This is a genomic window from Prevotella amnii DSM 23384 = JCM 14753 (assembly GCF_000378745.1).
Lineage (GTDB): Bacteria > Bacteroidota > Bacteroidia > Bacteroidales > Bacteroidaceae > Prevotella > Prevotella amnii.
Genome location: NZ_KB905281.1, coordinates 1 through 45,851 on the forward strand (window position 1 = coordinate 1; position 45,851 = coordinate 45,851).

General features: G+C 35.2%; 31 protein-coding genes, 1 tRNA gene and 2 pseudogenes. 26 read left to right on the forward strand and 8 right to left on the reverse strand.

Features of this window, described 5'->3' with window-relative positions; genetic code table 11:
* The 6 genes and pseudogenes from F596_RS10925 to F596_RS0106670 form a co-directional block, all read left to right on the forward strand.
* Positions 1–273 (forward strand): annotated as a pseudogene (locus F596_RS10925) (IS982 family transposase); the annotation flags it as partial.
* 410 nt (positions 274–683) lie between these two features.
* Complete coding sequence (locus F596_RS0106650) at positions 684–1,064, forward strand: GntR family transcriptional regulator (protein WP_024992744.1); 381 nt, start codon at positions 684–686, stop codon at positions 1,062–1,064.
* A 109-nt stretch (positions 1,065–1,173) separates the two neighbouring features.
* Positions 1,174–1,788, forward strand: a complete 615-nt coding sequence (locus F596_RS0106655; protein WP_019036334.1) for a DUF6621 family protein — start codon at positions 1,174–1,176, stop codon at positions 1,786–1,788.
* A 53-nt stretch (positions 1,789–1,841) separates the two neighbouring features.
* Positions 1,842–3,065, forward strand: a complete 1,224-nt coding sequence (locus F596_RS0106660) for a saccharopine dehydrogenase family protein (protein ID WP_019036335.1) — start codon at positions 1,842–1,844, stop codon at positions 3,063–3,065.
* Positions 3,066–3,350: 285 nt separating this feature from the next.
* On the forward strand, positions 3,351–4,376 hold the full coding sequence (recA, locus tag F596_RS0106665; RefSeq protein WP_019036336.1) for a recombinase RecA: 1,026 nt from the start codon (positions 3,351–3,353) through the stop codon (positions 4,374–4,376).
* A 226-nt stretch (positions 4,377–4,602) separates the two neighbouring features.
* The gene (locus tag F596_RS0106670; RefSeq protein WP_019036337.1) at positions 4,603–5,142 is read left to right on the forward strand and encodes a membrane protein; all 540 of its coding nucleotides are present in this window, start codon (positions 4,603–4,605) and stop codon (positions 5,140–5,142) included.
* 281 nt (positions 5,143–5,423) lie between these two features.
* Here the strand turns inward: F596_RS0106670 and F596_RS0106675 are convergent, their stop codons facing one another.
* From F596_RS0106675 to F596_RS0106695, 5 genes are all read right to left on the reverse strand, one after another.
* On the reverse strand, positions 5,424–7,289 hold the full coding sequence (locus F596_RS0106675; protein WP_024992745.1) for a glycoside hydrolase family 13 protein: 1,866 nt from the start codon (positions 7,287–7,289) through the stop codon (positions 5,424–5,426).
* A 147-nt stretch (positions 7,290–7,436) separates the two neighbouring features.
* Positions 7,437–9,350 (reverse strand): type I pullulanase, encoded by a 1,914-nt coding sequence (gene pulA, locus F596_RS0106680; RefSeq protein ID WP_019036339.1) that lies wholly within the window; start codon positions 9,348–9,350, stop codon positions 7,437–7,439.
* 57 nt (positions 9,351–9,407) lie between these two features.
* Positions 9,408–12,101, reverse strand: coding sequence for a 4-alpha-glucanotransferase (locus F596_RS0106685; RefSeq protein WP_019036340.1), 2,694 nt, complete (start codon positions 12,099–12,101; stop codon positions 9,408–9,410).
* A gap of 295 nt (positions 12,102–12,396) precedes the next feature.
* The gene (locus tag F596_RS0106690; RefSeq protein WP_019036341.1) at positions 12,397–13,725 is read right to left on the reverse strand and encodes an SLC45 family MFS transporter; all 1,329 of its coding nucleotides are present in this window, start codon (positions 13,723–13,725) and stop codon (positions 12,397–12,399) included.
* 39 nt (positions 13,726–13,764) lie between these two features.
* Complete coding sequence (locus F596_RS0106695; RefSeq protein WP_019036342.1) at positions 13,765–14,817, reverse strand: LacI family DNA-binding transcriptional regulator; 1,053 nt, start codon at positions 14,815–14,817, stop codon at positions 13,765–13,767.
* A gap of 273 nt (positions 14,818–15,090) precedes the next feature.
* Between F596_RS0106695 and F596_RS0106700 the strand changes: the two genes are divergently transcribed.
* From F596_RS0106700 to F596_RS0106710, 3 genes are read left to right on the forward strand one after another with little or no spacing between them, the layout of a single operon-like run.
* Positions 15,091–17,949, forward strand: coding sequence for a SusC/RagA family TonB-linked outer membrane protein (locus F596_RS0106700; protein ID WP_019036343.1), 2,859 nt, complete (start codon positions 15,091–15,093; stop codon positions 17,947–17,949).
* 41 nt (positions 17,950–17,990) lie between these two features.
* Positions 17,991–19,625 carry a RagB/SusD family nutrient uptake outer membrane protein gene (locus F596_RS0106705; protein ID WP_024992697.1) on the forward strand — a complete coding sequence of 545 codons (1,635 nt, stop codon included), beginning with the start codon at positions 17,991–17,993 and terminating at the stop codon, positions 19,623–19,625.
* 44 nt (positions 19,626–19,669) lie between these two features.
* Positions 19,670–20,836 carry a SusE domain-containing protein gene (locus tag F596_RS0106710; RefSeq protein ID WP_026302374.1) on the forward strand — a complete coding sequence of 389 codons (1,167 nt, stop codon included), beginning with the start codon at positions 19,670–19,672 and terminating at the stop codon, positions 20,834–20,836.
* Between the two features lie 406 nt (positions 20,837–21,242).
* On the opposite strand, the gene F596_RS0106715 is transcribed toward F596_RS0106710, so the two are convergent.
* On the reverse strand, positions 21,243–22,916 hold the full coding sequence (locus F596_RS0106715; RefSeq protein WP_019036346.1) for a S41 family peptidase: 1,674 nt from the start codon (positions 22,914–22,916) through the stop codon (positions 21,243–21,245).
* A 217-nt stretch (positions 22,917–23,133) separates the two neighbouring features.
* Between F596_RS0106715 and F596_RS0106725 the strand changes: the two genes are divergently transcribed.
* From F596_RS0106725 to F596_RS0106735, 3 genes are all read left to right on the forward strand, one after another.
* Positions 23,134–23,207: transfer RNA gene (locus F596_RS0106725), tRNA-Asn, on the forward strand.
* 464 nt (positions 23,208–23,671) lie between these two features.
* Positions 23,672–25,513, forward strand: coding sequence for a DEAD/DEAH box helicase (locus tag F596_RS0106730; RefSeq protein WP_019036348.1), 1,842 nt, complete (start codon positions 23,672–23,674; stop codon positions 25,511–25,513).
* Between the two features lie 95 nt (positions 25,514–25,608).
* A complete protein-coding gene (locus tag F596_RS0106735; RefSeq protein ID WP_008446905.1) occupies positions 25,609–26,898 on the forward strand; it encodes an NAD(P)/FAD-dependent oxidoreductase in 1,290 nt (429 codons plus the stop codon).
* A gap of 363 nt (positions 26,899–27,261) precedes the next feature.
* On the opposite strand, the gene glsB is transcribed toward F596_RS0106735, so the two are convergent.
* On the reverse strand, positions 27,262–28,263 hold the full coding sequence (gene glsB / locus F596_RS0106740; protein WP_008447097.1) for a glycine N(alpha)-acyltransferase GlsB: 1,002 nt from the start codon (positions 28,261–28,263) through the stop codon (positions 27,262–27,264).
* 55 nt (positions 28,264–28,318) lie between these two features.
* Complete coding sequence (gene glsA, locus F596_RS0106745) at positions 28,319–29,146, reverse strand: lyso-glycine lipid O-acyltransferase GlsA (protein ID WP_024992698.1); 828 nt, start codon at positions 29,144–29,146, stop codon at positions 28,319–28,321.
* 263 nt (positions 29,147–29,409) lie between these two features.
* Here glsA and F596_RS0106750 point away from each other — a divergent pair, with 263 nt between their 5' ends.
* From F596_RS0106750 to F596_RS11880, 14 genes and pseudogenes are all read left to right on the forward strand, one after another.
* Positions 29,410–29,853 (forward strand): division/cell wall cluster transcriptional repressor MraZ, encoded by a 444-nt coding sequence (locus F596_RS0106750; RefSeq protein ID WP_008447059.1) that lies wholly within the window; start codon positions 29,410–29,412, stop codon positions 29,851–29,853.
* Positions 29,854–29,917: 64 nt separating this feature from the next.
* Positions 29,918–30,874, forward strand: a complete 957-nt coding sequence (rsmH, locus tag F596_RS0106755; RefSeq protein ID WP_019036350.1) for a 16S rRNA (cytosine(1402)-N(4))-methyltransferase RsmH — start codon at positions 29,918–29,920, stop codon at positions 30,872–30,874.
* On the forward strand, positions 30,858–31,394 hold the full coding sequence (locus F596_RS0106760; RefSeq protein ID WP_019036351.1) for an FtsL-like putative cell division protein: 537 nt from the start codon (positions 30,858–30,860) through the stop codon (positions 31,392–31,394). The genes rsmH and F596_RS0106760 overlap by 17 nt, the downstream gene beginning before the upstream one ends.
* A gap of 9 nt (positions 31,395–31,403) precedes the next feature.
* A complete protein-coding gene (locus tag F596_RS0106765; RefSeq protein WP_019036352.1) occupies positions 31,404–33,557 on the forward strand; it encodes a penicillin-binding protein in 2,154 nt (717 codons plus the stop codon).
* Positions 33,558–33,607: 50 nt separating this feature from the next.
* Positions 33,608–35,065 (forward strand): UDP-N-acetylmuramoyl-L-alanyl-D-glutamate--2,6-diaminopimelate ligase, encoded by a 1,458-nt coding sequence (locus F596_RS0106770; protein ID WP_019036353.1) that lies wholly within the window; start codon positions 33,608–33,610, stop codon positions 35,063–35,065.
* 35 nt (positions 35,066–35,100) lie between these two features.
* Entirely contained in the window at positions 35,101–36,372 is a 1,272-nt protein-coding gene (locus F596_RS0106775) for a phospho-N-acetylmuramoyl-pentapeptide-transferase (protein WP_019036354.1), read from the forward strand.
* Between the two features lie 17 nt (positions 36,373–36,389).
* Complete coding sequence (gene murD, locus F596_RS0106780; protein ID WP_019036355.1) at positions 36,390–37,721, forward strand: UDP-N-acetylmuramoyl-L-alanine--D-glutamate ligase; 1,332 nt, start codon at positions 36,390–36,392, stop codon at positions 37,719–37,721.
* A gap of 159 nt (positions 37,722–37,880) precedes the next feature.
* Complete coding sequence (locus F596_RS0106785; RefSeq protein WP_019036356.1) at positions 37,881–39,179, forward strand: FtsW/RodA/SpoVE family cell cycle protein; 1,299 nt, start codon at positions 37,881–37,883, stop codon at positions 39,177–39,179.
* Between the two features lie 67 nt (positions 39,180–39,246).
* Positions 39,247–40,350, forward strand: coding sequence for an undecaprenyldiphospho-muramoylpentapeptide beta-N-acetylglucosaminyltransferase (gene murG, locus F596_RS0106790; RefSeq protein WP_019036357.1), 1,104 nt, complete (start codon positions 39,247–39,249; stop codon positions 40,348–40,350).
* Positions 40,351–40,382: 32 nt separating this feature from the next.
* Positions 40,383–41,762 (forward strand): UDP-N-acetylmuramate--L-alanine ligase, encoded by a 1,380-nt coding sequence (gene murC, locus F596_RS0106795; RefSeq protein WP_019036358.1) that lies wholly within the window; start codon positions 40,383–40,385, stop codon positions 41,760–41,762.
* A 5-nt stretch (positions 41,763–41,767) separates the two neighbouring features.
* A complete protein-coding gene (locus tag F596_RS0106800; protein WP_019036359.1) occupies positions 41,768–42,706 on the forward strand; it encodes a cell division protein FtsQ/DivIB in 939 nt (312 codons plus the stop codon).
* Positions 42,707–42,747: 41 nt separating this feature from the next.
* Positions 42,748–44,205 carry a cell division protein FtsA gene (gene ftsA / locus F596_RS0106805; protein ID WP_008447114.1) on the forward strand — a complete coding sequence of 486 codons (1,458 nt, stop codon included), beginning with the start codon at positions 42,748–42,750 and terminating at the stop codon, positions 44,203–44,205.
* Between the two features lie 60 nt (positions 44,206–44,265).
* Positions 44,266–45,591, forward strand: a complete 1,326-nt coding sequence (gene ftsZ / locus F596_RS0106810) for a cell division protein FtsZ (protein WP_019036360.1) — start codon at positions 44,266–44,268, stop codon at positions 45,589–45,591.
* Positions 45,592–45,706: 115 nt separating this feature from the next.
* Positions 45,707–45,851: pseudogene (locus F596_RS11880) on the forward strand (IS5/IS1182 family transposase); the annotation flags it as partial.

Consider the following 45,851-nt stretch of genomic DNA (forward strand, 5'->3'; position numbering starts at 1 on the left):
TTTGAAACCGCAAATATCAGATTGGAAGTTCCTTATCGGCACAATCAAAAGAATTGGAAACCTACTTTTATTCCTTTTGCGAAGGCGAGAAAAAGGATTGAAACAGACTTCTCGCAGATGTGCGACCAATTTATGATTTGCCGCAACTATGCAAAGGAAACAGTAGGATTGTTTACAAGAATTATCGGTAAAATCAGTGCCTTTACCGCAATGCAATATTTAAATCACATTAATAATAGACCCATTGGAAGAGTCAAGTATGCACTGGCTTAATTCCGCCAACGGGTAGAAATAATGATATTTGGACACTTCTTTTTATATATCCTTTTATTAATTCTGTTGCGATATTAGGAGGAGTAATTTTTCGTAAAGCAGCTTGGCTAAAAACGTGGATAGCTGTAGGAATAATTATGACGATTGCTTTGTTTGTTATATTTTTATTTATTACTTATATATATACAAAGACCAATTATGAAATTTATTCTCCTTTTTCTAAAGAGCAATTGAAGGCTATTGTTGATGTTATATTAGTTGTTGTAAGTTTTGTTTTATATTGGTTAGCATATAAGATTTATAACAAGATGCAAGTAATAAACAATCGATGGGTAAACTTATAAATAATAAAGATATAAAAAATCTTATATCTTATTGGCTTTTTATTAATGCCAGAAAGGAATGAAACTATGATATTTGACGAAACAAAAGCAATTTACGAGCAAATAGCAGATAGGCTTTGTGACGAAATAATAGCAGGAAAATATAAAGAAAACTATCGCATACCTTCAGTTAGAGAATATGCTATTACACTACAAGTGAATACAAATACAGCCGTAAAGGCCTATGAATTGCTATCAAGAGAAGAAGTTATATACAACAAAAGAGGATTAGGATATTTTGTTTCCACAGGTGCTCGTAAACAAATAATGAAAGTGCGTAAACGCGAATTTATGTCAAAAATGCTTCCTAATCTTTTTCATGAAATGCAACTATTGGGCATAACTGAGGAAGAAGTAAAAGTGCAATGGCAACAATTCTTAGTAAATCATGAAAAGAATAAAAATTAGCTATAATGTAAAAGTTTTAAAAGGATAAGGAATTATTAGATATATAATGAGTTAGCAAAAAATAATAATTTATTTTGTCTATTGTCTATTTTCGAGTATCTTTGTACCTATGAAAGCACTACAAGCAGATAAAATAAAATGGAGTGAAAATATTATTATTGCCGATGGTGATTATATAGATAGTGTAGCATTCGATCTTATTGTGAATTTTGAAAGAATGCTAAACCGTAAGATACCACCTGCTGACTTTAGTCAGTGGGCTGTAAACGTAGCATTAGATGGGAAAGTAAAGCCAAGCAAGAATGAAGTCTTAGTAATATTGTTACACGATAAAAATAAAGCTATTCTTGAAAACTTTAAGCCTTCGTCGTATGAAAAGGATCTTAATAATAAGGCTTTTAAAGATAATCTGTTAGGAGAATTTGTTATAAACTCCATTCCTACTGGTGATGAAAACAATTCGAAAGAGGTAGTTCTTTATGATTTATTGCAAACGTTTATTGTACATGAAGAAGTGAAACGTATTATGATAATATCAAATACAGAAGACGAAACGACATATAGTGAAATTAAAAATATCCTCAAAAAGGTAGATGAAGACGAAAAACATATTACTGTTTTTACGATGCAACCAATGACAGGAGGACATTTTAGACAAGAGATCCTTGGTTATTCATTAATGAATGCTATGGGGATTAGGGCAGAAGAATTTAAAAAAGAATAAATAAAAGGGAAATAAAAATGAATAATATTCCAATAGCTAATCCACGAATTTTAATGATTGGTGCTGGTGGTGTTGCTACAGTAGCAGCATTTAAGATAGTTAAGAATATAGATATATTCGGAAAACTTATGATAGCCAGTAGACGTAAGGAAAAATGCGATAAGCTCGTTGATGCTATACATGCAAAAGGTTATAATATAGATATAAAAACGGCGCAGGTAGACGCTGACGATATAGAACAATTAAAAGTACTTTTTTCTGATTTTAAGCCTCATCTTGTAATAAATCTTGCTTTACCATATCAAGATCTTACTATTATGGAGGCTTGTTTAGCTTGTAAATGCAATTATCTTGATACTGCTAATTATGAGCCAAAAGATGAAGCACATTTCGAGTATAGTTGGCAATGGGCATATAAAGATAAATTTGAGAAGGCAGGTTTAACAGCTATCTTAGGTTGTGGATTTGATCCGGGAGTATCACAAGTGTTTACAGCGTATGCTGCTAAACATTATTTTGACGAAATTCATTATTTAGATATAGTAGATTGTAATGCAGGAAATCATCACAAAGCATTTGCTACTAATTTTAATCCAGAAATAAATATTCGAGAAATTACACAAAAAGGTCTATATTATGAAAATGGAAAGTGGATAGAAACCGCTCCTTTATCAATACATCAGGATATTACATATCCTAATATAGGGCCACGCGATTCATATTTAATGCATCATGAAGAATTAGAGTCGTTAGTAAAGAATTTCCCTTCTATTAAACGCGCTCGTTTTTGGATGACTTTTGGAAAACAATACCTTAATTACTTAGACGTTATTCAGAATATAGGAATGAGTCGTATTGATGAGGTAGTGTTTGAGGCTCCTTTAGCTGATGGGACAGGAAAAACAGAAAGAGTTAAGATAGTTCCTTTACAATTTTTAAAAGCTGTACTTCCTAATCCACAAGACCTTGGAGAGAATTATGATGGAGAAACATCTATAGGGTGTCGTATTAGAGGTGTTAAAAATGGCAAAGAGCAAACATATTATATTTATAATAATTGTAAGCATCAAGATGCTTATAACGAAACAGGTATGCAAGGGGTTAGTTATACCACAGGTGTTCCTGCCATGATAGGAGCTATGATGTTTGTGAAAGGAATATGGAGTAAGCCCGGTGTATGGAATCTTGAAGATTTCGATCCAGATCCTTTTATGGAACAGTTAAATAAGCAAGGGCTGCCTTGGTGTGAGGAGTTTGGAAAAGATTTAGAGGTATAATGCTCTATAATTATGTAAAATAATACTTATAAGCATATTCTTAGAAAAACTAATTTTAGGTATATATCTGTTTTGTTTTATAATTATGATATGCAAAATAAAATGAGAACTAAAATTAACCTCTAAGCTCTTTGTTGTAAATGTCTTATGAAAACTATATAAAAGAATATAATAGAAAATCATAACATATAGCTTTTAGATAAGAAGTAATAGATTTTATAATAGATGAAATAAATCGAACGATACAAGTCTTCTATATCTTTCAGCTTCTAAAAAAAAAAAGAAATGGCAAAAGAAAATAACGAAAAAGAGAACTCTGCAGCTGAAGGCAAACTAAAAGCTTTACAAGCTGCTATGGCGAAAATAGAGAAAGATTTTGGTAAAGGTGCTATCATGAAAATGGGGGATAGAATTACAGAAAAGATAGATGTAATCCCTACAGGTAGTTTAGGCTTAGATGTTGCTCTTGGAGTAGGAGGTTTTCCGCGAGGGCGCATAGTAGAAATCTTTGGTCCTGAGAGTTCTGGTAAAACAACACTTGCACTTCATGCTATTGCAGAAGCACAAAAGCAAGGAGGTGTAGCAGCTTTTATAGATGCAGAACACGCATTCGATCCAACATATGCAGCAGCCTTAGGGGTAGATATTGATAATCTTTGGATCTCCCAACCCGATAATGGTGAGCAGGCATTACAGATAGCAGATCAACTTATAAGTTCGTCTGCAGTCGACTTATTAGTAGTCGATTCTGTAGCAGCGCTTACCCCTAAAAAAGAAATTGAAGGCGAAATGGGCGATTCTGTTGTAGGGCTTCATGCACGATTAATGAGTCAAGCTTTACGAAAGCTTACATCTACTATTTCAAAGACAAACACCTGTTGTATTTTCATTAATCAGTTACGCGAAAAGATAGGTATGACATTTGGTAATCCTGAAACTACTACAGGAGGTAACGCCTTAAAGTTTTATGCATCTGTACGTGTAGATGTGCGTAAGAGTACACAAATAAAAGATGGAGATAATATTTTAGGAAACCTTACAAAGGTGAAGATAGTAAAGAACAAGGTAGCTCCTCCTTTCCGTAAATGTGAATTTGATATTATTTTTGGTGAAGGTATTTCTAAATTAGGTGAGATTATCGATTTAGGTGTAGAATATGATATTATTAAAAAGAGTGGTTCTTGGTTTAGCTATGGTGATACAAAATTAGCTCAAGGAAGAGATGGTGTAAAGAATATGTTAAAAGATAATCCGGAGTTATCAGAGGAGTTAGAAAGATTAATAAAAGAGGCAATAAAGACAAGGAAATAACGAAATAAGGAAAAGAAAGAGGAGCTGGAAGTTATATCGGCAGATAAAAACGATATACTTTCAGTTCTTTTTTTTTATAAAAGTACTATTTATCAATACTTAAAAATACCTATTTTTCAGTATTGCAGCACTTATTATATAAAGATAACTTTGCACAGAATTTTACAATATAAGAATAAAATAAGAATAAAATCAAAACGAAAAGAATAGTTTTTTTGCAATACTATTGTGTCTTACAATTAGTTCTTATGCGCAAGAGTATTTTCCTAATACATTAGAAAAGCATGAAAAAGAGGATCCTGCTAAAATGTTTTTAGGTGGTGCTATAACTTTTTGGGCTAATGATAAGACGGTTAAGCTTGATTTATGTCCTGAAATGGGTTATCAATTTAATGAGATATGGGGTATAGGATTACTCTTGGGTTATCAACATGAAAAAGAATATAATACTAATATCACATCTACATCTTTTAAGCTATCTCCCTTTGCACGTTGGTATTATGTTCATAAAGGTCCGTTTAACCTGTTTTTAGATGGTGGTGTAGCATTAGATTGGGATAAAACTAAACGCAAAGGCTTTGAAATAGGGTTGCGTCCGGGTGCTTGTATAGATCTAACAGAAGGTTTATGCCTTTGCTTAAGAATGGGATTTGCAGGCTTTCGTGATAACTATCATAGTGGGGAAGAGCCTAATATAGGTGAAAGCGGTTTTGGGTTACGTTTTGCACCTGAAGAGCTTATGATAGGATTGGAATTAGAATTATAAAACAAAAACTACATAAATAATTATATAGCAAAAGGCTGAGCATTGATAATTAACGTATGCTTAGCCTTTTTTTATGCTGCAAGAATAGTAGTAAAAGATTGTATTTTATTTATCTTTATGCTTGGAAATAAAGCTCGAAGTCCTATTCTTTTGTAAGGGCTTCGAGCAATGTTTGTGTGATATTTTAGTTTTAACTAATAGAAATATAAAAGGAAAATCTTATTTTATTAGTTTTATATATTTCTTCTTTATTTTAAAGAGATAAAGTTTTTTTTCTTTGTTTAGAAAGCTAACACCATAACACCTCTTTGTGGAAGTGTGATATTTTTTGTAAGATCCACTTTTTGTCCTGTAAGAATATCTGTAGCAGTAGTAGCTTTCTTTATTATTTCAGCATAGTGTTTAACTTGAAGTTGAGCTTCTTTTCTGTTACCATTTTCTATGGTCATAGCAGTTTTTCCACCATATTGACGTACCAAAACATATATTCCGTTCAGAGGAACAAACTGGGTTTGTGTACCTTTGCTTATGATCTCGTTGCCTTTTCTCCAGTGAAGTAATCTTGAAGTCCAGTCGAACATAGCGTTTTCTGCATCAGTTCGTCCTTCTTTGGTAAATTTGTTTTTAGCATCTCCTGCAAAACCACCGGGGAAATCGCAACGAACATATCCATCAGTTATGTTCTTTGTACCGTTCATAAGTATTTCGGTGCCATAATAAAGTTGTGGAATGCGTTTCATGGTTAGTAGCAAGGCATATGCTTGTTTTAAGGCTGTAGAGTCTTTTCCATTACCTAAGAAACGGTCAGTATCATGATTTTCTATGAACGCAAGTACGTTACTTGGGTTAGCGTATAGAAAGTCGAGTCCTAAGGTATTGTATATTCCCGCGAATCCACTTTCCCATTGGTTGGTTTCTTCGTGCTTTATTTTGTTTATGCGATCGAAGAAAGCGAAGTCCATAACAGTTTTAAGATAGCTGTTTTTATTATTTAATTTGCTGTCTTTTTGCCATGAAGCAGTGTATGCAGGTTCTATACACCAAGTTTCTCCAACGGTGTTGAAATTAGGATATTCGGTGTTAATAGATTTCATCCACTGAGCCATTGCATCACGATCTGCATATGGATATGTATCCATTCTTATGCCATCAATACCAGCATACTCTATCCACCATTGCGAGTTTTGTGTAAGATATTTCATGACATGTGGATTTTTTTGATTAAGATCTGGCATATTTTGTACAAACCAGCCATTAGTAGTTTCTTCAAAATCCACTTTACTTGCGTAAGGATCTAATATAGAATTGAGTTTGTAAGATGTTTGAAGTCCGTAATGAGGGTTGTTAAACCAATCTTTTGAAGGTGCATCTTCGTTCCAAGGGTGATAGCTTCCACAATGGTTAAATATCATGTCCATAACTACCTTTAAGCCTTTTTTATGAGCTTCTTCTATGAGGCTACGGTATTCTTCGTTTGTTCCAAAGCGAGGATCTACTCTATAGTAGTTTGTTGTAGCATATCCGTGATACGAACTGTTAGTGCCGTTATCTGCAGGCATATCATTTTCCAGCACAGGGGTAAACCATAGTGCCGTTACGCCTAATTGCTTGAAGTAATCGAGGTGTTGGCGAATACCTGCGAGATCACCTCCATGCCTTAGGCTTGGAGCTTTTCTGTCGCAGAACTGGTCTCGCATACCTTTTACAATATCGTTTTTAGGATTTCCGTTAGCGAACCTATCTGGCATAAGCATATAAAGCACATCGCTATTATCAAACCCCTTGTGGTCTGCACCTGCCATTTGACGTGTTTTCAGCTCGTAAGGAATGGTTATTTTCTTTCCTTTGTTGTTAAAGTGTAGTTTTATCATTCCTGCCTTAGCCTGTGAAAGGTTTAGGTATAGGAAGAGATAGTTTGGTGAGTCTAAACGAACTATAGAGTCGAGCTGTGCGTTGCAACCATCTATTTTAACATTTGCTGTTTTTATTCCCTTGCCATAAACCATAAGTTGTAATGAAGGATCGTTCATTCCAGCATACCAGTTAGTAGGCTCTATCTTGTCTATGTAGGCTTTTTTCTGCGCCATAGAGTTGTTAGTTAGCAATATCATACTTGTTATTGCGATTATGAATAGTCTTTTTTTCATAATTATAATAATAAAGTGTTGTTTTAAATGTTATTTCTTTTTTTCGTTAGCCGTTAAAGTTGTTATTTCGCATATATAAGTAATGATAATGTTATTTTTACTTTAACTATTAGTATACTTTATACAAATTGTTACTTTTTTATTTATTTAGTTGTGTAAGATCAGTGCTGATTGTCTGTCAATCATTACTTCTCCTCCTTGCATCTCTCCTAATCCTTTTTCGTTTATTTGTCCATTTGCACACACAATGGTATAAGTACCATCAGGAATCTGTACCGATTTCAGATCGTTACTACCATTTAGTATAACGTAAATGTCTTTCCATTTATCGCCACCTGCATGATTTTTTAAGTGGAAAGCCACTAAACAGTCTTGTGAAGGTAGGAATTCTAAGTGCTTACGTACTAAGTTAGCATCACCTAAACGGAAAGCTTTATGAGCCTTTCTAAGTGCTATTAGTCCTTTATAATAATTGAAAACATCAGGATAAGTTTTCAGGTTATTCCAATTAAGGTGATTTATAGAGTCGGGTGAATTATACGAATTGTGTACACCTTTCTTATCTCTTAACATTTCTTCTCCGGATAACATGAAAGGTATTCCTTGCGAAGTGAAGACTGCTGTTTGAGCCAATTTGTCTAATCTTATTAGTTCTTCTTGGTCATATTGTGCTTCAGGTATTGATGATTTGATACGATCTACAAGGCACATATCATCGTGGCAACTTACATAAGATATCATTTGTGTAGGCTGAATAGCCCATGGACGTTTAGTGTAATTTACCTTAGAGTAGTCTATTTGAGGGTGACTTATAAAGCCTGCTATACCTGCTTTGATGCTTTCTTCCAAGCCTTTTATTCCTCCAAGAAATCCTGTTTGATGGTCATCGGAGAATGGTCCACGTAAGGCATCTCTTAATTCGTCAGAGAAGGCAGCAATGTTAGGAAGTTTGGTCATGTTAGCCTTTACAGCCAATTGTTCTGTAGGAAGTCCACATTTACCAGCACTCCAGCCTTCGCCATAAATAAATATTTGAGGATCTATAGCTGATAATTGTTTGCGTACTTCGTTCATAGTGTTGATATCATGTACTCCCATGAGGTCGAATCTGAATCCATCGATGTGATATTCTTTAGCCCAGTATTTTACGCTTTCTAAGATAAATTGGTGCATGAGTGGCTTTTCGCTCGCTGTTTCGTTACCGCAGCCAGAGCCATTGCATGGAGTTCTGTCTTCATTATAGCGATAATAAGCTTTAGGATATGTACGTTCAAAATTGCTATTATCAATGTCCATGGTGTGGTTATATACAACATCTAAGATTACGCGTATGCCAGCTTTATGTAGAGCTTGTACCATTTGTTTAAATTCTATGATACGCCTTGCAGGCTGTGTGGCATCGTATGAGTAGCTTCCTTCTGGCACATTGTAGTTTAGAGGGTCGTATCCCCAGTTATATTGTGGAATGTTAGGCTTTGTTTCGTCTACAGAAGCATAGTCGAACGATGGTAATATGTGTACGGCGTTAATACCTAATTCCTTTAGATAGTTAATAGCTTTCTTTTCTGTTAAGGCAAGATATTTTCCTTTATGAACTAATCCTGATGAGGCATCTATAGAAAAATCTCTATGATGCATTTCGTAGATTATTAAGTCGGCAAAGTTGTTTGTGGTTACTCTTTTATCTTGTTCCCAGCCTATGGGATTAGTGTTCTTAAGGTCAATTATAGCTCCACGTACCCCATTAACACCCACAGCTTTAGCGAAAACTCCAGGTGTTTCTCCTTTGCCTATATTGAAAGTGTAGAAAACACCATTCAGATCGCCTTTTACGGTGGCTGTCCAGCGGTCTTTTCCTGCCTTTGTCATCTTTATCTTTTTATATGCTTTACCTGATAGTCCGTCTTTGTAAAGACGTATTACAGGTTTAGAAGGTGCGTTAAGGCAGAAGGTTGTAGCTTCTTTGGTATAATTTACCTCATTGAAAACTGTTTGCGCTTTTACTTCTGTAGATAGTAAAAATGCAATTAATGCAGCAGTAAAGTAATGTTTTATTTTCATGTTTTTTATTTGCTAAAGATTTCGATACCTTAAAAGGTACCGAAATCTTCTTTGTTATTATCTATATGACGAGCATACTAAGTCTACTATGTTACTGGTGAAATCGTGTCTATTCATTAGCTCTTCTATACTTATATGCATTCTGTATCGCCAATAATGTTTAGGATTAGCAGGGACATTGATGCGTTCGGCATTGGCATCTTTAAGTCTAAGCTGTTCGTCTATACTCATCCAGTCTTGTATTCCTAAGATGCAAAGCATAGAAGGTGAGTTGAGGTGTCGGCTTACTATATCTCGTGCTAACCAGCCTGGTAGTGGGTGTGGAGCAGGTCCTCCTTGTTGTAACATACCATTAAAATAAGCCTGTGCACGATCCCAATCTTCGTCCCACCATTGTCTTAAGGTAGACATATCGTGTGTAGAAATAGTGCTTACGCTACGGTATGGGTTTTGTGCTAAATATCCAAATCTTACCTTAGGGTCTTTTGGCATGCTCTGAATTTCTAAACTTAGTATTTTTAATTCGTTCATTACCCATGCCACACAGTCTGGTACCATTCCTAAATCTTCTGCACATACTAACATACGTGTAGCGTTTATTAGTTTTGGTAGCTTCTTCATAGCTTCTTGATACCAGAACTGATTGTTACGGCGATAGTAGTAATCGTTGTATAAACGGTTAAAGGTATCTTTATCGCAGTCGTATAAGCTCTCATATATTAGTGATAGCTGTGCTGTAATGCGTGGGTGGAACAAATGCCAGTTTTTGTGGTCACGTACAAAAAGGACGTTGCTTATAAGGGCATAGAGCCCATCTCTAATCCATATATCTGTAGGGGTTTCTTTGCCTTTAAATGCTTCCTCCACTTTACGTTGTGTGTTAAATGCTTCGCGCATTTTATATCTGTCGCCCCATAATGGCTCTATATATTTATTACGCACTTCGTTAGCGTGTTCGCCAAAGATACGATCTAAAATCCAGTCGGTTATAAAAGGCTCGGTGAAGAATTCTTCTTGCCATTTTAGTCCATATCCTTCCACTTCCTCACGGCTCATACCTAATGCAGGTGAGAATTGTCCTAATAATCCGTGTACGGAGTGTATAGGTATTTCCCAAATACGGAAAAAGCCAAGTACATGATCTATGCGATAAGCATCAAAGTATTTTGACATGTTTTGAAAACGTCTTACCCACCATCTGCAATTATCTTTTATCATTTCGTCCCAGTTATAGGTTGGGAAGCCCCAGTTTTGTCCGTTTATAGAAAAATCGTCAGGTGGAGCACCTGCTTGTCCGTTTAAATTAAAGTAGCGTGGTTCTGTCCATACATCGCAACCATAGCGGTTTACGCCAATAGGAATATCTCCTTTGAGTATTACGTTATGTGCTTGTGCATACTCATGTACTTCTTTTAGCTGTGTGCTTAATACAAACTGTACGTAATAATAGAAACATACCTCTTTGAAAGCTTCTTCTTTTGGAGAGGTAAGTGCGTTGCGATCTGCTTCGTTCCATTGTTTGTTAGTTTCCCATTTAGAAAAATCGGCAGTGCCAAACTTTTCTCTTAACGAGCAGTATTGTGCATAAGGTACTAACCACTCTTGTTCTTCTTTAAAGAAATCTTTAAACTTTTTGCTTTCTAAAGTCTTTTTGCCTTCTTGCTCAAAGATATCGTGTAGATAAGCAGTTTTGGTGTTGTTTACACGCTCATAGTCTATTTGTGAAAGTGCGTTAAGCTCTTTGCGCACGGTTTCGTATTGTTTCTTTTTCTTTGCGTCTTTGAGTGCTGGAAGTTGTGTAAGGTCAGCATATTGTGGATGAAGTGCAAAGATAGATATACATGAGTATGGGTAAGAGTCTGTCCATGTATGAGTAATAGTAGTGTCGTTGATAGGTAGTATTTGTAAGGCACGTTGTTTTGTAAGGCTTACCCAATCTATCATTTTCTTTAGGTCGCCAAAGTCGCCTATACCAAAGCTATTGTTAGAACGTAGTGAGAATACGGGTACTAACGTGCCTGCAACACGAACAGGAGGCATGGAAAAATCAGCCTCTTCCAGTTCTATAACCACAGTCTGACCATCTTCCATAGGCATCACGTCTATGGTTCGGTTGTTGCGATTTTCCCAAAGAGTATAGTTTTTCTTATCTTTGTTACTTACAAAGAACTTAAAGTCTAAGCTGCAAGGTAGCAGAGTAGTGGCATTAATGTCTATAACCCATTCGTTGATATTATGTTGTGTCATAGGCAAAGCCTTCTTAACATTCCATGCTCCAAGTAAAGGATTAGAGCCAGATATGTTTAGCACATCTCCTGTCCCAAGCTGTGGGGCACGCACTTTTAATGTAATAGTTTTGTTATACTTTTGCTTCTTAACCTTTTCTTGCTCTTTGTTAAACACGCAATTGGTAACGGCGGAGCTATAAAGGAAAGCATTCTCTGGTATAACATTCCAATGATCGTAAACGTGATAGGTGTTAGCTTGTTCTGCAGAAAATTCCACACGATGCAGTAATACTGCCCATTCACGACGTGTTTCTCTATCACCTTCCTCTAAGCTATAAAAGTATTCTAAGGTGGTATCAGGAGTTAAGTCTTTATTTATCTCTACGCTCCAATGATATCCATCTGTGGTGTGCATTCTGTATTGGGCTGTTTCTAATTCTCCTTTATGCTTGTTAGTAACAAGGTTGAGAATAATATCCTGCCCGTAAAAAGTGCTATACTCTATATTAAATTGTATCTTCATATTCTTTTTACTTGTGCTGTTAAGTTATGTTGTTAGTAGAATGTTGTTTCTAAAGAGATTATATACCTGTTGGTAAGATGTTACCTTTAAGGTAAAGCTTAATACCCTTTAAATATATAAAAGATATTTATGCTACAAGAAAAATAATTTATTTTCTTTTCATTTTTAATCTATTTTTCCTTTATTTTTAATCTATTTTTATTTTAAAGAGCTTATCTTTTTATGTTGTAAACTATATTTCTTTATGTAAAAAATATAATCTTTTGCCATATAAGAAATGAGCTGTTGTTTTAGTTTATTTCTTTGTTTTATGTTCTTTTATTATGCTAACGCTTAATGCTCCCAGTGCTAAGGCTATTCCTGCAACTATCATCATATAGTCTTGTCTTGATCCTACAGCCGACAAGAGAACACCTCCCATTAGTGCAGCAATGATTTGTGGTATGCATATTGTTCCATTAAACAAACCAAGGTAAGCACCCATGTGTCCGTAACCTTCCAAGGCGTTTGTAACGAAAGTAAAAGGCATTGCAAGAATTGCAGCCCAAGCGCAACCTATAAGGATAAAAGGAACGAACATAAAATATTGATTATTTACAAATGCAGTCATAACAAAGCCCACAGCCCCAATAAGCAAAGATAGCCCATAAGCTGTTTTGCGGTTTTTAAACTGTGGTAGTACCATAGCCCAAGCTACCGAACCTATAGACTGAATGGCAAAGAGAATGCCTACCCAGTTGCCTGCTTCCTGATATCCAATAGTACTGGTTGCGTTTTTTGCTAACATGTTTACACCCCAGCAGTTGGCAGCTACAGTACCGTTAGTATAAGTCCACATATACATAAAAGCAAACCAGCTAAAGAATTGTACTAATCCCACTTTCCAAAAAGTGGCAGGAGCATTTTTTAGTAAAGTAATCCAGTTAGCTTTATTTTCATTCTCTTCTGTATTTATATTATGGTATTTAGCATATTCCTTAGGGGGCATTTCTTTAACCTTCGCAGTGGTATATAATACACAAAGTATAAGAATAGCTGCACCTATATAAAAGGAATAGACTACCGAGTCGGGAACTATACCGCTTGGGGCAGTGTTAGCAATGCCTATAAAAGTAAAGAAGAAAGGGAACACAAAGCCCACTATAGAGCCTGCATTGCAAAGGAAGCTCTGAATGGAATATGCTAAACCTTTTTGCTCTTCATTTACCATATCGCCCACTAACATCTTAAATGGTTGCATGGCCATATTAATACTTGTGTCAAGAAACATAAGCGCAACAAGCCCAAACACCATCGCAGTGCTTATAGCCATACCAAAAGAGCCTGCATTAGGGAGCAGACACATCACAAGAACTGCGGCTGCTGCTCCAATAAATAAATAAGGTATGCGACGCCCAAAGCGTGTCCACGTCTTGTCGGATAGAGTACCTACTATGGGCTGCACTAAGATACCCATAAGAGGGGGAAGTACCCAAAAATAACTAAGATTGTGAGGATCGGCACCAAGAGTGGCAAAAATACGTGAGATGTTAGCACTCTGCAAAGAGTATGCTATCTGCACTCCAAAGAAGCCAAAGCTAAGGTTCCATAATTGCCAAAAACTAAGATTAGGTTTCTGATTCATGATAGTTTTATTTGTTTTCTTTATATTATATTTGTTTTCTTATTTGTTTGTTATAGAGTCGTTAAGACGCTTTGTCGTTCCGCGAAGTATTAAGCGAGTACGAATAATGCGCTTTTCTACTCTGTCTTTTGGTATGATACCTTCTACTTTATCTATTAAGATGTTAGCAGCCTCTTCACCTACTTTTACTCCACGTTGCTCCACTGTCGTGAGCATAGGGTCGCAAGCTATAGCGCGCTGACCATTGGTGAAACCGCAAATGGAAATATCTTCAGGAATCTTATACCCCAAATGCTTACAAACGTAAAGAATGCCTATGGCTGTATCGTCATTGACTGCAAAGAAAGCATCAGGGGGAGAAGGAAGATTTAGCAAGGAAGGGGTTATAGCTTCGGCATCTTCACGATTGTCGCATCGCTTAATATAAGCCTTATCTATAGACAAGCCATGCTTACGCAAAGCATCGTGATAACCATTATAACGATTCTTACCTATTTCTAAATCTACAGTTGTACCATAAAAAGCTATGCGTTTACAGCCCGTATTAATAAGGTGTGTAACAGCAGTAAACGTACCCATATAGTCGTCTACTACTACCATACTTGCCTTTATACTGGTACTAATTCTATCGAAAAACACAAGAGGAATATCGTTTGCTAATAATTGTTTGAAATGATTAGCATTAGTGGTATGCTTTGATTGAGATACGATAACACCACATACCTGTGTCTTTATAAACGATTGGCAGATGCTAACCTCCCTGTCAAAGTCTTCATTACTTTGGGCTACTATTAGCAAATAGCCACGTTGAAAGGAAACTTCTTCTATGCCAGAAAGGATAGAAGAAAAATAATAATGCGTACATTGAGGCAGAATGACACCTATAACACGCATTGTCTTAAGCTTGTTTTTGCGTAAGTTTTCTGCTAAGATATTGGGGGTGAAATTATGCTCGTAAGCATATTGCTTTATCATTTCGCGCTTTTCTGTTGAAATGCGTGGATTGTTTTTTAGAGCACGCGATACCGTAGCCACGGATACTCCGAGGTTCTTTGCAATATCTTTCATTGTGACTTTAGCCTGTTTGGTCATACGGTTCTGCGTTATTTAGAGCTTTATCATAAAGCCATGACAAAAATACATAAATTAGTTATAGTCATTGACGCATGTCAAATGCTTTATTATATTTTAACTATGCAAACGATTGCACACATAAAAATTGAAATAGTTAGATGAAAATGAATATTAATATAGCCCCCTTGTATATCTTTGCAGTAGATATAGATCTTTTATGATCCTTATTACTACTACAGTCTAAGTAAGATTACTACAATAATAAAATAACAATAACTTAAAGACAACAAGATGAAAAAGGGTAAGTTTAACTTTCCTAGTAGATTAGCCTCCATAATAATGGGGTTGGTTATTTCTGCTAGCGCTTTTGCGCAATCAACAATCAAGGGACATGTAAAAGATGCTTCTGGTGAGCCTATCATAGGCGCATCAATTATTGTTGATGGTACTTCTAAGGGTACAACCACCGATATCGATGGTAACTTTGTTTTGAATGTGGCTCCAGGTACGCCACTTACTATTTCTTACATTGGCTTTAAAAAGCAGCATGTAAATGCTTCTGATGGGCTTAATTTAGTAATGAAAGAAGATGTTGCTAAGCAGATGAACGAAGTTGTGGTTATCGGTTACGGTGCTGTTAAGAAGAGTGATTTGACAGGTTCGGTAGCTGCATTGAAACCAGATGCTAAAAATAAAGGTCTTGTGGTTAATCCACAGGATATTGAGTCGTTCAATGTGTTAAAAGATGCATCTGCTACAGCTATTTATGGTTCGCGTGGTTCTAATGGTGTTATCATTATTACAACAAAGAAAGGACGTAAAGGCTTAAAGGTATCTTATAATGGTAGCATGACGGTTAGTATGGTACATAATAACCTTAAAGTAATGGATGGCAACGAATATCGTAAGTTCATTGAAGGGCTTTTTGGTAAAGATAGCAAGGCTTATGGCGTTTTAGGTAAAGCTAATACCGACTGGCAGAGAGAAATACAGCGCACAGCATTAGGACATGATCATAATGTAGCTGTTTCAGGCACTATAGCTTCGCGTTTACCTTTCCGCGTTAGTACAGGTTTTACTAATCAAGATGGTGTTATTAAGACAAGTAACTTTGAGCGTTTTACAGGGGCTCTTAATTTGAACCCTTCTTTCTTTCAAGACCATTTACGTGTTAACTTGAATGCAAAGGTTATGTGGACAAGAAATCGTTATGCTGATGGTGATGCTATAGGCGCTGCACGTATGTTTGATCCTACACAGGCTATAATGTCAAAAGCTGATGATTATAAAAACTTTAAAGGATATTTCCAATGGTTAGATAATGGTGATGCTTTAAATGATCCTACTTGGGCTAAAACTTGTTATTTTTTGGGTACAAAAAACCCAATGTCTATTCTTGATCTTAAAAACGACCGTGCTATTAGTCGAGACTTCTTAGGTAGTGCAGATATCGACTATAAAGTACATGGCTTTGAAGACTTGCGCTTACACCTTACTGCAGGTATAGATAAAGCGTATGGTAAGCAATGGACAGATGTTGACCCTGCTTCTCCACAGGCTGTTTATTATGGTTCACATGGATGGGAAAAACAAGAGAAAGTTAACTCTCAATTGTCTATGTATGCTCAGTATTTCCACGATTTCAATGATAAACTAAAGCAACATGTTGATGTTATGGGTGGTTATGAATGGGCACATTTCTGGCATAATCAGAAAAGCTCTTTTTATGGTATATACCCAAGAACAAACAGAATTTATGGTGGAAAAGATATTAAAGACTCAGAATTGAAGAAGATAAATGAAAATAATAAATTATATGAAACAGAAAACTTCTTAGTATCTTTCTTTGGACGTGCTAACTACTCTTTAATGGATGGTCGTTATATGTTTACTGCTACTGTTCGTGAAGATGGATCTTCTCGCTTTAGACAGCATTGGGCATTATTCCCTTCTTTCGCTTTTGCTTGGAAGATGAAAGACGAGGCTTTCTTAAAGGATACTAAATGGTTATCCGACTTAAAACTACGTCTATCTTGGGGTAAGACAGGTCAGCAAGAAGGTATCGGAGATTATAGCTATTTTGCTGTATATGGTTTAAATAAAGGTGCTGATTCTTTCTATAAAATAACAGGTGATGGATCTTTAGCTCGTCCTGAAGCTTATAATCCAGACTTGAAATGGGAAACTACTACTTCTTATAATGTTGGTTTAGATTGGGGTGTCTTAGGACAGCACCTAACAGGAACTATTGATTGGTACTATCGTAAAACTACCGATCTGCTAAACGTAACTACTGTAGCTGCTTTACAAAACTTTAAAAATACTGTGTTGAGCAATATCGGGTCTATGCGTAATACTGGTATTGAGGCTACTATACATTGGTTAGCTGTAAGCCAGAAGGATTTTAACTGGACTATGGATTACAACATAACATATAATGATAATAAAATACTAAATCTTAATGGTAGCAATGATCCTAAATATTTTGTTCCTACTGGTGGTATTAAGGCTGGTAATGGTAACAATATACAAGGACAACACGTAGGTAATACTATCAATGCTTTCCATGTTTTCCAACAAGCTTATGATAAAAATGGTAAGCCAATAGAAGGTGTGGTTGTCGATCGTAACAAAGACGGGCAGATAACTGATGATGATAAGTATTATTATAAATCACCTGCAGCTCCTGTTACTATGGGTTTTGCTTCTCGTGCAGAATATAAAAACTGGGACTTAGGGTTTGCCCTTAGAGCAAGTATTGGTAATTATGTTTATACTGATATGTTCTCTTCTGCAGAAAGTATGGCTAAGAGTAACATCTTCTTCCAAGATAAAGTTCTTTATAATCGTCCTTCTTATAATGTTCCTTTCAACTGGCAGTCTTATGATACAAAAGCTATTTTGTCAGATCGTTGGGTACAAAACGCATCTTTCTTAAAGTTGGATAATATTACTTTAGGCTATTCTTTTAGCAACTTATTCCCAAGCAGAAAGTGTAATAAGCTATCAGGTCGTGTATATCTAACAGCTAATAATGTGTTTACTGTAACTGAATATGATGGTATAGATCCTGAAGTTTATAATGGTATTGATAATAATCTATATCCACGTCCATTCTCTATTATAATGGGTCTTAACTTGAATTTTTAATTAGCTTATAGAAAAAATAGAGAATAAAAATAAATATAACTATGAAGATTAATTTTAAACATATATTTTCTGCATCATTTTTGTTGATGACAGTAGGATTGGTTAGTTGTGTAGGTGATTTAAATGTTACACCAAAAGATCCAAACCTAAAAACAAAAGAAAAGATTAGTGCTGATGCAGCTTTCAATAAGTGTTATGCTAACTTAGCCTTAGCTGGTAATGGTGGTGCTACTGGCGATTGCGATGTAGATGGTATTGATGGTGGTACCAGTGGATTTGTACGTCAGCTATTCAATTCTGAAGAGCTTACCACTGATGAGGCTATATGTGCATGGGGAGATGAAGGTATTGCTAACTTCAATTTTAACAGCTATGATGCATCTCACCCTATGCTCCGTGGTTTCTATTATCGATTGACAACAGGTATTACTTTCTGTAATCAATATTTGAAAGATTTTGGAACTCATGATGCTACAATGACAGCAGAAGTACGTTTTATTCGTGCTTTGGAATATTTTTATTTACTAAATGGCTGGGGAAATGTGCCATTTTCTACAGAAATATCTAGTGAAAAGCCAAAGCGTGTAGAGCGTGCCGAGCTTTATAAATGGCTGTTAGAAGAGCTCAAAAATGAGGTAGAACCAAAGCTAAGCGAGCCTAAAGTAAAAACATCTACTGATCCTGAATACGGTAGAGTAGATAAGACAGCAGCATGGTTATTGTTGGCACGTTTATATCTAAATGCTGAAGTTTATACAGGTAAACCAGATTGGACTAATGCAGCTGAATATGCTAAGAAAGTAATTGATTCTCCTCACAAGCTTTATACTGGAGAAGCTAAGAATGGTTGGACGGCATATCAGCAACTGTTTATGGGTGATAATGGCGAGAATGGTTCATCTGTAGAAGCCATATTACCAGTGTTACAAGATGGTTTAAAGACAACTTCATGGGCTACTACTATTTTCTTAATAGCAGGTTGTAACGATGCAAATGTTCATGTAAAGAGCGAATCAGTACCAGGTAATGGTACAACACAAGGTTGGGGTGGTAACCGTATGCGTAAGGATCTTGTAGAAAAGTTTTTCCCAAAAGATAATGCACCTGAAGTTTCTGCTTGTGAGATGCCTAAAAAAGCAAAAGACGACCGTGCTATCTTCGACGCAAAAGGTAGAAAATTAGATAATGGAGACGATAAAGAGGGTGTAGCAACCTTTACTAATGGTTATGCTGTTTGTAAATTTAACAACTTTAAAACTGATGGTACTCCTGGATCTAGTTCTACTTTCTCAGATGCAGATTTCTTCTTAATGCGTTCTGCTGAGGCTTATTTAATATATGCTGAAGCTACAGCACGTGCTAATAATGATACACCTACAGCTGATGGTATTAAGTATTTAAACGACTTGCGTGAGCGTGCTCATGCTGAGAAAAAGGATAGTTATACGATGAGAGAAATATGTGATGAATGGAGTAGAGAATTCTATTTTGAAGGGTTACGCCGTACAACACTTATTCGTTTTGGATACTATGGTGGTAATAACAATTATAACTGGGCATGGAAAGGCGGCGTAAAGGAAGGTCGTAATATAGATGCACACTTAAATTTGTTTGCAATACCTACTACAGATCTAAATGCTAATGCTGAAAATCTTAAGCAGAATCCTGGTTATTAATAATGGCTTATAAAATAACTTTAAACATTAAAAGACAATTAATTATGAAGACAATATTAAAAACATCCTTAGCTCTTTTGGCAGGTGTTGCGTTATTTTCTGCTTGTGATAAGGATATGGAAGATAATCCTACATTGCAAACACCTAAAGAGTTTATTTTGAATACTCCAGGATATGCTAACTATGTTGTGGATTTAGCTACTCAAGACAGCTTAAAGTTTACTTGGGAGCAGCCAAAATATGGTTTTAGTGCAGAAGTAGAGTATGGAATGCAGTTTTCTGCTTCTAATAAATGGAAGTTGGCTACAGATAAGGTAGATAATCAAGGTAGTGTTATTGCCGATTATGCTAATGTAGGTGGAAACACTCACTCATTACATCATGCAGTAGCAGTGAAAGAGCTTGCTAAGGCTATTCAGGAACTGAAGCGTTATTCAGAAAAGGAGCCTATTGGGAGCTTAAATCTTTATGCTCGTACCTTTGCTGTATTTGAAGGTGATACTTTATTTTCAAAGCCTATAATGATAAAGGTTAAGCCTTATTATGTAGCTCTTGCTAAAGCTCCTATTGAAACTTGGTATATGATAGGTGATGGTATAGGCGAAAAATCTTGGAATAGTGTTATACCATTGTTGCCTTTAGGCGATCAAAAGTATGATGCTAAGACAGGTAAAGGCGTTATATCTTGGACAGGATATTTAGATACAAAAGAGTTTAAGATAAGGAAGGAAGAAAACAAATGGACTGAAGAAAACTTTGGTCAAGATGGATCTTTTGGTACATTTAAGAAGAATGCTGGTAATATTAAAGTACCTGAGCCAGGCTATTATACAGTAACTTTAGATACTAAAACAGAGGTTTTAAAGATAGAAGAGTATAAGGGTACAGCTCCAACAAAAACTTATGATAAAATGTGTATTCCTGGTAGTTATGGCGCAGAGCAATGGAAGCCAGAAAGCCAAACTCCTATGACGGCTTTAGGTCTTGCAGCTAACAACCATGATTGGAAGGCTACCATAGAGCTTGAAGAAGATGCTCCTGATAAAGGTGGATTAAAGTTTGCTGCAGGAAGCTGGGCTCATAACTGGGGTGGTAAAACATTCCCTTATGGTTCAGGTAGTAATGGTGATAATATAATGTACAAGAAGGGTACTTATACTGTTTACTTCAATGATATTACAGGGCAGTATTCTTTTGTAAAGCAGAAGTAAAACTTCATATTAAAATAATATTATGGAGGCTTGCATTTTTAGATGCAAGCCTCTATTTTTATGGTATTATTTCATGGGTGTATAGCTGTTAACTACGTTGTTGTGGTGTAGATGTTTACGATATTTGTAAGAGAAAGCCATAATAGTGTTTAAGGGAAAAGGTGTTCCCTTGGTAATGATAGTAAAAAATCTGCCTTACTAAGGCTTGTAATTTTACCAAATAGCCTATATGATGTAAGTGGTATAGGGATTATGTTTTATTGTAAAGCCAGTGAAGAGTAAGCGTTTGTGTTGTATATATATTTTTTTGTTTATTGTTATGACAAATAAAGCACCTTAAATGTGGTTATATTTACACATTTGAGGTGCTTTATAGTGAGCTATGAAAGTAAGTCTTTTATGATAGTTAATTGGCTATTTTAAGAATGTTGTTGTACTCTTTGATGTTGTTTAAGATGTCTTTAGCTTTTTTCCATTGCTTATCCCACTGAAGAGAATTTTCTATTCCTCCTCGCTGATAATAGTACACACGCACGAGGTTAGCACTTAAAATTTGTCTTAAAATGTTGCTATTAAAGTCGAGGTCTTTTGCTATGTTGTGCTTTAGCTTTTTCTTTAATGCTTCAAATTCAGGCTTTGCATCTTCGTAATAGCCTTCAAATTTGGTTAGTTTTTCTAACTGTTCTAAATATTTTTTGCTTTCGCGATCATATTTAAACCCACTTTTTATAACACTTTCTTTAAAGTCGTTGTAGTCAGCATCTGTAATATTGAAAGTTTTTGCATTACTTATATAGGGGTGATTTTTAATGTATTTCATTTCCCAGTTATGCATAGTCTCTGTAGAATCTTGCCCTGTAGATGCAAGATAAAAAGCGATGTTAGGTAGTGAGTCAGGTTTTATTTCTATATCAGGCTTAATTCCTCCGCCATCTCTTACTATACGTCCTTTTTTGGTATGAAACTCTCTTGTAAGTGAGTCGGGTACGTGTTCCATGTATCCTCCTTTATTATGTTTGTAGTTAATGGCTTGTATGCATCTGCCACTTGGTATGTAATATTTAGCAGTAGTTAGTTTTAAGTTTCCATTATAAGGCAGGTCTATAGTAGTTTGCACCAAACCTTTTCCGTATGTTCGTGTGCCTAATATTACAGCTCGGTCTAAATCTTGTAGACAGCCGCTTGTAATTTCACTTGAACTGGCAGTTTCTTCATTTACTAAAACAACAATAGGCATAACAGTATCTATTGGTTCTACAGTAGTTTTATATTCTCTGTTTGCACTTTTTAGTTTGCCTAAGTTTTTAACCAGTGTAATTCCTTTAGGTACAAACATGTTTACGATGTTTATAGCTTCTTGTAAAGATCCACCACCATTGTTACGCAAATCGAGTACAAACTTTTTCATTCCTTTGTTTTTCATATCGATGAAAGCTCTTCTAACCTCTTTAGAGCATTCGGTAGTAAATTGTTTTAGGCTTAGATATCCTATACCATTTTCCTGTAATCCATAGTATGGTACAGCTGGCATTTGTATCATTTTACGTGTAATTTTTAGTTTTATTATTTTGTTATTTGTAGGTCTTAGAATCTTTAGAATAAAACTTGTGCCAGCGTCTCCGCGCAGATGTTCACTAACAAACTTGGTATCTTTGTTTCTTATATCAATATTATCAATAGATAGCAAAACATCTCCTTTCTTTAATCCTACTTCTGCTGCAGGCATGTTTTCGTATGGTTCTTCTATAGTTACGCGTTTAAGTGCTAAGTCATATCGTATTATAGCCCCTATTCCAGCATATTTTCCTGTTATCATAAGGTTAAGATCTTTAACATTTTCAGCGGGGTAATATACAGTGTATGGGTCGAGTGAGCGTAACATATAGTTAATACTATTTCCTACCACCTCATCTGCATTTAGCGTATCTACATACATCATATCTAAGTATTTGTAGATAGATGAAAATGTTTCAATGTTTTTTGCCACTTTAAAGTTGTGCTCTTTGTCTGTTTTTGTTTGTGCAGTTGCTAATCCAAGTGTAAGCAAGCATAATGTTAATGATATAATATATTTTCTCATAATTTAATATTTTTCTTTACCAAAACCATATTTTTGTGTTATTGTGTATTGTGATAGGTATATGTACTGCAAAAGTACATATATATATTGTGATACCTACCTTTTGATTATCCATTTTAGAAAAAAACATATTAAAAGGATATTTTTTTGCTAAAAAGTTTGGTAGAAAGTAGAAAACTATGTACCTTTGCAATCGCTTAAAGGATATAAGTATTCTGCTTCAGTAGCTCAGTTGGTTAGAGCACCTGACTGTTAATCAGGGGGTCGTTGGTTCAAGCCCATCCTGGAGCGCATCAAAGAGACAATTTGATATTGTCTCTTTTTTTTTATATTGTTCTTTCTTTTGTTTGCCTTTTATGGTGTTGTAAAGTATATATAATGTAGGTAAATAAAGGTGCAAGTATTTTCTTTAAAGTTATGCTTTCTTTTTGTTTAAATAAATAGTTTTAGTGATAGTTGTGTAAATATGTTTAATGTTATAGTATGTATAAATATTTGATTTATAAATAGTTTTATTCTTATTTGTCAAAATTTAAGCGTACCTTTGTATTTAGGAAAGAAACGTACCACTTGATAAGGCTAAGTAGGCACTAAAAAGTATTTAAATTATTCTATGAGGAGTAATATAATAGGTGTAATGCATTCAGGCTTTCTATGTTAGTTATTAAGAGCTAATAAGTTTTTTATTGTTATGCGGGTTCGTATTGTGGTTAGTTTTCTTTTCTATATTAGGATAATAATAAAAACAAACGAATTTGAAGACTTTTGAAGAGTTAGGTGTTAGCGAGGATATTCGCAAAGCCATTGAGGAGCAGGGATTTGAGTATCCTATGCCAGTACAGGAAGAGGTAATTCCTTATTTATTAGGTAATCGTAATGATGTTATAGCGTTAGCTCAGACGGGAACGGGTAAAACAGCAGCATTTGGATTGCCATTATTACAGCGTATAGATACCAGTAGAAAGGAAACTCAAGCCATAGTGCTTAGTCCTACACGTGAGTTGTGTTTACAGATAGCCGATGATTTAAAGGATTTTAGTAAGTATATTCCCCATTTACATATAGCAGCCGTTTATGGTGGTACGTCTATAGAGGCGCAGATTAAGGAGTTAAAGCGTGGTGTTCAGATTATAGTAGCTACGCCTGGTCGTCTTATAGACTTGATGCATCGTGGTAAGGCTAAGTTAGAAAATGTATGTAACATTGTGCTTGATGAAGCTGATGAGATGTTAAACATGGGTTTTCAGGATAGTATTACCGAGATTTTAAGTGGTGTTCCTGAGGATAGAAATACTCTTCTTTTCTCTGCAACAATGAGTAAAGATGTGGAGCGTGTAGCTAAAGGATATTTACACGACTATAAGGAGATAGTAGTAGGTAGCCGTAATGAAGGTGCTGAGAGTGTGAACCATATTTATTATATGGTAAATGCTAAGGATAAATATTTGGCTCTTAAGCGTTTAGTAGATTTTTATCCAAAGATATATGCAATAGTTTTTTGTAGAACTAAGTTAGAAACACAAGAGGTTGCTGACAAACTTATCAAAGATGGATATAATGCAGAGGCTTTACATGGTGATTTATCTCAACAGCAACGCGACTTAACAATGCAGAAATTTCGTTCACACCTTACACAGATTCTTGTAGCTACCGATGTGGCTGCTCGTGGATTGGACGTTACAGAGCTTACCCATGTTATAAATTATGGTTTACCAGATGATATAGAGAATTATACACATCGTTCAGGTCGTACAGGTCGTGCAGGAAAGAAAGGCACTTCTATTGCTATTATTCACTGTCGCGAGAAGTATAAAGTGCGTAATATAGAGCGAGTTATAGGTAAAGAGTTTGTAGATGGTACGCTTCCTTCTGCTGAAGAAATATGTAAGAAACAGCTTTTTAAAACCATGTCCGATATACTAAAGACAGATGTCGACGAAGAGCAGATAGCTCCTTATGTAAAGGATATTAAGCATCAGTTTGAATATATTGATAAAGAAGATCTTATTAAAAAGATTGTTTCTGTAACATTTGGTCGCTTTTTAAATTATTACAAAGACGCAGAGGATATAGAGAAGCCTACAGCTCAAAGCCGTAAGGCTGAGCGTAGTAATGATAGAGGTAATGGTAGGAGCAATAGGGGAGGCGATCGTAATCGTGGCTATAGTAAGGCAGAACGTGGCTTTAAACGTTTGTTTATAAATCTTGGAAAAGATGATGGTTTTTATCCCGGCGAGGTGATGCAGTTTATAAACAAACATGTACATGGAAGACAAACTGTTGGGCATATAGACTTGCTTAAGAAGCAAAGCTATATTGAAGTGCCAGAGCGCGATGCACGAAAAGTGAAAGATGCGCTTTCTGGAACAAGCTATAAGGGTAAGGAGGTGCGTTGTAAAGATGCAGAAGATGTGAGCAGAAGTCGTAAAGGGCGAACGGGTAAGCATAGCAGTTATCGTAAAGAAGACGATTTTAGCCGCAAGATATACGGTAAAGAAGATTGGAAAAACCTTATAGGTAATAATGATATAAACCTTAAAGGGGAGGAACCAAACTTTGCCGAGGAAGGCTGGGCACGTCGTCGTCCAAAGAAATGATAATAAGAGGAAATATACTGTTTTACCATTATGGTATTATAAGTAAACTAATATAAAGATATAATATATTTTTAGACTTTAAAATAAAAAAGAATATGGAAGCTGATATTTCTGGTAATATTAAGAAAAGTATAGTTATTATAGGTGGTGGACTTGGTGGATTAGAGTTAGCTACGCGCTTAGTAAAAACCGACTTTCAGGTTACTTTGATAGATAAGAATAATTATAACCACTTCCCTCCTTTGATATATCAAGTAGCATCAGCAGGACTTGAACCAAGCAGTATATCTTTTCCTTTTCGCAGGCTATTTCAGGAAAAAGATAATTTCTTTTTTCGTATGGCTACAGTAGAGAAGATAGAAACAGAGCAAAAGAGGGTAGTAACTTCTATAGGAGATATAGAATATGATTATTTGGTAATTGCTGCAGGTGCAACAACTAATTATTTTGGTAACAAGCAGATACAAGAAAACTGTTTGCCTATGAAGACCGTTTCTGAAGCTATGCATCTTCGTAATACTATTTTACGCAATTTGGAAAAGGCTGAAATAGAGAAAGATCCTGATAAGAAACAGGCTCTAATGAATGTTGTTATAGTAGGAGGAGGTCCTGCAGGAGTAGAGATAGCCGGGGCAGTAGCTGAAATGAAGAAGAACGTTATAGCACGCGATTATCCTCATTTAGCAGCTAATAATCGTATGCATATCTATTTAGTGAATGCTGCCGACAGGTTGTTATCTACTATGGACGAATACTCTTCTCAAAAAGCATTGGAAGGATTAAAGGCACTTTATGTGCATGTGCGACAGCCATACATGGCTTTAAGCTATGAAAATGGTGTGCTGAAAACAGATAAAGGATTAGATATTCCTGCCGAAACTGTAATTTGGGTAAGTGGTGTTTGTGCAACGCATATAGAAGGATTGCCGAAAGATAGTTATGGAAGAGCTGGTCGTATAAAAACAGATCGTTTCTGTAAGGTAAAAGGAGTGGAAGATGTATATGCTATAGGTGATATAAGTTTTGTTGAAGGCGATGAGGAATATCCTAATGGTCATCCACAGCTTGCGCAAGTAGCAATACAACAAGCTAAGTGTGTTGCAAAGAATTTTGAAGCAGAAGTAAAAGGTAAAAGCCCAGAGATGTTTAAATATAAGAATCTCGGCACTATGGCTACTATAGGACGCAACCGTGCTGTTGCAGAGATAGGGAAAAGCAAGTTTAGCGGATTTTTTGCATGGTTCCTTTGGTTAGTAGTACATCTTAGATCTATACTTGGGGTAAAAAATAAGACAATCATTCTTCTGAACTGGCTATGGGGATATATTAATTATAAGCAAAGTCTTAGATTAATACTAAAGGCAGATGATAAAAATAAAGAGTAGGAGTGATGGTAATATAATTATTAAGCGAATATGTAATAATCTACATATTCGCTTTTTTTTTAGAAAGAGCAGGTATAAGTAAATAATATAGCAAGCTTTTTGTTGTAAAGAGGTGGCGTTTATAAGCCTAAGATATAATCTTTTTCTAAAAAAGAAAGTACCTTTTTGTAGGAAAAATAACTTATTTTTAATATAAAAATAGATTAAAAATGCTATAAAAATAACTTATTTTTCTTTTTCGTACTTGTTTTTTTGTTGTTTATAGCATTGTTATTTTAACCTTATATAGAGGTGTTTTTATTTATTAAGATATAGCCTTATATTTATATTATTTATAAAGTGATTAGCAACTTTCTTATGTTATTATATTTGTTTTTTATCTATTTTGTATATTAACTTATTAGCCCCACTTGTAAAAGCTATTGACTCTGGGTGCTCATTAGCGTAGCTTTCTATGTGACGAATGCGTTTTTCTTCAAATATTTCGTCAATAGCTATAAGTATTCCTGTTTCTTCCACTTCTCCAAAACCATAGTTAATGGCAGTGCCAAATGTTTTCATAGTAGGTGATAGGTTCATATACGCATTTACTAATGGAGGAATATTATAACCTAAGTTGCGTATTTCGGTATTTAAGAGCTTGTAATCTTCTTTAAAGTTGTCGCCGGAGAAGAATTTTTTAAGTTCGTCTTCAGGGGTATCAATTTTTAGAGGTTTGATAGGAATAATAAGGTTTTCTTTATCATCGAAATATTTTTTTAGGAAATAAAGAATGAGATCTCTCCCTCGTCTTATGTAAGAAGGGTACATAGTAACCTTACCAAAAAAGTATTTACAGTTAGGCTTTAATACGGTAAGAGCTCCTAAGCCGTCCCAAAGGTTATCAAGAGCGAAAATACTTTTAGAGTTGCGTCTTATGTTTTGATATCCTAAAGATACGAAAGATCTGCCAAGCTCTACGGTGTAAGGAGCATACTCTTTCATAAATTTTTCAGAGAAGTGGAACATGTGGCTTGTAGCAAGTAAAGGCTGTCCGTTAGCATCTTTTTTCCAATCTTCTCCAAAGATATATCTATATCCTCCTATTATTTCTTCTGCTTCAGGATTCCATACTATAAGCTGTTTACAACAATTCTCCATCGAATCGAAATCATCTATATCAACAGCTTTACCTGTTCCTCCACCTGCAGTTCTGAAAGCTTCCTCGCGTAAGCGTCCTATCTCTAACATAGTGTTTGGCGAGTTTTGTGCAGTTACAACATATACTTCGTTGTGGCTTTTATTTGTCTTGCGCAGTAATTTATCTAATGTAAGCTCGCTCTTTATTAGAGCCTTATCCACAGGCTTAATTATTTCTTCTTCCATAAATATGGTTACTTAAAAGTGTCTTGTGTTTGTTTGTGTTAAGATAATAGTTTTATTATAATTCATAAACCTTATCTTCTACATATTTTGCCCACTCTTTAGGAGTTTTACTCTTATCAAAGGTTTGCCAAGGTATAGGCTTGCCTATGTTTATGTAAAAAGTTTTTCCTATATTTTTATACATTTCATCAACAAGAAATAGCATTGCTAAGTTTATCTTTTTTAAGTATTTATCGCTAAAATGAGCAATGCGATAGAAGCGTTCAGAGTTTTGCCCACCAAAGAAAATAGGTACTATGTCGCGTTTATATTCTACGCTTTTGGTGATAAAGGTCTTTTTCCAAGGAAGGTCATGTATATGCCCATTTATCTTTCTGCTATTAAGCCCGGCTGGGAACATTATGATGTGATTATTGCTTTGAAAGGCAGCTTCAATCATTTTAGGGAAGTCTCTGTGTTGTTTTCCTGTTTTGTTTATACCTATGCTTATAGGCTTTAGACTGGGCAGATTTAATAATAGGTCGTTAACTAAATATTTAAACTTACCGTCATAATGCCGCCCTATTATAGCACCAAGCGCAACACCATCTTGACCACCTAAAGGATGATTTGAAACAAAGGTATAAAACTTACCGTCATCTTTCTTAGGCAAATTTTCTAAACCATTTATTTTGAGCGTCATACCGAGATATTTCATACATTCCTCAAGCCATTCTGTACCTGAAAAGGACCTTGAATCCCATAGAAATTTGTTTACTTGTTCTTCGTGGATTATGCCCTTTAACCAGTTAATAGCAAAGCGAGGTACAAACCTTGCTTTGTTTCCCATTTTACTCTTGAGAATGTTCTCAATATCAATAGTTTTCTGAATACTTTCTCCCATATTCTTCATTTCTCAAAACAATATGCAAAAATAAATAAATATTTTTGGAAATTACCATGTTATTAGTATAAATATTGAAATATATGCGTAATTTGTTATATTAATTAAATTTTATTTCTCACTTTTTTTGATATCACCCGTATAGTAAAAAAAGGAAAAACTCTTAGTTGGATAAAATATTGTGGGGGAATGTGGAGGAATGTGGTGAAATTTATGTAACTTTGGGGTCTACTTAGGTATTGTGTAAAAATAAAATTGTTATTATGAGGTTTCTTGGCAATGTAGATGCAAGGGTAGATGTAAAGGGTAGGGCTTTTTTCCCATCTACGTTTCGTAAGATACTAAGTGTGTCTGGCGAAGAATCTCTTATTATGCGAAAAGATCTTTTTGAGCCGTGCCTTGTGCTTTATCCACAGTCGGTGTGGAATGATAGGTTAGATACTTTAAGAGCCAAGCTAAGTAGGTGGAATAAGCGTGACCAGATGGTTTACCGTCAGTATGTTTCTGATGTAGAGGTGATTACTTTAGATACTAACGGTAGGATACTTATACCTAAGCGTTATCTCTGTCTTGCAAATATAGAGCAAGAGATAAGTTTTATAGGTATGGATGATAGCATAGAAATATGGTCAAAGGGTAACACTTTAGAGGAGTTTATGCCCTATGAAGAGTTAGGAAAAGCTTTAGAAGACTTAATGGAAAAGTAATGAAGGCATTTTAAATGCCATAAAAAGATATTTTTAAGAAACAACAATAATAATAGCAACTATAATGATAAAAACTGCTGAAAGTTACCATGTTCCCGTTCTTCTCAAAGAGAGTGTTGATGGGTTAAACATTCGTAAGGGTGGCATCTATGTAGATGTTACTTTTGGTGGTGGTGGCCATAGTAGAGAGATATTATCCCATTTATCAGGCAATGCCCATCTTTATAGTTTTGATCAAGATTTAGATGCAGAGCAGAACATAAAGTATCTTACTGAAAGTGATAAAGAAATTAGTAAGAAATTTACTTTTGTGCGCTCTAACTTTAGGTATCTAAAGAATTGGATGCGTTATTATGGTGTAGATAAAATAGATGGATTGATAGCCGATTTGGGTGTTAGTAGTCATCATTTTGATGATGAAAATCGTGGTTTTTCTTTTCGTTTTGATGATGCTCCTTTAGATATGCGTATGAATAAGGAGTCTGGTAAGCAGGCTTTTGATGTTTTAAATGATTATAAGGAGGAAGATTTGGCGAGACTATTTTATGTCTATGGTGAGCTGAAACAGTCTAAGCGTATTGCTGCTGCGATAGTAAAGGGTAGGGCAAATAAAGCTATAAGGACTACAACGGACTTTTTAAAAATAGTCAATCCTTTTTTTATGCGTGTTAGGGAAAAGAAAGATATGGCAAAGCTGTTTCAAGCCCTGCGTATAGAAGTGAATCAGGAAATGCAGGCTTTAACCAAGATGCTTACATCGGCGATAGAGCTTTTAGCCCCTGGTGGGCGTTTGTCTGTGATAACTTACCATTCGTTAGAAGATCGTTTGGTTAAGAATTTTATGAAATCTGGTAATGCGGAAGGAAAGATTTCTCAAGATTTCTTTGGTAGGATAAAAACTCCTTTTAAGTTGGTAAATAACAAAGTGATTGTTGCCACAGATGAAGAAATAGAGAGAAATCCTCGAAGTCGTAGTGCAAAATTAAGAATTGCAGAGAAGAAACATGAAGAAAGAGGATAAAAAAGAGGAAATAGCAGATAATACTGTTTTACCTATAAAAGAAGAACAGTTAGCAGAGGTGCATACATTATCTGTTGAGGGAAAAGAAGAAGTAAAAGAAGATGAAGAAAAGGAAGCAGAGTCTGAGGTAGAAGAAAGGATAGATAGGATAGAAAGAGCTTTGCAAGATCAAGCTCAAGAGGGCGAGAAGCCGCAGTCGTCTAGTTTTACTTTTACCAAGATTATAGGTGGAGATATTCTTTCAGCTCAAGTGCTTCGCAATAATATAGGTTTGATCCTGTTAATAGTGTTATTTATTATTATTTATATTACTAATAGATATAATGCTCAGAAGTATTTGATAGAGATAGATAAGCTGAATACAGAGCTGGAAGATGCTAAGTATAGAGCTCTCTCAAGTAGTAGTCAGCTAACAGAGAAGACGCGTGAAAGCCATATACTCGAGTTGCTTAAAAACAATAAAGACAGTGTGCTTAAAATATCAGATAGGCCTCCCTATATAATAAATGTTCCAGAATAAAAGAATAGCATGAATAGGTTTAATAATAAAGAAAGCATAAAGTGGTATTTTTTTACTACGGTAGGTATAGTTATATTTGCTTTTCTAATAATGATGAAGGCAGCTAATACAATGACCGTAAAGAAGGATTATTGGATGCAAGTGGCTGCTTTGCAAAAGAAAGATAGTGTTAAGATAAAACCTATAAGAGGTAATATATTGAGTGGAGACGGAGAGCTGATGGCGAGCTCTTTGCCAGAATTTAAGGTATATATGGATTTTAAGGCTTTATCCGAAGCAGGTAATGATACAGCTTTTGTGGATAGTGTTGATTATATTAGTAAAGGTCTTAATGAGATATTTCCAGAGAAATCTGCTCAATCTTTTAAGCAACATTTATTAGAGGGGTATCATAAGAAAAGTCGTCATTGGGCAATATGGGACGGGCGTATAGCTTATAATACGTTTAAAGATGTGCAAAGTTTGCCAATATTTCATCTTTCAAAGTTTAAAAGTGGTTTTCATTGGGAAGAGTTTAATGCACGTCGGCGTCCTTTTGGCTCATTAGCACAGCGTACTATAGGCGATATGTTTGGGGCAAAAGATACTGCTCGGTGCGGTTTAGAATTGTCCTTTGATTCTATTTTACGTGGTACTAATGGTATTATTCATCGTAGAAAGGTAAGGAATAAATTTCTTAACATTACTGATACAGCACCTGTAGATGGTGCAGATATTATCACAACAATAGATGTTAGTATGCAAGATTTAGCAGAGCGTGCTTTGATAAATGAGCTAAAGGAGATAAATGGTAATGTAGGTGTAGCTATTGTTATGGAGGTAGCAACAGGAGATGTGAAAGCTATTGTCAATATGGATAAATGTGAAGATGGTGAATATCGTGAGATAAAAAACCATGCAGTGAGCGATTTGTTAGAGCCAGGGTCGGTATTTAAGACAGCTTCTATAATGACCATACTCGATGATGGATTAGTTGATACCACTTACACCATAGCAACAGGTACGGGTGTTTGGAATATGTACGGTAGAGAGATGAAAGACCACAATTGGCGAAAGGGAGGATATGGTAATCTTATGCTACCGTGGACACTGAAATATAGCTCAAATATAGGTGTAAGTCGTATTATTGACATTTATTATCATAAGAATCCTGAGAAATTTGTACAAGGTATATATGATCTTGGATTAGCAACCGATTTACATTTACCCATTGTAGGCTATTCACCTGCAAAAATACGTATGCCACGAAAAAACAAACGTGGACAATATTACAACTGGAGTGCTACAGCATTGCCATGGATGAGCATAGGTTATGAAAGCCAGATACCTCCAATATCTACACTAACTTTTTATAATGCTATAGCAAATAATGGGAAGATGATGCGTCCGCGTTTTGTAAAACAGATAGTAAAGAATGGGCAAGTAATAGCAGAATATCCTCCAGAAGTGATAAAAAATCAAATAGCAAAAGAAAGTACTATCACGAAGATACGCAGAATATTAACAGAAGTAGTCTCTGAAGGTCTTGGAAAGAAAGCTGGTTCAGATAAGTTTGCCGTAGCAGGTAAGACAGGAACAGCCCAAATTTCAAAGGGTGCTCTTGGGTATAAAGCAGGTGGGACTAACTATTTATTAAGTTTTGCTGGTTTTTTCCCAGCTGATAAACCTAAATATAGCTGTATAGTGTGTATACAAAAGACGGGCTTACCAGCTTCTGGTGGAGGTATGAGCGGAGTAGTTTTCCATCATATAGCAGAAGGTATTATGGCACGCGACTTAAAACTTAGTGTAACAGATGCTCGAGAGCCTTCATCTATTCTTATCCCACCAGCTAAAACCGGAAATCTTCTTGCTGCTGATTATGTATTAAATGCATTAGGTTATTCTCCAAAAAATGGCTGGGGAGGTACTTATCCTTTTGGCAATCCTATATGGGGAATTGTAAATAGTACACATTATTCAATAGCCTTTCAAAGACAAAATTATAATAATAAGAAGGTAGTACCCAATGTGTATAACATGGGTGCTCGTGATGCTGTTTATCTTTTAGAGCAACGAGGCTTAAAGGTAAGAATAATGGGTTGTGGTAAGGTAACTAAGCAAAGCTTAGTACCTGGCGAAAAGATAAAACGAGGAGAGACCTGTTTTATAACATTGAATTAGAGTGTAACGTGGTAAAAATAATGAATAAAAATATTAAAAGTTAATAGATTATGAAGTTAACTGACTTATTAAGTGAAGTGAAAACTTTAAGTATCACAGGTGATACTGATATTGATATAACTGGTGTTAATATTGATAGCAGAAAGATAGATGTAGGACATATCTTTGTAGCTATAAAGGGTACACAAGTAGATGGTCATTGTTTTATAAATAAAGCAATAGAATCTGGTGCGAAAGCAATACTATTAGAAGATGTACCAAGCGAATTAAAAGACGGAATTACATACATTCAGGTAGAATCTACAGAGAAAGAAGTGGGGAAAATAGCCACAATGTTTTATGGAAATCCTTCAAAAAAATTAAAGTTAGTAGGTGTTACTGGTACTAATGGAAAAACTACTATAGCCACATTATTATATAATATGTTTAGAGCCTTTGGTTATAAAGTAGGGCTTTTATCAACCGTTTGTAACTATATTGATGCAGAGGCACATCATACAGAGCATACTACCCCTGATCCTATAGATCTAAATCAGCTACTTTGTAAGATGGTTGAAGCAGGATGTGAATATGCTTTCATGGAATGTTCCAGCCATGCTATTCACCAGCATCGTATCGGTGGACTTTATTTTACTGGAGGTATTTTTACTAATCTTACACGTGATCATCTTGATTATCATAAGACTTTCGAAAATTATCGTAATGCAAAGAAAATGTTTTTTGATAGTCTTCCAAAGAAAGCCTTTGCTATTACTAATGCCGATGATAAGAATGGTATGATAATGGTACAAAATTGTAAGGCAAATATTAAGACATATTCTATACAGCGCATGGCAGATTTTCGAGCAAGGATAATAGAATGCCATTTTGAAGGTATGTATCTTGATATAGATGGAAAGGAAGTAGGAGTGCAATTTATCGGAAAATTTAATGTAAGTAATTTGTTGGCTGTTTATGGTGCAGCAGTAATGTTAGGAAAATCGAAAGATGACATTCTGTTAGTGCTTAGCACTTTGAAGAGTGTTAATGGGCGTCTTGAGCCTATTCGTTCTCCAGAAGGTTTTACAGCCATAGTCGATTATGCACACACACCAGACGCGTTATCTAATGTTTTAAGTGCTATTCATGACGTTATGGAAGGTAAAACGGGACAGATTATCACAGTATGTGGAGCTGGGGGAAATAGAGATAAAGGTAAACGTCCGCTTATGGCACAGGAAGCTGTAAAACATAGTGATGTAGTTATATTAACTAGTGATAATCCGAGGTTTGAAGATCCGCAAGATATTATAAATGATATGGTGGCAGGACTTGATGAAACTCAACTTAATAAGGTATTAACTATTGTCGATCGGCGTGAAGCTATGCGCACTGCAGCAAAGTTAGCTAAAAAAGGAGATGTAATTCTTGTTGCAGGAAAAGGACATGAAGATTATCAGGAAATAAAAGGAGTTAAGCATCATTTCGATGATCATGAAGTACTTCGAGATATTTTTAATATTAAATAAGCAATAATCATAACCAAACATATCAATATAACAAGATGTTGTACTATATTTTTAGATGGTTAGGTGAATATGGCATTAGTGGCACTCACCTTTGGAGTTATATTAGTTTTCGTGCTATTCTTGCGATGATTCTTGCTTTAATCATCTCAGCTTGGTTCGGAGAACGGTTTATTAAGTATTTAAAGCGTAGACAGATAACTGAGACGCAGCGTGATGCAAGTATAGATCCGTTTGGAATTAATAAGATTGGAGTTCCATCTATGGGCGGTATTATAATCATAGTAGCATTGTTAGTTCCTGTTATCCTGTTCGGTAGACTTCGTAATATATATCTTTTATTGATGATAATTACTACTATATGGCTTGGATTTTTAGGAGGAATGGACGATTTTATTAAAATCTTTCGCCATAGTAAGGAGGGCTTAAAAGGTAAATATAAGATAGTAGGGCAGATAAGTATCGGACTTATAGTAGGTTTAACTCTTTGGACTTCTCCTGATGTAAAGGCAAATCTAAATGAGGAAATCCCTAATAAAAATAACACGGAAACTATTATTCATCATCATCAGACAGCTATAAAGACATTAAAGACAACAATACCATTTGTTAAGAATCATAATCTCGATTATTCTGAAATAATGGGTTTTATGGGAGAATATAAGACTGCTGCAGGTTGGATCTTATTTGTTATTATGACTATTATCGTGGTAACTGCGGTTTCTAATGGTGCTAATCTTAATGATGGTATGGACGGTATGTGTGCAGGTAATTCTGCTGTAATAGGTGTAGTCTTAGGAATATTGGCTTATGTAAGTAGCCATTATCAATATGCTGCTTATCTGAACATAATGTTTATACCAGGCTCAGAAGAGTTAGTGATTTTCTTTTCTGCTTTTATAGGTGCATTAATAGGCTTTTTATGGTATAATGCTTATCCTGCTCAGGTGTTTATGGGAGATACAGGTAGTTTGACAATAGGTGGAATTATAGCTGTAGGTGCTATAATTATTCATAAAGAGTTGCTCTTACCTATTCTTTGTGGAATATTTTTTGTAGAGAGTTTAAGCGTAATTATACAGGTATGGTATTATAGGATAGGTAAGCATAAGGGTATAAAACAACGCATATTTAAGCGTACACCTATTCATGATGCTTTTCGAACTCTTGATTCACAGCTTGATCCTGATTGTAAGTATGTTTTTACAAAGCCTCATAGCGCTGTGCATGAGAGTAAGATAGTGATACGTTTTGTAATAATTTCTATTATTTTAGCAGCATTTACAATTATTACGCTGAAGTTAAGATAAGAAAGGGCATATATAATATGAAAAAGATGGTAATATTAGGGGCAGGTGAAAGTGGTACTGGAGCTGCCATACTTGCTAAAAAGCAAGGCTTTGAAGTATTTGTTTCGGATATGTCGGTTATTAAGGATAAGTATAAAAAAATGCTTAATGACCATAATATAGATTGGGAAGAAGGTGTACATACTGAAGCTAAGATTATTGATTCTGATGAAGTTATAAAAAGTCCGGGTATTCCAAAGGAAGCACCTATGGTGCAGAAACTTATAAAACGTGGTATACCTATTATCAGCGAGATAGAGTTTGCTGGAAGATATACAACGTCTAAGATGATATGTATTACTGGTAGTAATGGCAAAACAACCACTACAAGTTTGATCTTTCATATTTTTAAAGATGCTGGTTATGATGTAGGACTTGCAGGTAATATAGGTAAAAGTCTTGCTCTTCAAGTAGCTGAATCGCCACATGCATATTATGTTATCGAGTTAAGTAGTTTTCAATTAGATAATATGTATAAATTTCGTGCAAATATAGCTATTCTTCTTAATATTACTCCTGATCATCTTGATCGTTATGAGTATAAATTTGAGAATTATGCTAATGCTAAGATGCGTATTATTCAGAACCAAACAAAAGAAGATAGTTTTATTTATTGGAAAGATGATCCCGTTATAAAGAAAGAGTTAGAAAAGTTTGATGTAAAGGCTGTGCAATATCCTTTTTCTGAATTAAAAGAAACTGGCAGCATAGGATATATTGAAGAAGGAATGTACACTATAGAGAAGCCTATTCCATTTAATATGGAGCAAGAAGATTTATCGCTTACAGGTAAGCATAATATATACAATTCTCTTGCTGCAGGTATAGCTGCTAATATAGGTGGTATAAAAAAAGAAAATATTCGTAAAAGTTTAAGTGATTTCAAAGGTGTAGAACATCGTTTGGAAAAGGTATGCAAAGTTTCAGGAGTACAGTATATTAATGATTCTAAAGCTACCAATGTAGATGCCTGTTGGTATGCTCTTGAAAGTATGGTTACACCTACTGTGCTTATTCTTGGTGGTAGGGACAAAGGAAACAATTACGATGCTATAAAGGATCTTGTTAAACAGAAGTGTAGGGCTATAGTTTATTTAGGTGCTGATAATAAAAAATTACACGATAATTTTGATAATCTTGGTATAACTACGCGTGATACTCATTCCATGAAAGATTGCGTAGCAGCCTGTAGAGAGTTAGCAAAGTCTGGAGATACGGTCTTATTGAGTCCTTGTTGCGCTAGCTTTGATTTGTTTAAGAATATGGAAGATCGTGGCAATCAGTTTAAGACTTTGGTTCGTTCGTTATAAAAAAGTAATTAGTATGCGGTTAAAAATAAAGCTATTAGTGGACGTTTTCTTTTAGTATAGAGCTATAAAAGTGTTTTTTTGATAACCTTTTACGTTTATGCAGATAAAAAAATGAAATCAGCTTATTTTTAAATAGAACTTAAAAAGACCAATAAAAAAATGAACGTTAAGTCGTTGAAGAATATATTTAAGGGAGATAAAGTAGTATGGATGATATTTTTCTTTCTTTGTATAATTAGTATTATAGAGGTGTATTCAGCCTCTAGTTCTTTATCATATAAGGGAGGAAACTTCTGGGGACCTATTATATATCATACTATGATGTTAGTTTTAGGTTGGGTATTCATGATATTTGTGTTGAATATAGAGTGTAGATATTTTAAGTTAGCTACACCAATATTTCTAATAGGTTCTATATTCTTACTATATATTGTTATGTTAATAGGCGGTGTTACTAATGGTGCAAGTCGTTGGATAAGCATAGGAGGAATACAGTTTCAGCCATCAGAATTGGGAAAAGGAGCACTTATAATGACGATAGCGCAGCTTCTTAGTGCTATGCAAACGGATCATGGTGCAGATCGTAAAGCAATAAGATATATATTGATAGTATCAACTGTTGTTATCTTTCCTATCTTTTTAGAGAATCTCTCTACTGCAGCATTGCTTTTCTTAACCGTTATCTTTATGATGTTTATAGGCAGAGTACCTTTTAAGCAGATAGGTAAATTGATAGGGGTAATCTTTTTTATAGTGTTTTTGGGTTTAGCTTTTGTTATGTTTGCAGGTAATAGTAAGAATGTGGAAGTTGAAAATAAGAAGCAGAATTTTACAGAGCAAACAGCGACAGCGCAGGAACAAAAAAAAGAAACAGGCTTTATTCAGAAAATGTTTCATCGTGCTGATACATGGAAAGCTCGTATAGATAAGTTTTTTAGTAATAAATATATTGCTCCAAAAGATTTTGATCTTGATAAAGATGCACAGGTTGCACATGCTAATATAGCTATAGCTTCGTCTAATATAGTCGGGAAAGGGCCTGGCAATTCTAATGAGCGTGACTTTTTATCGCAAGCTTTTTCTGATTTTATATATGCTATCATAATAGAAGAGACAGGTATATTAGGAGCGTTTGTGGTATTAGCTCTTTATGTGATTCTTTTTATTCGTGTTGGTATTATTGCTCGAAAATGTGAAAATTCTTTTCCAACTTTCTTGGCTATGGGTTTAGCTTTCTTGTTGGTTTCACAAGCAATGTTTAATATGGCTGTAGCTGTGGGGTTAGCACCTGTAACAGGGCAGCCTTTACCTCTTATCAGTAAAGGAGGTACTTCGTCTATTATTAATTGTGTATATATTGGTGCTATTCTTAGTATAAGTCGTTCTGCAAAGCGTAGATCAAATGTAAAAAAAGAGGAGGAGAATGCTTCTTCTTTATTAAATGTTGCAGATGTATAAAATTGATAGTAACTAATAAGAATAGAAAAATATTTCTTATCTTTGTAATTGTAAAATAGACGTATAAATGAAAGACGATTTACGATTTATAATTAGCGGTGGTGGTACTGGTGGTCATATATTTCCTGCAGTGTCAATAGCCAATGCTTTAAAAGCAAAAAATCCTAAAGCAAAGATTCTTTTTGTAGGTGCAGAGGGGCGTATGGAGATGCAACGTGTTCCTGCTGCAGGATATTCAATAAAAGGATTACCTATATTAGGGTTTGATAGAGTTAATAAATTAAATAATATTAAGGTTCTTTTAAAGCTATGGAAGAGTCTTCGTATAGCAAAGAAGATAATTAAAGATTTTCGTCCTGATGTAGTTATTGGTGTGGGTGGCTATGCAAGTGGAGCTACGCTTTATAAGGCTGCTAATATGGGTATACCATGTTTGATACAAGAACAAAATTCATATGCAGGTGTTACTAATAAGCTATTAGCTAAAAAAGTGAGTAAGATATGTGTAGCATATGAGGGTATGGAACGTTTTTTCCCTGCTGATAAGATTATAATGACAGGTAATCCTGTGCGTCAAAACATCTTGGAAACGACTATAACCAAAGAGGAAGCTCGTATGAGTTTTGGTCTTAATCCATCAAAGAAAACTATTCTTATAGTTGGAGGTAGCTTGGGTGCCCAGACTATAAATAGATCTATTATAGAGCATCTTGATCTTATTCATAATAGCGATGTGCAGATAGTTTGGCAGACAGGTAAGCGTTATTTTGATAATATTAATAGTGTTTTAGATAAAAAGGGGCTGGATAATCTTCATGTGATGGATTTTATTAGTGATATGGGAGCAGCATATAAAGCTGCTGATTTAGTAATTAGCCGTGCAGGAGCAAGTTCTATTAGCGAGTTTCAGCTTATAGGGAAGCCTGTAATCTTAGTGCCAAGTCCTAATGTAGCAGAGGATCATCAGACAAAGAACGCTATGGCTTTAGTAAATAAAGGAGCAGCTATGTTTGTAAGTGATGCTGATGCTCCTGCTACTCTTTTGCAGTTAGCACTTAACACTATAAATAATAGCGACCAGTTAGCAACTCTTAGCAAAAATATTAAAAAGATGGGATTACATAATGCTTCTGATATAATAGCAGAAGAGGTGTTAAAGCTATGTAAATGATAATCTTTTTTTTTGATTAATTGATAGAGAATATGGAATTGAAAGATATAAAAGCTGTTTATTTTATTGGAGCTGGTGGTATAGGTATGAGTGCTATAGCTCGTTATTTTCTTCATATAGGGTGTGTAGTAGCTGGCTACGATAAGACTTCTTCAGATCTTACAAAGCAACTTCAGAAAGAAGGTATGAATATTCACTATGAAGAGAATATAGACTTAATACCTAATGCTTGTCGCAATAAAGCAAACACTTTAATTATTTACACACCTGCAATACCTGTTTCACATAAAGAGCTTGTTTTTTTTAAAGAGAATGGTTTTGAAATTCAAAAGCGTGCTCAGGTTCTTGGTACGTTAACAAGAACACATAGAGGGTTATGTTTTGCTGGAACACATGGTAAGACTACAACATCTAGTATGTGTGCTCATATAATGCATCAGAGTTCTGTGGGTTGTACAGCTTTTTTAGGAGGTATTTCAAAGAACTATGGTACTAATTATATTTTGTCTAATAAGAGCGATTATGTTGTAATAGAGGCTGATGAGTTTGATCGTTCCTTTCATTGGTTACGCCCTTGGATGACAGTAATAACTTCTACCGATCCTGATCATCTTGATATATATGGAACAAAAGAGGCTTATTTAGAGAGTTTTCGTCATTATACAGAATTAATAAAAGCAGGTGGTGCCCTTATAATTCATAAAGATCTTGAGATGAAGCCTAATGTACAAGAGGGGGTAAGAGTTTATGAGTATAGTCGTGAAGAAGGCGATTTTCATGCTGATAATGTCCGTATAAAAGATGGTACTATAATATTCGATTTTATATCTCCTATAGAGTCTATTAAAGATGTAGAGCTTGGGCAACCTATACCAATAAATATTGAAAACAGTATAGCAGCAATGGCTATGGCACAGCTAAATGGTGTTATACCTAATGAAATACGTGAAGGAATAAAAACTTATAGTGGTGTAGATAGGCGTTTTGATTTTAAGGTTAAGAATGCTAAACATGTTGTTTTATCTGACTATGCACATCACCCAAAGGAGATTTTACAGAGTGCTAAAAGCTTAAAAGAGCTTTATTCTAATCGTAAGATAACCGTAATCTTTCAGCCACATCTTTATACTCGAACACGCGATTTTTATAAAGAATTTGCCTATTCGCTTAGTTTTTTCGATGAGGTTATTCTTACTGAAATATATCCTGCTCGTGAAGAGCCTATAGAAGGCGTTACTTCAAAGCTTATTTATGACAATTTAAAGGAAGGTGTCCAAAAACAAATGATATTAAAGGATAGTGTACTTAGTTTTGTTAAGTCGCGCGATTTTGATGTGCTTGTTATTCTTGGAGCTGGTAACTTAAATGATTATGTATCTCAAATATCTCAAATAATATTAGATAAGGAATAATACCGATGTACATAAGGTGGAAGAGTATTACTATTGCTTTGATAGATGTTCTGCTGGCAGTTTATCTTATTTTGGCTGTTACTTCATGGAACAAGCCAGAAGAGAATGTGGCTGTATGTAATGAGGTAAAAATAAATATATCTGATGTTAATAATGCAGGTTTTCTTAGTGCAGAAGAAGTTAAGGATATATTAAACAAGGTTAAGCTCTATCCTCTTAACAAGTCAATGAAAGCAATTAATCCTCGCCGTATAGAAGAGACTCTTAGAACGGGTCCTTTTGTAAATACAGCTCAGTGTTATAAGACTACAAGTGGCATTGTTTTTATAAATATAACCCAACGTATGCCTATAATTCGTATTAAGAGCGATAATGGCGATGATTATTATTTAGATGATAATGGAGGTATTCTTCCTAATTCTAAATATATAAGCGACCTTATTATAGCGACAGGGTCTATTAACAGAATTTTCGCACAATATTATCTATCTTCATTAGCAAAGGAGATAAATGCGTCTCCATTTTGGCTAAACCAGATAGAACAAATTCATGTTTTGCCAGATAGAGGTATAGAGTTAGTGCCTCGTGTGGGTAATCAGATTATCTTTTTAGGCTATCTGCCGTATGGTAAATATAAGTCGGCACGTGAACGAGGTATTCGCGAGTTTGTAAGTAAGAAGCTTGATCGGCTTAGTAAGTTTTATAAATATGGTATGTCAAAAGTAGGGTGGAACTTATATTCTTATATCAATTTAGAGTTTGACAATCAGATAGTTTGTAAAAAGCAGCTTCATAAAGAAGCAGGTGTAGAAAAGCCTACAACGCGTTCAGAGGTTGTTGATGTTAAAAAAAACGATCCAGAAGTGCTTGAGAAGAAATCTTCAGAGGTTAAGAAAGAAAAGAAAACAGATGGTCCAATGGCAGAAGAAGGTCCTACGGAATGATAAATATAAACGATAAGATAAAAATATAATACATTTTATATATGGCAGAATTCATAGTAGCTATAGAGCTGGGCTCTTCCAAAATTAGAGGTATAGCAGGTAAAAAGAAGCTCGATGGCAGTATTGATGTCGCAGCGGTAGTAAAAGAGAATGCATCAGAATGTATTCGTAAAGGAATAGTATATAATATTGATAAGACGGCACAATGTCTTACGAGTATTATTACTAAGCTAAGAAAGCAGCTTAAGTATGAAATAACCCAGGTCTTTGTAGGTGTGGGCGGACAATCTATTCGTAGTGTGCGTAATGTTATCATCAAAGATCTTCCTAATGATACTATTATCACAAGTGATATGATAAATGAGCTTATGGACGCTAATCGTAACATGAGCTATCCTGATCAGGAAATTCTTGATGCTGTAACGCAAGAATATAATGTTGATAATCAAAAGGCTATTGATCCTGTAGGTATAAAGGCAAATCGTTTAGAGGGTAACTTTTTAAACATTTTATGGCGTCAGTCTTTTTATGATAATCTTAATAATTGTTTTCAAAAGGCAGATGTTAAGATAGCCGAAATGTATCTTGCTCCTTTAGCTCTTGCAGATAGTGTGTTGAGTGAGAGTGAACGTCGTGGAGGTTGTGTACTTGTTGATCTTGGTGCCGATACTACTACAGTATTGGTATATTATAAAAATCTTCTTCGCCACTTAGCAGTAATTCCTTTAGGTAGTAATAATATTACACGAGATCTTGCTTCTCTTCAGATAGATGAAAAGGACGCAGAGCGTATGAAACTAAAGTATGCGAGTGCTTTTACAGAAACTTCTGCTATAGATACTAATGCTAAATATACTGTAAACAAAGAGCAATCAATAGATTGTAGCGAGTTTATAAAGGTGGTGGAAGCACGTGTTACAGAAATAATAGAAAATGTTTGGGCTCAAGTTCCAACAGACTATTCACATACCCTTCTTGGTGGAATTATTCTCACCGGAGGAGGAATGAACTTGCCAAATATAGAACATGCTTTCAGAGATTCTACAGGTATAGGGAAAATACGTAAAGCTAATTTTGTAACTTACACTATTAATGCAAGTGCATCTGATATTACCTCACGGCGTGGTGATATGAATACTGTTCTTGGCATTTTAGCCAAAGGCGATATGAATTGTGCAGGAGCTACTTATAATCCTAATGCAAATAATTTATTTACGAGTACAGAAGAGATAGTAACAGGTACTCCTATATCACAAAATTCTCACACATCATCTCCAAAGCCATTACAAGGGCAGGGGCTGGTACCTACACTTGAAGATAAAAAGAAGCAGGAGGAAGAGCGTCGTCGTAGAGAAGAGGAAGAGCGTCGCTTACGTGAAGAGGAGGAAGAGAGAATACGTAAAGAGAAAGAAGAAGAGCGTAAAAACAGTTTCTGGGGTAAGTTTAGCAATAAGATAAAAGATATTAGTGGCAAAATATTTGAGGCTGACGAGGAATAGGGCTTATATAGTCTTATATAAATAATGTAAAAAAGATAGCAATAAAAGGAACATATAGTTATGGCAGATGTAAACAGAATATTAGACTTTGATGATAAAGATGTTACTGATAGCATTATAAAAGTAATAGGTGTTGGTGGTGGAGGTGGTAATGCCGTAAACCACATGTATAAAGAAGGTATTCACGATGTTACCTTTGTGGTATGTAATACAGATGCTCAGGCATTAAATGATTCTCCTGTACCTGTACATCTTCAGTTGGGAACAGAAGGCTTAGGAGCAGGTAATCGTCCAGAGAAGGCGCGTAAGGCTGCCGAAGATACTGCTGATAGCATAAAGAAGATGCTTTCAGACGGCACAAAGATGGCTTTCATAACAGCAGGTATGGGAGGCGGCACGGGTACTGGTGCAGGCCCTGTTATAGCTCGTATCAGCAAGGATCTTGATATATTAACAGTGGGTATTGTTACCATTCCATTTAAGTTTGAGGGTACTCGCAAGATTGATCAGGCTTTAGATGGTGTGGAAGAGATGGCAAAATATGTTGATGCTTTATTAGTAATTAACAATGAGCGTTTGTTAAAGATTTATCCAGACCTGAGCCTTATGGCAGCTTTTAAGAAAGCAGATGATACTTTGAGTATAGCAGCTAAGAGTATAGCCGAAATTATTACGACACATGGTGTGATAAATCTCGATTTTAATGATGTTCGTACCATTTTGAAAGATGGTGGAGTTGCTATAATGAGTACTGGGTATGGTGAAGGTGAAGGTCGTGTAACTAATGCTATTAATGATGCTCTTAACTCTCCATTGCTTAATAATAATGATATATATAAGTCGAAGCGCATTCTTATTCAGATTAATTTTCATGCCGATGAAGGTGGTAATGCAGGCGTTACTATGGACGAGATGCGTGAGATTAATGCCTTCATGGAAAAGTTTAGCGAGCGTTTTGAACTGAAATGGGGTGTTGCTACCGATCCAGAATTGGACAAGAAAGTAAAAGTAACTATCCTTGCAACAGGTTTTGGAATACGTGATGTTGATTCTGAAGATATGAAGGATCGTATACAGCGGCATGATGAAAAAGAGGTAGCATTGCTTGCAGCTGAGAAGGAAGCTGAGGCAGAAAAAGCTCGTCGTCGTGGAGAATATTATGAGACGGGGGATAGTAAACAGGAGAAAACACGGCCTCGTGTTTACCTTTTTTCTACAGAGGATTTAGATAATGACGATGTAATTCTTGCTGTAGAGAACATTCCTACATATAAACGTACAAAGCGTAATATAGAGGATATAAAAATGATAAATGCGCCAAAGGTGATTACAAAAGAGGAAGAAGACTCTAAAGAGTCTATAAACGGAGTAATAAGTTTTGTATAAGTAGTCCACCCTTAAAAGCCTAATATTCATCTGATTCATAGTATATTATGCTATAAATTATTTGCAAATATCTGCAAGTTTTTGTACCTTTACATTATAATTCTTGCAGATATTTATGCTTAAACGTACATCCAAACAGCTCTCTTTGTTCTCTTCTTTAGAGGACATGCTTAGTCATCAACATCCCCTTTTCCAACTTAGTAATAAGATTAATTGGGAGTGTTTTGAAAATGCTTTCTCTCCTTTGTATTGCAGCAATA

Excerpts from the sequence above, each read along its gene's own strand:
- F596_RS0106765 (WP_019036352.1), top strand. The coding sequence starts at position 31,404 with ATGAATAGGTTTAATAATAAAGAAAGCATAAAGTGGTATTTTTTTACT.
- glsB (WP_008447097.1), bottom strand. The coding sequence starts at position 28,263 with ATGGAAGAAGAAATAATTAAGCCTGTGGATAAGGCTCTAATAAAGAGC.
- F596_RS0106775 (WP_019036354.1), top strand. The coding sequence starts at position 35,101 with ATGTTGTACTATATTTTTAGATGGTTAGGTGAATATGGCATTAGTGGC.
- F596_RS0106750 (WP_008447059.1), top strand. The coding sequence starts at position 29,410 with ATGAGGTTTCTTGGCAATGTAGATGCAAGGGTAGATGTAAAGGGTAGG.
- F596_RS0106735 (WP_008446905.1), top strand. The coding sequence starts at position 25,609 with ATGGAAGCTGATATTTCTGGTAATATTAAGAAAAGTATAGTTATTATA.
- F596_RS0106695 (WP_019036342.1), bottom strand. The coding sequence starts at position 14,817 with ATGACCAAACAGGCTAAAGTCACAATGAAAGATATTGCAAAGAACCTC.
- F596_RS0106690 (WP_019036341.1), bottom strand. The coding sequence starts at position 13,725 with ATGAATCAGAAACCTAATCTTAGTTTTTGGCAATTATGGAACCTTAGC.
- F596_RS0106785 (WP_019036356.1), top strand. The coding sequence starts at position 37,881 with ATGAACGTTAAGTCGTTGAAGAATATATTTAAGGGAGATAAAGTAGTA.
- pulA (WP_019036339.1), bottom strand. The coding sequence starts at position 9,350 with ATGAAAATAAAACATTACTTTACTGCTGCATTAATTGCATTTTTACTA.
- glsA (WP_024992698.1), bottom strand. The coding sequence starts at position 29,146 with ATGGGAGAAAGTATTCAGAAAACTATTGATATTGAGAACATTCTCAAG.
- recA (WP_019036336.1), top strand. The coding sequence starts at position 3,351 with ATGGCAAAAGAAAATAACGAAAAAGAGAACTCTGCAGCTGAAGGCAAA.
- F596_RS0106710 (WP_026302374.1), top strand. The coding sequence starts at position 19,670 with ATGAAGACAATATTAAAAACATCCTTAGCTCTTTTGGCAGGTGTTGCG.
- F596_RS0106715 (WP_019036346.1), bottom strand. The coding sequence starts at position 22,916 with ATGAGAAAATATATTATATCATTAACATTATGCTTGCTTACACTTGGA.
- F596_RS0106650 (WP_024992744.1), top strand. The coding sequence starts at position 684 with ATGATATTTGACGAAACAAAAGCAATTTACGAGCAAATAGCAGATAGG.
- F596_RS0106760 (WP_019036351.1), top strand. The coding sequence starts at position 30,858 with ATGAAGAAAGAGGATAAAAAAGAGGAAATAGCAGATAATACTGTTTTA.
- murD (WP_019036355.1), top strand. The coding sequence starts at position 36,390 with ATGAAAAAGATGGTAATATTAGGGGCAGGTGAAAGTGGTACTGGAGCT.
- F596_RS0106685 (WP_019036340.1), bottom strand. The coding sequence starts at position 12,101 with ATGAAGATACAATTTAATATAGAGTATAGCACTTTTTACGGGCAGGAT.
- F596_RS0106655 (WP_019036334.1), top strand. The coding sequence starts at position 1,174 with ATGAAAGCACTACAAGCAGATAAAATAAAATGGAGTGAAAATATTATT.
- F596_RS0106700 (WP_019036343.1), top strand. The coding sequence starts at position 15,091 with ATGAAAAAGGGTAAGTTTAACTTTCCTAGTAGATTAGCCTCCATAATA.
- murC (WP_019036358.1), top strand. The coding sequence starts at position 40,383 with ATGGAATTGAAAGATATAAAAGCTGTTTATTTTATTGGAGCTGGTGGT.
- F596_RS0106770 (WP_019036353.1), top strand. The coding sequence starts at position 33,608 with ATGAAGTTAACTGACTTATTAAGTGAAGTGAAAACTTTAAGTATCACA.
- F596_RS0106660 (WP_019036335.1), top strand. The coding sequence starts at position 1,842 with ATGATTGGTGCTGGTGGTGTTGCTACAGTAGCAGCATTTAAGATAGTT.
- rsmH (WP_019036350.1), top strand. The coding sequence starts at position 29,918 with ATGATAAAAACTGCTGAAAGTTACCATGTTCCCGTTCTTCTCAAAGAG.
- F596_RS0106800 (WP_019036359.1), top strand. The coding sequence starts at position 41,768 with ATGTACATAAGGTGGAAGAGTATTACTATTGCTTTGATAGATGTTCTG.
- F596_RS0106705 (WP_024992697.1), top strand. The coding sequence starts at position 17,991 with ATGAAGATTAATTTTAAACATATATTTTCTGCATCATTTTTGTTGATG.
- ftsZ (WP_019036360.1), top strand. The coding sequence starts at position 44,266 with ATGGCAGATGTAAACAGAATATTAGACTTTGATGATAAAGATGTTACT.
- ftsA (WP_008447114.1), top strand. The coding sequence starts at position 42,748 with ATGGCAGAATTCATAGTAGCTATAGAGCTGGGCTCTTCCAAAATTAGA.
- F596_RS0106675 (WP_024992745.1), bottom strand. The coding sequence starts at position 7,289 with ATGAAAAAAAGACTATTCATAATCGCAATAACAAGTATGATATTGCTA.
- murG (WP_019036357.1), top strand. The coding sequence starts at position 39,247 with ATGAAAGACGATTTACGATTTATAATTAGCGGTGGTGGTACTGGTGGT.